General features: G+C 51.3%; 46 protein-coding genes (1 of these 46 running past the window's edge). 25 read left to right on the top strand and 21 right to left on the bottom strand.

What is annotated here, in order from left to right; genetic code table 11:
• Window positions 1-1,265: the 3' portion of a DUF3105 domain-containing protein gene (locus tag JOD20_RS18865; RefSeq protein WP_204756764.1), read on the top strand. Its footprint begins 508 nt before the window's first position; only the last 1,265 of its 1,773 coding nucleotides appear in the window; the start codon falls outside the window, past its left edge; the stop codon is at window positions 1,263-1,265.
• 22 nt (window positions 1,266-1,287) lie between these two features.
• Window positions 1,288-4,053 carry a valine--tRNA ligase gene (locus JOD20_RS18860; protein ID WP_204756763.1) on the top strand — a complete coding sequence of 922 codons (2,766 nt, stop codon included), beginning with the start codon at window positions 1,288-1,290 and terminating at the stop codon, window positions 4,051-4,053.
• Window positions 4,054-4,284: 231 nt separating this feature from the next.
• Here the strand turns inward: JOD20_RS18860 and add are convergent, their stop codons facing one another.
• A complete protein-coding gene (gene add / locus JOD20_RS18855) occupies window positions 4,285-5,325 on the bottom strand; it encodes an adenosine deaminase (protein WP_204756762.1) in 1,041 nt (346 codons plus the stop codon).
• Between the two features lie 11 nt (window positions 5,326-5,336).
• Entirely contained in the window at window positions 5,337-6,422 is a 1,086-nt protein-coding gene (gene prfA / locus JOD20_RS18850) for a peptide chain release factor 1 (RefSeq protein WP_382289435.1), read from the bottom strand.
• Window positions 6,423-7,051: 629 nt separating this feature from the next.
• On the opposite strand from prfA, the gene queA reads away from it, so the two are divergent.
• On the top strand, window positions 7,052-8,092 hold the full coding sequence (gene queA / locus JOD20_RS18845; RefSeq protein ID WP_204756760.1) for a tRNA preQ1(34) S-adenosylmethionine ribosyltransferase-isomerase QueA: 1,041 nt from the start codon (window positions 7,052-7,054) through the stop codon (window positions 8,090-8,092).
• A 70-nt stretch (window positions 8,093-8,162) separates the two neighbouring features.
• Here the strand turns inward: queA and JOD20_RS18840 are convergent, their stop codons facing one another.
• Together JOD20_RS18840 and JOD20_RS18835 are read right to left on the bottom strand one after the other, a co-directional pair.
• Complete coding sequence (locus JOD20_RS18840; RefSeq protein ID WP_204756759.1) at window positions 8,163-8,411, bottom strand: hypothetical protein; 249 nt, start codon at window positions 8,409-8,411, stop codon at window positions 8,163-8,165.
• A 28-nt stretch (window positions 8,412-8,439) separates the two neighbouring features.
• Window positions 8,440-9,423: a TolB family protein gene (locus tag JOD20_RS18835; RefSeq protein ID WP_204756758.1), complete on the bottom strand. Its 984-nt coding sequence runs from the start codon at window positions 9,421-9,423 to the stop codon at window positions 8,440-8,442.
• Window positions 9,424-9,468: 45 nt separating this feature from the next.
• Between JOD20_RS18835 and JOD20_RS18830 the strand changes: the two genes are divergently transcribed.
• On the top strand, window positions 9,469-9,825 hold the full coding sequence (locus JOD20_RS18830) for an OsmC family protein (RefSeq protein WP_204756757.1): 357 nt from the start codon (window positions 9,469-9,471) through the stop codon (window positions 9,823-9,825).
• 293 nt (window positions 9,826-10,118) lie between these two features.
• On the opposite strand, the gene JOD20_RS18825 is transcribed toward JOD20_RS18830, so the two are convergent.
• Window positions 10,119-10,853 (bottom strand): SIMPL domain-containing protein, encoded by a 735-nt coding sequence (locus JOD20_RS18825; protein ID WP_204756756.1) that lies wholly within the window; start codon window positions 10,851-10,853, stop codon window positions 10,119-10,121.
• Window positions 10,854-11,051: 198 nt separating this feature from the next.
• On the opposite strand from JOD20_RS18825, the gene ltaE reads away from it, so the two are divergent.
• The 3 genes from ltaE (at window position 11,052) to JOD20_RS18810 (ending at window position 14,302) form a co-directional block, all read left to right on the top strand.
• Window positions 11,052-12,086 (top strand): low-specificity L-threonine aldolase, encoded by a 1,035-nt coding sequence (ltaE, locus tag JOD20_RS18820; protein ID WP_204756755.1) that lies wholly within the window; start codon window positions 11,052-11,054, stop codon window positions 12,084-12,086.
• 88 nt (window positions 12,087-12,174) lie between these two features.
• On the top strand, window positions 12,175-13,254 hold the full coding sequence (locus JOD20_RS18815; RefSeq protein WP_204756754.1) for a M24 family metallopeptidase: 1,080 nt from the start codon (window positions 12,175-12,177) through the stop codon (window positions 13,252-13,254).
• 10 nt (window positions 13,255-13,264) lie between these two features.
• Window positions 13,265-14,302 carry a UDP-glucose--hexose-1-phosphate uridylyltransferase gene (locus tag JOD20_RS18810; RefSeq protein WP_204756753.1) on the top strand — a complete coding sequence of 346 codons (1,038 nt, stop codon included), beginning with the start codon at window positions 13,265-13,267 and terminating at the stop codon, window positions 14,300-14,302.
• Between the two features lie 55 nt (window positions 14,303-14,357).
• Here the strand turns inward: JOD20_RS18810 and JOD20_RS18805 are convergent, their stop codons facing one another.
• The 3 genes from JOD20_RS18805 to JOD20_RS18795 are packed head-to-tail and all read right to left on the bottom strand — an operon-like array spanning window position 14,358 to window position 18,171.
• Window positions 14,358-15,398 carry a Gfo/Idh/MocA family protein gene (locus JOD20_RS18805; protein ID WP_204756752.1) on the bottom strand — a complete coding sequence of 347 codons (1,041 nt, stop codon included), beginning with the start codon at window positions 15,396-15,398 and terminating at the stop codon, window positions 14,358-14,360.
• Between the two features lie 28 nt (window positions 15,399-15,426).
• Window positions 15,427-16,071: a DUF6483 family protein gene (locus tag JOD20_RS18800; protein WP_204756751.1), complete on the bottom strand. Its 645-nt coding sequence runs from the start codon at window positions 16,069-16,071 to the stop codon at window positions 15,427-15,429.
• Window positions 16,072-16,125: 54 nt separating this feature from the next.
• Window positions 16,126-18,171, bottom strand: a complete 2,046-nt coding sequence (locus JOD20_RS18795) for a thioredoxin domain-containing protein (protein ID WP_204756750.1) — start codon at window positions 18,169-18,171, stop codon at window positions 16,126-16,128.
• A gap of 361 nt (window positions 18,172-18,532) precedes the next feature.
• On the opposite strand from JOD20_RS18795, the gene JOD20_RS18790 reads away from it, so the two are divergent.
• Complete coding sequence (locus JOD20_RS18790) at window positions 18,533-19,294, top strand: hypothetical protein (protein WP_204756749.1); 762 nt, start codon at window positions 18,533-18,535, stop codon at window positions 19,292-19,294.
• On the opposite strand, the gene JOD20_RS18785 is transcribed toward JOD20_RS18790, so the two are convergent.
• The 8 genes from JOD20_RS18785 to hflX all read right to left on the bottom strand — a co-directional run bounded on the left by JOD20_RS18785 (window position 19,269) and on the right by hflX (window position 28,735).
• Window positions 19,269-20,096: an NAD(+)/NADH kinase gene (locus tag JOD20_RS18785; protein ID WP_204756748.1), complete on the bottom strand. Its 828-nt coding sequence runs from the start codon at window positions 20,094-20,096 to the stop codon at window positions 19,269-19,271. The two genes, JOD20_RS18790 and JOD20_RS18785, sit on opposite strands and share 26 nt — an antisense overlap.
• A 58-nt stretch (window positions 20,097-20,154) precedes the next feature.
• Entirely contained in the window at window positions 20,155-21,159 is a 1,005-nt protein-coding gene (locus tag JOD20_RS18780; RefSeq protein ID WP_204756747.1) for an alpha/beta fold hydrolase, read from the bottom strand.
• A gap of 138 nt (window positions 21,160-21,297) precedes the next feature.
• The gene (locus tag JOD20_RS18775; protein WP_204756746.1) at window positions 21,298-22,044 is read right to left on the bottom strand and encodes an ATP-grasp domain-containing protein; all 747 of its coding nucleotides are present in this window, start codon (window positions 22,042-22,044) and stop codon (window positions 21,298-21,300) included.
• A 66-nt stretch (window positions 22,045-22,110) separates the two neighbouring features.
• Entirely contained in the window at window positions 22,111-22,938 is an 828-nt protein-coding gene (locus JOD20_RS18770; RefSeq protein WP_204756745.1) for a tetratricopeptide repeat protein, read from the bottom strand.
• Between the two features lie 84 nt (window positions 22,939-23,022).
• Window positions 23,023-23,961, bottom strand: coding sequence for a CPBP family intramembrane glutamic endopeptidase (locus JOD20_RS18765; protein ID WP_204756744.1), 939 nt, complete (start codon window positions 23,959-23,961; stop codon window positions 23,023-23,025).
• The gene (locus tag JOD20_RS18760) at window positions 23,958-25,277 is read right to left on the bottom strand and encodes a MiaB/RimO family radical SAM methylthiotransferase (protein WP_204756743.1); all 1,320 of its coding nucleotides are present in this window, start codon (window positions 25,275-25,277) and stop codon (window positions 23,958-23,960) included. Before JOD20_RS18760 ends, JOD20_RS18765 begins: the two co-directional genes overlap by 4 nt.
• A 171-nt stretch (window positions 25,278-25,448) precedes the next feature.
• Complete coding sequence (locus tag JOD20_RS18755) at window positions 25,449-26,903, bottom strand: DUF4832 domain-containing protein (RefSeq protein ID WP_204756742.1); 1,455 nt, start codon at window positions 26,901-26,903, stop codon at window positions 25,449-25,451.
• 497 nt (window positions 26,904-27,400) lie between these two features.
• The gene (gene hflX / locus JOD20_RS18750; protein ID WP_204756741.1) at window positions 27,401-28,735 is read right to left on the bottom strand and encodes a GTPase HflX; all 1,335 of its coding nucleotides are present in this window, start codon (window positions 28,733-28,735) and stop codon (window positions 27,401-27,403) included.
• Window positions 28,736-28,959: 224 nt separating this feature from the next.
• On the opposite strand from hflX, the gene JOD20_RS18745 reads away from it, so the two are divergent.
• Window positions 28,960-31,035, top strand: coding sequence for a molybdopterin oxidoreductase family protein (locus JOD20_RS18745; protein WP_204756740.1), 2,076 nt, complete (start codon window positions 28,960-28,962; stop codon window positions 31,033-31,035).
• A 183-nt stretch (window positions 31,036-31,218) separates the two neighbouring features.
• On the opposite strand, the gene JOD20_RS18740 is transcribed toward JOD20_RS18745, so the two are convergent.
• Window positions 31,219-31,830 carry an RNA polymerase sigma factor gene (locus JOD20_RS18740; RefSeq protein WP_204756739.1) on the bottom strand — a complete coding sequence of 204 codons (612 nt, stop codon included), beginning with the start codon at window positions 31,828-31,830 and terminating at the stop codon, window positions 31,219-31,221.
• 103 nt (window positions 31,831-31,933) lie between these two features.
• On the opposite strand from JOD20_RS18740, the gene JOD20_RS18735 reads away from it, so the two are divergent.
• The 10 genes from JOD20_RS18735 (at window position 31,934) to JOD20_RS18690 (ending at window position 47,076) form a co-directional block, all read left to right on the top strand.
• Complete coding sequence (locus JOD20_RS18735; RefSeq protein ID WP_204756738.1) at window positions 31,934-35,089, top strand: BTAD domain-containing putative transcriptional regulator; 3,156 nt, start codon at window positions 31,934-31,936, stop codon at window positions 35,087-35,089.
• A gap of 13 nt (window positions 35,090-35,102) precedes the next feature.
• The gene (locus JOD20_RS18730; RefSeq protein WP_204756737.1) at window positions 35,103-35,696 is read left to right on the top strand and encodes a hypothetical protein; all 594 of its coding nucleotides are present in this window, start codon (window positions 35,103-35,105) and stop codon (window positions 35,694-35,696) included.
• Window position 35,697: 1 nt separating this feature from the next.
• A complete protein-coding gene (locus tag JOD20_RS18725; protein ID WP_204756736.1) occupies window positions 35,698-36,486 on the top strand; it encodes an SAM-dependent methyltransferase in 789 nt (262 codons plus the stop codon).
• Window positions 36,487-36,852: 366 nt separating this feature from the next.
• Window positions 36,853-38,412, top strand: a complete 1,560-nt coding sequence (malQ, locus tag JOD20_RS18720) for a 4-alpha-glucanotransferase (protein ID WP_204756735.1) — start codon at window positions 36,853-36,855, stop codon at window positions 38,410-38,412.
• Window positions 38,409-38,768 (top strand): hypothetical protein, encoded by a 360-nt coding sequence (locus JOD20_RS18715; RefSeq protein ID WP_204756734.1) that lies wholly within the window; start codon window positions 38,409-38,411, stop codon window positions 38,766-38,768. Before malQ ends, JOD20_RS18715 begins: the two co-directional genes overlap by 4 nt.
• 19 nt (window positions 38,769-38,787) lie before the next feature.
• Complete coding sequence (locus JOD20_RS18710; RefSeq protein WP_204756733.1) at window positions 38,788-39,738, top strand: NHL repeat-containing protein; 951 nt, start codon at window positions 38,788-38,790, stop codon at window positions 39,736-39,738.
• Complete coding sequence (locus JOD20_RS18705; RefSeq protein WP_204756732.1) at window positions 39,735-41,300, top strand: PP2C family protein-serine/threonine phosphatase; 1,566 nt, start codon at window positions 39,735-39,737, stop codon at window positions 41,298-41,300. Before JOD20_RS18710 ends, JOD20_RS18705 begins: the two co-directional genes overlap by 4 nt.
• A gap of 552 nt (window positions 41,301-41,852) precedes the next feature.
• Window positions 41,853-43,130, top strand: a complete 1,278-nt coding sequence (locus JOD20_RS18700) for an N-acetylmuramoyl-L-alanine amidase (RefSeq protein ID WP_204756731.1) — start codon at window positions 41,853-41,855, stop codon at window positions 43,128-43,130.
• 92 nt (window positions 43,131-43,222) lie between these two features.
• Window positions 43,223-45,124 carry a WD40 repeat domain-containing protein gene (locus JOD20_RS18695; protein WP_204756730.1) on the top strand — a complete coding sequence of 634 codons (1,902 nt, stop codon included), beginning with the start codon at window positions 43,223-43,225 and terminating at the stop codon, window positions 45,122-45,124.
• A 458-nt stretch (window positions 45,125-45,582) separates the two neighbouring features.
• Window positions 45,583-47,076, top strand: coding sequence for a carboxypeptidase M32 (locus JOD20_RS18690; RefSeq protein WP_204756729.1), 1,494 nt, complete (start codon window positions 45,583-45,585; stop codon window positions 47,074-47,076).
• A 355-nt stretch (window positions 47,077-47,431) separates the two neighbouring features.
• Here the strand turns inward: JOD20_RS18690 and JOD20_RS18685 are convergent, their stop codons facing one another.
• Both JOD20_RS18685 and JOD20_RS18680 read right to left on the bottom strand, forming a co-directional pair.
• Entirely contained in the window at window positions 47,432-48,721 is a 1,290-nt protein-coding gene (locus tag JOD20_RS18685; protein ID WP_204756728.1) for an NAD(P)/FAD-dependent oxidoreductase, read from the bottom strand.
• Window positions 48,718-49,800 carry a flippase-like domain-containing protein gene (locus JOD20_RS18680; protein WP_204756727.1) on the bottom strand — a complete coding sequence of 361 codons (1,083 nt, stop codon included), beginning with the start codon at window positions 49,798-49,800 and terminating at the stop codon, window positions 48,718-48,720. The genes JOD20_RS18685 and JOD20_RS18680 overlap by 4 nt, the downstream gene beginning before the upstream one ends.
• 406 nt (window positions 49,801-50,206) lie before the next feature.
• Between JOD20_RS18680 and JOD20_RS18675 the strand changes: the two genes are divergently transcribed.
• Window positions 50,207-50,362, top strand: a complete 156-nt coding sequence (locus tag JOD20_RS18675; RefSeq protein ID WP_164689389.1) for a hypothetical protein — start codon at window positions 50,207-50,209, stop codon at window positions 50,360-50,362.
• A 43-nt stretch (window positions 50,363-50,405) separates the two neighbouring features.
• Here JOD20_RS18675 and JOD20_RS18670 read toward each other — a convergent pair whose 3' ends face one another.
• Together JOD20_RS18670 and JOD20_RS18665 are read right to left on the bottom strand one after the other, a co-directional pair.
• Window positions 50,406-51,596: a hypothetical protein gene (locus tag JOD20_RS18670; RefSeq protein ID WP_204756726.1), complete on the bottom strand. Its 1,191-nt coding sequence runs from the start codon at window positions 51,594-51,596 to the stop codon at window positions 50,406-50,408.
• Window positions 51,580-52,566, bottom strand: coding sequence for a lysylphosphatidylglycerol synthase transmembrane domain-containing protein (locus JOD20_RS18665; protein ID WP_338034202.1), 987 nt, complete (start codon window positions 52,564-52,566; stop codon window positions 51,580-51,582). The genes JOD20_RS18670 and JOD20_RS18665 overlap by 17 nt, the downstream gene beginning before the upstream one ends.
• Window positions 52,567-52,746: 180 nt before the next feature.
• On the opposite strand from JOD20_RS18665, the gene JOD20_RS18660 reads away from it, so the two are divergent.
• The 5 genes from JOD20_RS18660 to JOD20_RS18640 all read left to right on the top strand — a co-directional run bounded on the left by JOD20_RS18660 (window position 52,747) and on the right by JOD20_RS18640 (window position 57,466).
• Complete coding sequence (locus JOD20_RS18660) at window positions 52,747-53,301, top strand: NAD(P)H-dependent oxidoreductase (RefSeq protein WP_204756725.1); 555 nt, start codon at window positions 52,747-52,749, stop codon at window positions 53,299-53,301.
• Window positions 53,302-53,311: 10 nt separating this feature from the next.
• A complete protein-coding gene (locus JOD20_RS18655) occupies window positions 53,312-54,304 on the top strand; it encodes a sulfonate ABC transporter substrate-binding protein (protein WP_204756724.1) in 993 nt (330 codons plus the stop codon).
• A gap of 103 nt (window positions 54,305-54,407) precedes the next feature.
• The gene (gene ssuD, locus JOD20_RS18650; protein ID WP_204756723.1) at window positions 54,408-55,553 is read left to right on the top strand and encodes an FMNH2-dependent alkanesulfonate monooxygenase; all 1,146 of its coding nucleotides are present in this window, start codon (window positions 54,408-54,410) and stop codon (window positions 55,551-55,553) included.
• A gap of 312 nt (window positions 55,554-55,865) precedes the next feature.
• On the top strand, window positions 55,866-56,684 hold the full coding sequence (locus JOD20_RS18645; protein ID WP_204756722.1) for an ABC transporter permease subunit: 819 nt from the start codon (window positions 55,866-55,868) through the stop codon (window positions 56,682-56,684).
• Window positions 56,685-56,707: 23 nt separating this feature from the next.
• Window positions 56,708-57,466: an ABC transporter ATP-binding protein gene (locus JOD20_RS18640; protein ID WP_239583945.1), complete on the top strand. Its 759-nt coding sequence runs from the start codon at window positions 56,708-56,710 to the stop codon at window positions 57,464-57,466.
• Window positions 57,467-57,671 lie beyond the last annotated feature (205 nt).

Below are 57,671 nucleotides of genomic sequence, written 5' to 3'. Positions count from 1 at the left end.
CGCCAACAACGGCCAAGCAGTCGCGTTCGTTGCCCAAAACGCTGATGCTGCTTGGGGCAAGTTTATGTGGCATTGGGCTGTTGATTTTGCTGGGCCTGCAACTTTGGCCTTTATTGCAGGCAAGCGACAAATCTGCTGCCAATGCAGAGCCGCAGCAAGTTGAAGTTGCGCTAAATATTGTGCGTTCAGGCGTTGGCCAAACGCCAATGACCGATCAGGCAATGGTCTATTTTGAAATTGAGAATCCCAGCGATCAAGCGTTATACAACGTTCCCTACACGATGACTTTAACCAGTCAATCAAATAAAGTGCTGAAAAATACCAATACGATTGAATTGTTGCTACCTAAGCAAAAAATCGTCGTGACCGATGGCGTATTTACCGGAATGAAATTTCGCGCCAAAAGCGTCGAAATTAGCCTAGGCAAGGGCTATCCAATCGAAATTACGCAACCAGCCCCACAAATTAAAGTCAAGCTATCAAATACGATTGATCTGATTCACTTTGGGCGCTTACAAGAAAGTTTTGGCAAAGAATATCAAGCCTATCCAGTTAATCCAATTGCAATCAATAGTGATGTAATTACTGCAACCAGTATTTCGCTGTTGATTTACGATGCTCAAGATACTGTTATTGGCGCTGGTTCAGGCTATATCGATCGCATTACAAATAACGCTAGTTTAAACATGAACCAGCGTGGCGAAACTATTATTTATCCAATTATTTGGGGCAAGACTGCAATCGATCGGGTAGAAGTTACACCAGCATTTAGCTTAGCAACCTTTAATCAAAAGCCACCAATCAAACCAAAAAAGGTGGAATTAGATCAAATGTGGCTTGGCGAATATATTCCAGCGGTTGATCCACCACAGCATATTTTTGGCACAACTGAATATCCATCATTGCCGCCAACTTCTGGCTATCATGCGCCAGCGCCAGCTCAATGGGGGCGTTACGATGATTTTGTGAGTGATGAGGCAATGGTGCATAACTTAGAACATGGCGCGGTGTTGATTTTTTATAATCCGCAATTAATTACACCAATGGAGCTTGCGCAATTAGAAGCGACTTTTGACAATCTTTATCGCCGCGATCATCATACAATTTTGCAAAAACGCTTTGATTTGGATGCTACGGTAGCAATGACCGCCTGGGAATATCGTTTGATGCTGCGCGATAATGCAAATCTCGATGCAGTTAATACATTTTTCAGCGAGCATATTGCTCGTGGCCCAGAATGCGTAAACTTACGCTGTCCTAATTAATTTCTAGTTTGAGGTTTGAACCATGACGTTAAATGAGCATTTAGAACGGGCTTTAGCTGGAGCCGATCTCGGCCAAGCCTACGAAGCCGCTAAGGTCGAGGAGCATCTGTACAAATGGTGGGAATCGGCGGGCTATTTCAAGCCAACCGAGGCCAATGGCAAAGATCCGTTTGTGATTGCGATTCCGCCGCCCAACGTGACTGGCGTGCTGCACACTGGCCACGGCTTGACCAACACCATCGAGGATATTTTGACCCGCTGGCATCGGATGCTCGGCCAACCAACTTTGTGGGTTCCTGGCACCGACCACGCTGGCATCGCCACCCAAAACGTGGTTGAAAAGCAACTGGCGAAGGTTGGCAAAACCCGTCACGACCTTGGTCGCGAGGATTTTCTCGATGCAGTCTGGGAATGGAAGGGTCGTTCGCACTCAACAATCACCAGCCAAATTCGCCGCCTTGGTTCGTCGGTCGATTGGCAGCGCGAACGCTTTACGCTCGATGAAGGCTTGTCGCAAGCAGTCGTCGTGGCCTTCAAGCGCTTGTACGACGATGGCTTGATCTATCGCGGCACGCGCTTGGTCAACTGGTGTCCGCGCTGTCTCTCGGCAATCTCCGATTTGGAAGTGGTCTATCGCGATGAGCAAGAGCAAGGCAATTTGTGGCATATTCGCTATAAAGTTGCCAGTGATCTGAACGATACCGAATGGCGCATCAGCGAAGGCGATCAATCGATTACGATTGCCACAACTCGCCCAGAAACCTTGCTCGCCGACGTGGCGGTAGCCGTGCATCCCGACGATGAGCGCTACGCCGATTTGGTGGGCAAATTTGTGGTGCTGCCAGCCTTGGGTCGCCAAATTCCCATTATCGCTGACACCTATGTTGAGCGCGAGTTTGGCACTGGGGCGCTCAAAATTACCCCAGGCCACGATCCAAATGACTATATCGTTGGCCAACGCCATAGCTTGCCAATTCTCAATATGCTGAATCTTGATGCAACGATCAATGCTGAAGGTGGCAGCTATGCAGGCCTCGACCGCTTTGAGGCGCGCAAGCGCTTGGTCGCCGATTTGACCGAAACTGGCAATTTGGTCGAAACCAAGCCCCACTTGATGAAGATTGGCCGCTGCGAGCGCTGCGATACGATTGTCGAGCCGTTGATCAGCACCCAATGGTTTGTTAAAACGCAACCCTTGGCCGAGCCTGCCATGGCTGCCGTGCGCGAAGGTCGCACCAAAATCGTGCCCGAACGCTTCAACAAAATCTATTTCCATTGGATGGAAAACATTCAGGATTGGTGTATTAGCCGCCAACTCTGGTGGGGCCATCGAATTCCGGTGTGGTACGGCCCCGATAACCAGATGTTTGTTGAGTTGAACGCTGCCGATGCCATGGCTGCCGCGACCGCACATTATGGTCAAGTTGTTGACCTGCGCCAAGACGAAGATGTGCTGGATACGTGGTTCTCATCGGGTTTGTGGCCATTCAGTATTTTGGGCTGGCCCGACGTTGAAAATCCCGATTTCAAGCAATTTTACCCAAACACGTTGCTCGAAACTGGCTACGATATTCTGTTTTTCTGGGTCGCGCGCATGATGATGTTGGGCCTGTATCTCACCGGCAAAGAGCCATTCGAATGGGTCTACTTGCACGGGTTGGTGCGCGATGAACATGGCCGCAAAATGTCGAAGTCGTTGGGCAATCAGGTCGATCCGCTTGATTTGATTGATCAATATGGCACCGATGCGTTGCGCTTTACCTTCGCCACCTCATCAACGCCAGGCCAAGATTTTGCCTTGCAACCAACTCGTTTGGATTCAGCGCGTTCGTTTGCTAACAAAATTTGGAATGCAACCCGCTTTGTGATTTCAAAATTAGGCGATTTGCCACGCACTGCCGAGAGCAAAATTAGCGCCGAGAGCTTGAATGCTGAAGCCTACACCGTGGCTGACCGCTGGATTCTCTCGCGGTTCAATCGCTTGGCGGGCGATGTTGAGCGATTGATGAATAGTTTCAATTTGGGCGAAGCTGGCCGCCAAATCCAAACCTTCTTCTGGGATGAATTTGCTGATTGGTACATTGAAACTGCCAAAATTCAAATTGATACTGGCGACGAGCAGCAGCAATTGCGCACCCGCCAAACGCTTTACACCCTTTTAGAAGGAACCTTGCGCTTGCTGCACCCATTTATGCCGTTTGTCAGCGAGGCTGCTTGGCAAAAACTGCATAACAGCGAGCAAACCACGCCAACTCCAGCCGCCTTGATTATCGCCGAGTATCCGTTGATCGATTCAGCAATGCTCAACGAGCAAGCAGAACGTGATTGGGAATTGGTTCAAAACATCATTCGTGGCGTGCGCAACGTGCGTACCGAAACCAGCGTGGAAGCAGTCAAATGGATCGAAGCCTTAATCGCTGGCGGCTCTGCAAGCGCCATGCTCAACGAACAAGCTGCGATCATCAGCCGTCTAGCGCGGATCGCTCCCGATAAATTAATCATCAGCGAAAGCTTGAGCGAGCGCCCAGAAAAAGCCACCAGTTTGGTTATTTCGCCAGCAGAAGTGGTCTTGCCTTTGGCGGGCATGGTCGATTTGGCCGCCGAACGCGAACGGCTCAACAAGGAGCTTGAACGGGTTGAGGCTGATGTCGAGCGCCGCCGCAGCAAGCTTTCTAACGAGAACTTCGTGGCCAAAGCTAAGCCCGAAGTTGTGCAAAAAGAGCGCGAAGCCTTGGCCGCCCAAGAGCTAGCCGCCACAACCTTGCGCGAACGTTTGGCGAGTTTCTAAACGAGGGGTCGGGGTTCAGGGGCTGGGGATCGGTTCGTCCGTCCCAGCCCCATTCATTTTGATCCACGAAGAGCACGAAGAGCACGAAGAATATAGAGCAGAGAACAGAGAGCGCATGAAGATTATTTTTCGCCACGAATTCCACGAATTGTTTTGATTATGTTTCTATAGCCAAAAGACATCAGCCTATAGCCTAATCCCTATGTTCTATGCTCTCTGTTCTATGTTCTGCTATAGCCCTAATTCGCGGCGCAAGGTTGCTTGCTGCTGCTCAAACTCAATCAGCAATTGTTGGCGCTGTTCGGCGGGCAAAAACGAGGCTTTGGCGCTTTGGAGCGCAACTTTGCAAATATCAGCAAGCGCAAAATCGAAGCGTTCGGCGGCTAGCAAATACTCGCCTGTCACACTGGTATTGAACAACACCGGATCATCGGAGTTGAGGGTGATTGGCAAACCAGCATCGAGCATCTGGCGCAGGGGGTGTTGCTCAAACGAGGCAACCACACCAGTGCGAATATTACTGGTCGGACAGACATCGAAGGTTATATCACCACGGCGGGCCAAAAATTCGGTCAATTCGCTATCTTCAAGCACCCGAAAGCCATGGCCAATCCGATCCACGCCGAGCATTTCAACCGCCCCGCGCACGCTATTGGCTCCGGCAACCTCGCCAGCGTGAGCCATCACATGTAGGCCCACCGCTTTGGCCAAGGCAAAAACTTCGACAAATGGCTCAGGTGGATAATTGGCCTCATCGCCGCCAATCGAAAAGGCCACCACGCCATACTTCATGCCAGCTTGGGCCAACTCGACCGCTCGCAACGCTTGATCAAGGCTAAACTGGCGGCCAAAATCGAAGGCAGGCCGACAAATAATGCCTGTCTCGCGCTCAGCACGGGCAAAACCAGCAGCAACACCACCAAGAATCTCATCGAAATCCATGTTGCGCTGCATGTGCTGAGCAGGCGAGAGCATGACTTCTGCATAACGTACCTGTTGCTGGGCCAAATCGATGGCCAACTCATAGGCAACCCGTTCAAAATCCTCGCCATGGATCAAACAACGGGCACAGGTGCGATAGACATCTAAAAAGCCCAAGAAATGTTCATATTGAAACATGCGCTCAACGCCCGCCAAATCGTTAGCAGGCAGGCTAATAGCATTTTTCGTCGCTAGCTCCAACAACGTTTTGGGGGTAATTGAGCCTTCGAGGTGAACGTGAAGCTCACATTTGGGCATGCGTCGAATAAATTCAGCAAGCGGCGAGTGCATGCAACAAACTCCTAGGCTCCCATACCCAATGCCTTAAGCCGTTCGGCGTTGTCGTAAGTAACCAGTGCGTCGATCAACCGATCTAGCGCGCCATCAAGCACAACAGGCAGGTTAGAGATGTTTTGGCCAATTCGATGATCGGTAATTCGGTCTTGTGGGTAGTTGTAGGTGCGCATTTTTTCGGCCCGTTCGCCGCTGCCAACTTGGGCCAAGCGTGATTCGCCAAGCTCTTTTTGGCGTTTTTCTTGTTCACGGGCATATAAGCGGGCGCGCAACACGTTCAAGGCACTTTCGCGATTCTTAATCTGCGAACGAGTATCTTGACAAACAACCACAATTTCATCTGGCGTGCCGGCTTTGTAGACGATCCGCACTGCCGAGTCGGTGGTGTTCACGCCTTGGCCGCCGTGACCGCCTGAGCGATACACGTCGATGCGATAATCTTCTTGCTTGATTTCAACCGCAGTTTCTTCAACCTCTGGCAAAACGGCCACGGTGATGGTGCTGGTGTGAATACGGCCCCGAGCTTCGGTTGCAGGCACGCGCTGAACGCGATGCACACCACCCTCGTATTTGAGGCGGCTCCACGCGCCTTGACCTTGTACTTCAAAAATAACTTCTTTGAAGCCGCCAATGCCGTTTTCACTCAACGACATAAGTTCGGTTTTCCAGCCCCGAGTTTCAGCGTAGCGTTGGTACATGCGGTACACATCGGCACTAAACAAGGCTGCTTCATCACCACCTTCGCCTTGGCGAATTTCGATGATCACGTTCTTTTCGTCGTTAGGGTCGCGAGGCAACAATAAAATGCGAACTTCGGCCCCGATTGCTTCCATGCGGGCTGATAGTTCTTCGATGTCCATTTGGGCCATTTCGCGCAACTCAGGATCGTTTTCCTCGCGCAGCATGGCTTTGGATTCTTCGAGCGCTTTTTCTGCCTGCAGAAACTCACGATAGCGGCCAACCAATTCGCCAAGTTCGGTTTGTTCGCGAGCCAAGGTGGTTAGGCGCACATGGTCGCTGAGCACATCTGGCTGCGTCATTTCATCATTGAGTTCGATATATCGCGCCTCGACACGAGCGAGACGAGCTAAAATTTCTGGTTCCATAGTTGTATGGATATTCCTTATCTTGGTGGTGTATCTGCGTCATTATAGCATACTGCTTTTAACAAAGAGCATAGAGCCTAGAGCATAGAACATAGGAGCGATTGATCCACGAAGAGCACAAAGAGCACGAAGAGAATGAGGTTATTGGCTTGTGGCTATTGGCTTTTAGCTTTTGGAACTAGGGTTATACCACTAAACGTTCCGATAGCCTATAGCCTATAGCCAAACATGCTCTGCGCCGCTACGTTAAACGATTGATCCACGAAGAGCACAAAGAACACGAAGAATATTTTTAGCCACAGATTCCACGAATTCCACGAATGATCATTGTTTGATGCAGATGTTGAGGATTAGCCTTCTGACTTCTGAACTTTGCTTTCATACTTCATCCCTCATCCTTCATCATTTCGTATGTTCTATGCTCTTTGCCCTCTGTTCTGACTTTTGACTTTTGCTTTTTGACTTTCCTTCATCCCTCATCCTTTCTTCTTATGTTCTATGTTCTTTGCTCTATGTTCTTAACTTCATCCTTCATCCTTATTTCTATGGTAAGCTATGGATTCTGAACGATAACCCTTTATCTATAGCCTATTGCCCATAGCCTATAGCCTACGATCATGCTACCAATTGCCAATTTTGATTATCATTTACCGCCAGAACGGATCGCCCAAACCCCGGTTGAGCCACGCGATCACTCGCGCTTGTTGGTGCTCGATCGCGCCACCGGCCAGCTTGAGCACCGCCATTTTTATGAGATTGGGCGCTATTTGCGACCTGGAGATCTGTTGGTTGCCAACGATAGCCGCGTCTTGCCAGCCCGTTTGTATGGCCAAAAAGCTAGCGGTGGCAAAACCGAGTTGCTGCTGCTCAAACAACGCGATCCTCAACGCTGGGAAGCGCTGATCAAAGGCAAAGTTGCAATTGGCACACGCTTGATCATGACTGGCCATAGCGGCGCACAGGCCGAAGCAGTGGTCGAAGCGTTGCTCGAAAGTGGCAGCCGGATTGTCTGCTTTGATCAGCCAATTAATCAGCGTTTGCCAGAACTTGGCTCAATGCCAACCCCGCCCTACATCACGGCCCCGCTGAGCGATCCAGAGCGTTATCAAACGGTGTATAGCGCTCAAGCAGGCTCGGCAGCAGCCCCAACCGCTGGCTTACACTGGACACCAGCGCTGATCGAGCAGGTTAAAGCCCAAGGCGTTGGTTGGGCGAGCGTTACGCTGCACGTTGGCTTAGATACGTTTCGGCCTGTGCAAACCGAAAATGCGCTCGATCATCAAATTCACAGCGAATGGTATGAGCTTTCGGCAGAAACCGCCCAAGCAATCAACGCAACTCGCGCCGCAGGCGGGCGAATTATCACGGTCGGCACAACCAGCACGCGGGTGGTCGAAACCGTAGCGCAAGCCCAAGGGATACATTTGGATGCTGGCGAAATTCAGCCAGCTTCGGGCTGGAGCAATATCTACATCTACCCGCCATATGAGTATCGGGTGGTGAATAGTTTAATTACCAATTTCCACCTGCCCAAATCAACCTTATTGCTCTTGGTAAGCGCCTTAGCCAGCCGCGAACAGATTATGCACGCCTATGCAGAGGCGGTTGAACGCGAATATCGCTTCTTCTCGTTTGGCGATGCCATGTTAATTCTCTAACCGTTGAGCCACGAAGGACACGAAGAGCACAAAGTAATTGTTTCTTCGTGTCCTTCGTGGATAAAATTAACTAACTATTTTTCTGTGCTTGATAGGCATCCCACAGTATTTGCGGATCTTCTGCATAGAGCATTAGATAGCCACAATTGCCACATACAGCGCATTTTGCCCATGTATCAACTGGTTTTTTCAGCAATAAGGCATCAGGTTTGCTGTAAACCGTCACCATCAGTTGCTTATAAGGGCTGTTCATCTCATGTAATCTTGCATTCGGAATAAGTTTGTCGGATTGACAGCTTGGACAATGAGTTAAGTGCATCTTCTACTCCCTTCGCCCAAAAGTAGGTTTAGCGATTGAAAACTGGCTGCATCAGATCAATTTCTGGCATTGTAATCGGCACGCTGACTTGTAGCGTATTCAAGTCTAGGATACGCAGCGCAGTATGAAAAGTTTGCTCATCGTAGGTCGTAAAGGCAATCCGCTGATCAAGCCACTGCGGATCGAAGGCATTGGCTTGGAGTAACTTGGCTTCACTGCCATCCCGCTTGATAGTATAAATTGTGTTGCCAGCAATATCGCCGCCCACAATCGCGCTCTCAAAAAACACATACACCAGTTGCTGGCTATCAGGCGACCAACTTGGATTTTGGGCGCGGCCCCGGGCTTTGGTCAATTGTTGCAAGGCTTGGCCATCAGGCTGAATCACATATAATTCGCGGCCTGATGATTCTTCATCGCTAAATCCACGTGATGAACTAAATGCAATCACGCTGCCATCAGGCGACCAACTTGGCATGCCATCGTGGGCTGGATCGTTGGTGAGTTGCAACAAATTACTGCCATCGCGATTGACGCGATAAATCTCATCGTTGCCCGAACGATTGGATTGAAAGACCAACTGCTGGCCGTCAGGCGACCAACTTGGGCTTTGATCGTCGCCCGCTTCGCTGGTGACTTGCACTAAATTGCTGCCATCAACGGAACTAATATAAATGTTGAACCCATCGCTATCTTGCACTGCAAACGCCAATTCGTTGCCAGCAGGCGAGAACGCGGGGTCCATTGCCCGTGGAAAATCAGGATTGAGTGGTTTCGCTTCGCTCCCATCAAGCGCTGCCAACATAATGGTCATTTGGTTCGGCTGATTGGTCACAAATACCAAACGTGGCCCAACCTCACCGATTGTCGGTGTCGCGACGGCAGCAAGGGTGGCGGTCGGCTGGCTGGTTGGTTGATTGGTTGGAGCGGTGGTTGGCTCGGTGGTCGTGTTCGCACAACCAGCCAAGCTAGCAATTAACCCAAATAATGCTAAGCTACGAATACGTGACATACATCCCTCATACACATCTGAATCCATTTTGATCAAAGGTACAATATGCGCATTTTTGTTACACAACCCAATCAACTTGATTTAATCTTCGATGGTCAGGCGTTTGGCTATCCCGCCGATTTGAATCCGGTGCAATTGCAGGCTGCGGCGTTGGTTGGCTGCACTGCCGCCGTGATGGAGCGCTACGCAGAAACCGCCGAGCTTGATTTGACTGGCACGAGCTTGATTATTCGTTGGAGTTTTGGCAGCGAGCCACGCCGGATCGATCGCTATGCAATTGAGGTCAGTTTGCCAGCAGCATTAACCGAAGTACGCCAGGCAGCGGTGTTGCGAGCGGCCCAGCATTGCACAGTCCACGCCACGTTGGAGCATCCGCCACTCATCGAGATTCGCCAAGTTTAATCCACAAAGGATGTAACCGCGAAGATCGCGAAGTTAGATTTTTTAGCCAAAGATTGGCACAGATTGATCAGATTGATTTCTCGCCAGCTAATAGCCCAAAGCCAAGAGCCTCATCCTTCATCCTTCATCCTTCGGTCGCTCTGCGCCTCTGGGTTAAACATGTGATCCTCGAAGCGCACGAAGGACAGAACCGATCCCCAGCCCCTGACACCCGACACCTCAGACAACAAAAAGGGCTTCCTCAAGCATAATCCTTGAGCAAGCCCAGCCTTCAAACTAGCATTGAAACTACGTTATTTGAGTTCGAAGATAACCTGAACTTCGATAACTTGGCTTTGTTGGCCAGCTTGGATTGGCGCGCCACTGCCAGCGGCCATATCGCGTGATTGCTCAAAGGCAACAGGATAGGTTACTGGGGTAACGGTTTCGCTAATGACCAACACTTCGCCAACTTGGGCGTTGCTCACAGCAGCGTATTGTTCGGCGCGCAATTGAGCATCTTTGATTGCTGCTTGGCGAGCTGCTTCCAATGATTTAGCTGGGTCAGCAACATCGAAGCTCAAGCCTGAGATATTGTTTGCACCAACTTCCACTACTTTATCCAACAAGCCGCCAGCATCGCTAACCGAAACTTTGACCCGCACACTGTTGATCACATCGTAGCCCTTCAACACCGGCGTGTTGCCTGAGTAATCGTAGCTTGGTGAGATGTTCAAGTTGGTGGTTTGAATATCGGCTTCGGCAATGCCTGCGGCCTTCAATTGTTCGAGCAAGGCATTCATTTTGGCGTTGTTATCGCTCAAAGCACTTTTGGCATCTGCTGCGGTGGTGTTCACACCAATCGTCACATAGGCAATGTCGGGAGTAACTTTAACTTCGCCGCGCCCAGTAACCGAAATCCGTTTGCGGCTCTCGGTATCGGTTTGAGCAGCACTGCCACGGGGCAAAATCACCAATGAGGCAATTCCAAACCCAACAATCAACAACAGTGCCAATGACCAACCAATGATTGAATTTCGCGTGTTCATTATCCATTCCTCATAGTAGCAAGTGAATTAAGTAAACGCTCTAAGCAGGGTTCAGCACCATTCCGGATTGGGCTAAGCATTGCTTATTTGGTTTCTGTATACTCAACGCCAGCGGCGTGCAATTTGTTCCCGCAAGCTTTTGATATAATTATTTGGTGATTTTGCCGCAACCCGCGTGAGCATTCTAAGGAGTTGACGATGATCGATTTGCGCAGCGATACCGTAACCAAGCCCAGTTTGGCCATGCGTGAGGCCATGCATCATGCCGAAGTTGGCGACGATGTGTTTGGCGATGATCCAACGGTCAATCAATTGCAGCGCTATGCCGCCGAGGTGGTGGGCAAAGAGGCGGCGATCTTTGTGCCAAGCGGCACGATGGGCAATTTGGCGGCGCTTTTGGCCCATGCCGGGCGCGGGCAAGAACTGTTGCTTGGCGACGAATCGCATATTTATCATTATGAGGCGGGCGGCGCTTCGGCCTTGGGTGGCTTGGTGTTTCATCCCATTCCAACCAACGCCCAAGGGGAGCTAGATTTGGCGGCGCTGAATCTGGCAGTGCGACCTGCCTACGATGCCCATGCAGCCCAAGCAGGCGTGGTGTGTTTGGAAAATAGCCACAATCGCTGTGGTGGCACGGTGCTTTCACTAGAGTATTTGGCCAACGTGTGCCAATGGGCCAGCAGCCAAGGCTTGCCAGTGCATATGGATGGTGCACGGGTGTTCAATGCGGCGGTAGCGCTGGGCGTGCCAGCAAGCGCCATTACCCAGCACGTCGATAGCGTGCAATTCTGCTTATCCAAGGGCTTGGGTGCGCCAATTGGCTCGCTGGTGGCTGGCTCAGCGGAGTTTATCAAAAAGGTACATCGCTGGCGAAAAATGCTGGGCGGCGGAATGCGCCAAGTTGGCGTGGTTGCCGCAGCAGGTTTGATTGCGCTCAACGAGGGCCGCGAACGCTTGATTGATGACCATGTGAATGCCAAAATGTTGGCCGAAGCGCTAAGCCAATTGCCCCAAATCGAGCTAGATTTGGCTTCGGTGCAAACCAACATTATTGTGTTTGGCTTACGCGATAGCAGCTTTACACCTGAACAATTGACCGAACGCTTACGTCAAGCTGGGGTGTTGATCGTGCCATTCAAAGGCCGTTTGCGCGCCGTGACCCACGTTGATGTTAATCGCGACCAATGTGCCGAAGCGGCCAGCATTATTGCCGACGTGTTGCAAAACGCATAATCCCGTTACAAATTTTGCACATGCGCGCCCTGTGCCTCGTGTATCCTATACGGTATCAATAATCGCAACTAGACAAGGATATTGGGCGATGAGCGAAATAGCAAATAAACTGGCACATGTCCGGGCAGCAATTGCCCGCTATAAATATGGCGCTGTGCGTTTGCGTGGCGTAGATTGGTTTGCTTGGGCCACTGCTGGCCTCGATAACGTAGTTATTTTGACCGCTGAAACGGGAATTGCCGAGGTCGTGATTACCGCCGATCAGGCATTTATCGTCACCGATTCAGTTGAAGTTGATCGCTTGCGCGACCAAGGCATCCCGCCTGAATATCAACTTTGGGCCAGTAACTGGGCCACGCCAGAGCAGCGCAACCAAGCAGTGCGCGAATGGAGCAACGCAACTTTGGTGGCCTCAGATCGTCCGGCTCAAGGCGAGGTTGCGCTACCGCCCGCGTTAATCGCCGCCAAATTGCGCTTAGTGCCCGAGGAAATCGCGCGCTATCAGGCGCTTGGCCGCACCACTGCCCAAATTATGACCAAGGTGCTCAGCGCCGCCAAGCCCGATTGGACTGAATTTCAATTGGCGGGAGCCGCCGCTGCTGAGCTTTGGAGCCATGGCATTCATCCAGCCTTGACCTTGGTTGGCGGCGAACGGCGCTTGCCCTTGTATGGTCACTTGCCTGCAACTCACGAGCCACTCGGCCAACGTGCAATGCTGGTAGTTTGTGCTCGCCAAGCTGGTTTGTATGCCAATGTCAGCCGCTATGTGCATTTTCGGCCCGAAACCGCCGCCGAGCGCGCAAACTACGAACAGGTAATTGCCATCGAAGCAGAAATCATCGCGGCGGCCCAAATTGGCAGCACGGTTGGCTCGGTTTACGAAGCAGCAGTTGCAGCCTATAGCCAACGTGGCGTGGTTGAACAAATGCAGCGTTTGCACCAAGGCGGCACAACTGGCTATCAATCACGCGAAGTTGTAGCCCGCCCAGGTGAGCCAACAATTATCGAAGCTAACACCGCTATGGCATGGAACCCCAGTTTGGCTGGGGTAAAAATCGAAGATACCATTCTGCGAACAGCCACTGGGGTCGAAGTACTCTCGGTTGATCCTGCTTGGCCAAGTGTGGAATATGCAGGGCTACGCCGAGCATTACCCTTAGTCATTTAGGAGCAACCCAATGAATCTCAGTGATACACCACATCGTCGTTACAACCCACTTACTGATGAATGGGTCTTAGTTTCGCCACATCGCACCGCCCGCCCATGGCAGGGTCAAGTCGAAAAAGTCATTCCTGATCAGCGCCCAGCTTTTGATCCGGCATGTTATTTGTGCCCTGGCGTAACCCGAGCCAATGGCGAGATCAATCCTACCTATGCCAATACCTTCGTTTTTCCCAACGATTTTGCGGCCTTGCTGCCTGATAGTCCCAGCGCAACGCTTGATGATGGCCTGTTTCAAGCCCACAGCGAGCGTGGCATCTGTCGGGTGATCTGCTTCTCGCCACGCCACGATCTCACCTTGGCCGAAATGGAGATTCCCGATATTCGTTTGGTCGTCGATTTATGGGCTAGCCAATTTAGCGAACTAGCAGCCATCGATTGGATCAAGCATGTCGAGATTTTCGAAAATCGTGGCGCAGCGATGGGCGCGAGCAATCCGCACCCGCACGGCCAAATTTGGGCCAACGAAAGTATTCCAACAATTGTAGCCAGCGAGCAGCGCAGCCAAAAAGCCTATTTTGCCCAACATCAACGACCACTCCTTCTTGATTATGTCGAGCAGGAATTAGAGCGGAATGAACGGGTGGTGTATGCCAACGAGCATTGGGCAGCAGTTGTGCCATTTTGGGCAGTTTGGCCCTATGAAACCATGCTCTTGCCACGCCGCGTGGTCAGCACCTTGGCCGAATTAAGCGATGCTGAACGCGATAGCCTCGCCGATTTGCTCAGCCATACATTAATTCGCTACGATAATCTCTTTCAGACCTCGTTTCCCTATACCTTTGGCTGGCACAATGCACCTTGCGATGGCGAGGATTATGCCCATCACGTGGTCCATGCGCATATCTATCCGCCATTATTGCGCTCGGCCACGGTGCGCAAATTTATGGTTGGCTACGAGATGTTGGCCCAAGCCCAGCGCGATTTGACTGCTGAAACCGCCGCCCAACGCTTACGCGATTTGCCCAGCCTGCATTGGGCTAAGGTCGATTAAGCGATTAACTAAAAAAGCCGCGCTCTTGTGCAGAGCGCGGCTTTTTCTTTAATTGCTAAATCGAAATCCAGCCGCCATCGTTTTCGTCGGAGCGATGGGCTGCATCGAGCAAGGTTTGGGTCAGTAAGCCATCAGCAAACGTTGCTGCTTGGGCCAAGGCATCGTGCTGGCCACGGCTGTAGGCCTTCAAGGCATGGCCAAGATAGACCGTTCCCACCGGAAAGTTACCGCTGATCTCGCTGGGAATTGCCACGGTGTGGGCGGGCGTGCGCTCCTGCCATTCGCCATCGCGCTCGGCGTGCCACAAGCGTGCACCTTCAATTTTGATTGCCCCATGTTCGCCGTGAATAATCATGCGATCGTTTTCATTCAGCGCTGCCACGCCGCTAATCATCACTGAAGCAAAGCCGCCGTTGACCAAGCGCACTTGGGCGGTTGCAAAATCATCGCTGGTAACTGGCAAGAGCTGATCATCAAGCGGACGTTCGCCAACAAAGGTGTGCAAGCTTGCCCGAATCGAGCTAAAATCGCCACACAGCCAGCGCAGCATATCAATTTGATGTGAGCCAATTGCGCCCCACGCGCCACCAGCTTGCTCTTTATCGCTCCACCAATTCCAAGGTCGTTGTGGGTCGGCGCGCGATGAGAAGATCACGCTGCTATTGACATGGCGAATCTGACCAATCGCATTATCGTTAATCAAAGCCCGCGCCATTTGAAAAATTGGCAAAAAACGCAATTCATGATCGATCAAACTCAATTGCTCAGGATGAGCTTGGGCCGCTTCGAGCATAGTTTGCGCTTCAAGTTGGTTGAGCGCGGTTGGTTTTTCGCACAACACATGCTTGCCAGCCTGCAAGGCGGCCACGCTCATTTCGCAGTGGGTACCAGGCGGAGTCACAATCGAAATCAAATCGGCATCGCTGCTCAGCAGATCGCGCCAGTTTTCAACAGCTTCAACCTCTAAATTGGCAGCTTCGCGCTGAGTTTTTTCATAATTCTGGGCGGCGATACCCACGATTTTCAGCCCAGCCGAACGAAAGGCTGGCACCTGAACACGAGCACCCCAACCGGTGCCAATAATTGCAATCTTCATTAAACCTCCCTTGGAGCGCAATGCAAGGCTAGCGTGCGTCGAGTTGCGCAAGGCTTTGCTCGATTTCCTGACGCGGCAAGCCCAATTGCTCAAGGCTTGCATCATTGTTAGTGAGCAATTGATGATACCACGCCTGAGCATCGCTACATGCGGCTTCGGCAAATTCGGTGGCCTCAAGCCACTGCCAGAGATGATCATCGGCGTTGGGATAATCACCAACTGCTGCATAGACGCGCCAAGCATCATCAAGAGTTGCAGGCTCTAGCTCGTAATTGCTCAATTCGGCAAGCCCAGCGCTGGCTGCTTCGCGCACTTCGGGCGGAATCTTCTGGCCCGAACGCACCAAGGCTCCATAGAGCAGCAAGGCCCGATCAAAACGCCGATAGGCTTCATCGATCATACCTTGTTCTTGGAAGCATTGGCCTTCGGCAACATGCAAGGCAGCCAGCACCGCACAACGATCAATATCGATCGTATCTTCATATTGAATGAGCTTGAGCAAATCTTCATCGGGTAGCAAATCGATGAAATGGCTATTGGTATCGAATAAATCGCGATAGGCGGTATTAATGGTTGCTTGGGCTTCTTCGACCGAGCCAGCCTCGCGCAAACGCACAATCTTGCGCCAAATCAGGCCAAATTGTTCGATCAGCCGAAAAATATAGTCTCGCATACATCCTCAAAAAACAGCGCAGTTCGAGGTTTTAGCCCAAACTGCGCTCACGATTTAGCCTAATTGCTTGATTAACTCATTCGGATCGTTGGTTGGCAATTTACAAGCCCGCCGCACACAAACATAGGCCGTGGCCTGTTGGTTGAGCAAGGGTCGCTCGGCCAACAGCGGAATCAGGCTTTGGGCCGCTTGATCATCAGGCTTGCAGGCCGCCACAACTTTGTTGGGCTGGTAGTTGCGGTAGGTTGCTTGCAACAAAGCCTTGAATTGAGGATCAGATGGATCGCCAATTAATGCAACTTCGCGTGGCTCGGCCAAAGCAAAATCGGCGGCAGCCAGCAAGCGCCCAAATGCACCAGGTAACTGAATCAACGCGCCGCTCAAATTGGACAACACAGTTCCAGCGTATTGGCGATATTCATAGCGATCAAGCAGGGTTGCCAACCGCAGCAACACATCGACAGCCACCGAATTACCGGCTGGCGTGGCGTTGTCGTAGAGGTCGCGAGGCCGCGTGATCAATTGTTCGTGATCGCTGGCTGTGTCGAAGAAACTGCGTTGCTCTTCATCCCAGAAGCGCTCGGTCATGCTTTCGGCCAATTCAATCGCCACCTGCAACCAGCGCAAATCAAACGTTGCCTCATACAAGGCAATCATGCCATCGGCGACACACGCATAATCTTCGAGGTAGCCTTTGAATTTAGCTTGACCATCTTTGTAGGAGCGATACAACTGGCCGTTTTGATAGAGCTTGCTGGTGATAAATTCTGCATTGCGAATTGCTGCCGCGCGATATTCCTCGTTGTCGAGCACATTGGCGGCGAAGGCCAAACTGCGCAACATCATGCCATTCCACGAAGCCAACATTTTCTCATCGCGGCCTGGGCGAATACGGGTATTGCGCTGGGCCAAGAGCGTGGCGCGAATCGCAGCGATGCGCTGGGCCAAATCTTCCTCGCTAATGCTCAGCTCTTTGGCAACCACGCTTGGCTCTTGCGGCACATACAAAATCGCGTGGCCTTCGAAATTGCCTTCTGGCTGAATATTCCAATACAATTGGGCTAGCGCTGCATCTTCAGGGCTAAGCAATTGCTGAATCTCGGCCAAGCTCCAAACGTAGAACTTGCCTTCTTCGCCTTCGCTATCAGCATCTTCTGCTGCGTAAAAACCACCATCGGGGCTGGTCATGTCGCGCAAAATATAGCCAATGTTTTCCTCAGCAATGCGGCGATAAAACGGCTCGTGGGTGGCTTGATAGGTTTCGAGATACAGCTGAGTGAGCAACGCATTGTCGTAGAGCATCTTCTCGAAGTGCGGTACCAACCACTGGGCATCGACCGAATAGCGGGCAAAACCGCCGCCAAGTTGATCGTACATGCCGCCATTGGCCATTGCTTGCAAGGTTTGGGTCACTTGATTAAGTGCATCTTCATCCTCGCTGCGCAGCCAAGTGCGCAAGACCATGCCAAAAATCAAGGCTTGGGGAAATTTGGGCGCGCCGCCATAGCCACCAAAACGACTATCGAATTGGCTCATTTGGCGTTGAGCAGCAACATTCAACTGGCTTTTGCTGAGCTTAACTTTTTCGAGATCAAAGCTCAAAATATCTTGCAAATGCTCGCGCATCTGTTCGGCACTATGAAACACCTCTTCGCGGCGGTCGCGATAGGCTTCGGCCACGCTATGCAAGACTTGTTGAAACGATGGCATATTGTGACGCGGCTCTGGCGGGAAGTAGGTTCCGCCATAAAACGGTGCGCCATCGGGCGTTAAAAAGACCGTCATCGGCCAGCCGCCGTGGCGGGTCATGGCTTGCACAGCGGCCATATATAACGAATCAATATCAGGCCGCTCCTCGCGATCAACCTTGATATTGACAAACAATTCATTCATCACCGCGGCGGTCGCTGGGTCTTCAAACGATTCATGGGCCATCACATGGCACCAATGGCAGGCACTATAACCCACGCTTAATAAAATTGGCTTATCATCTTGTTTGGCGCGTTGCAAGGCTTCTTCGCCCCACGCATACCAATCGACGGGGTTTTCGGCGTGTTGCAACAAGTAGGGGCTAGTTTCATGAATTAAACGATTTGCCATAACGGCTCCTTAACTAAGCTATGAGTAGTATATAGCAGGTCTAGCGCCGAGGAGATTAATGGAACGCTAACTTTCGCTGCTGATTGGAACAAGCCCAATGCTTGCATTCAGCCCAACATAGAGTGTTCGCTCACTCCAACTCCCGTCCAACGGTCGGTTTCCGTCGCATACCACCAATCCGCAGGTTCATCAACGAATGTGGTTCGGTCGCGGATTGTCCTTGAGGGGGTGCAGGGGGATTAAAGCCCCCTGCGTTTCCCGCTGGCGGGACGGAAGGGTGGAACATCCTATGAAAAAAGCCAACCCTTGCGAGAGGCTAAGGGAATCAGCATAACTAAATGCCAATTAATGGAGAATTTGAATGGACGAACATGCCTTGCCTGATCCAATGTTGCTCACCTGGATGGGCAGTTATACCCACGCCGATTTGGAGCATGTGACCCGTGCGACCCAGCTTTTACACCATTTAGCGCCATTTCGCAGCCTAAGCGAGGCCGCAGTAATTGGGCGTTGGTTCACATGGCTTTTGATGATTGAACATCACACATTAACCTACCTTGATTTGAATATTGAGCAAGCGCAGCGCTATTGGCGGGGATTACGGGCAGTAGCCGAAAACCGTTCGGCAGGCACATCGGTGCTTGGCCAAGCCTTAGGCGATTTCGTGGGCAATTTGCCGCGCTTACCAGCCTTCAGCAGCGGCGATTTGATGTTGGTGAGTGTGGCGATTGGGCATACGCTCGATGGTTTGGCCTGGCGCTACACTTGGCAAAGCCAACACAGCGAGCCAGCAGCTAGCTCGTTGCTGGATGCAATGGGGCGTTCGAGTGGCATCTATACAGCCTTGACCTTGTTGAGTGCCTTGCGTGGTTGGCGCTTATCCGAGGTGTTGATGCAGCATCCTGCGCGGCGCTGCATGAAAGTGGTCGAGGCGGTTGCAGGCAGTTTGCGCCTCCAACCAACCTCGGCATTGCCAGATAATTTATGGCAAGCGCTGGAGCAAGCCTTTGCGCCGCTCGATAAACAATGGGCTGATTATCGGCAGACTAGCGGCTTGCTCTTGCAGCGCTATCAAACATGGCTCGCCAGCGAACAGGCTACTGCCGACGCAAGCGTTGAGTAAGTGTCTGATAAAAATGGGCTTGCGGATAAACATGGGCAAAGCGACAAATTTCTTCTGCCCGCGTCACCTCAATCTGATCATCAGGCTCGATCGGAAACGACCACTGGCCATCAAGGCTAATAATCGTCGGATGATGACGGGCCAACGTCCAAGTAATTTTGGTTGCTGGCGGCAGCACCAGCGCTGGCAAGCTGGTTAAGTGGCCAGCCACTGTCACCAACAACAACGCATCGGAGCGCGGGTCGAGCACCGGCCCGCCTGCGGCTAAGGCATAGGCAGTCGAACCAGTTGCGGTTGAAACCAAGACTCCATCAGCACGATAGCTGGTCAGCGGCATGTCGTCGATCGCAACTGAAACATGGACGACGCGCGCTACATCACGCCGCGAAAGCAACACCTCGTTCAAGGCCAAATCGTTGTAGATTTCTTGGCCTTGGCGCAACACCCGCGCCCGCACCAAGGTACGATGATCGTACCAACCGCCGCCGTTGAGCAGCACCTCAAGCCCTTCAAAAACCGATTCTTCGGTTACTTCGGCCATAAAGCTCAGGTGGCCCATCGCCACGCCCAAAATTGGCATATTGTGGGTGATACCAACCCGTGCAGCGCGCAGCACCGTGCCATCGCCGCCAAGCGCCAACAACAATTCGCAGGGTGCGACCAACTCTGGCTCATCGCGGGCACTTTGCGATGTGCCTAGCCACACACTTACCCCCCGTTCGCCTAACCAAGCCGCGATTCGTTCCCCTGCTTGGGCTGTTGCAGGCACAAGGGGATTGTATAAAACGCCAATCGTTTGCATAGCGCCTCCTGTGGTGGCCATTCTGCGCTGCATCATAACACACTCACTAGGCCGCTCGCTATTTGGCTTGTTGGCTCACCACCCATTTCACCGCATCAATCACAAGCTCTGGCTGATCAAGATGAATATAATGGCCACTGTGTTCAGCAATCTGCTGCTGGCTATTGCTCGAAAGCTGGGTCAATTCGTGTTGCAATTCATCCCAAACTTGTTCAAATTCCTCAGTCATTGCTGGCTCGGCCATACCACGGGTGAGCACAACCAATGGCAGGTCGTTGAGCGATTGCGGCGCTTGGGCCTGATTTAGATCTTGCTGCACTGCTTGCAACGCTGCGGCAAGCGATTCACAGGTGGCATTTTGATAGGAACTGGCGCTAATCGAAGCTTGATTTGCTGCTGGCAGCTTGGCATAGGTCGCTTGCGATTGGTCAAATAGCCCAATGCCGCGAATAATTCCAAAAGGAGCAACCGCATCACAGACCAGCATCGACTGACGCATTAATTCAAAGGGATCATTGGCAAGCTTGGGCTGGCGTTGTTGCTGTTGTTCGTGCGATGAATCGACCAGCACCAAACCAACCACATCGGCAGGGTAGCGTTGGGCATAGTCGCGGATATACAAACCGCCAGCGGAATGACCAACCAACACATACGGCCCTGAAATTTTGGCTTGATTGAGCAGTTCGTGCAAAGTTTGGGCAATCGAGCCACTATCGGCCTTGCCTGCGACAGCCTCGCTCCAACCCATGCCAACCCGATCGTAGGCACAAACCCGATAGCTTTCGGCCAATGCAGGTTGAACCAAGCCCCAAACATCGGCGTTATCACCTAAACCTGCTTCGAGCACGATGGTTGGGCTGCCACTCCCCACACAAACGAGGCGCATCGCATGGCCATTGACCATAATTTGCTGCTCGGCAGGCAAAAAGCGTTGGCGATCACGCTGGCTGGCCCAGCGTTGAAAAAACCAGCCCCCAATCAGCAACCCAACAAGCAAGAGGCCAATCCAGCGCATCCAGCGCCCAATCCGCCGTAACAGCGAACGTTTTGGTTGTGTATTCATCGGCTATTCCTTAAATCAAAAGATATAGCCTAACTATAGCCAAGCCAGCGCCAAACCATAGGTTAATCAGGGTGAACGGCCCTCGTCAATTCGGGCGATGGCAGCATCGATCTTGCGGACGCACAACATCAACGCTGTTCACAAGCGTTCAGTTGCATAGCGCACAACTTCAAGCACCTGCGCAGGATCGCAGCCATAGATGCCCGCCCCCCAAGCTGCGTTAAGTTCAACCACTGCCCAGCCGCGTCCTGCAATTACGCCAACGTCGATGACCACAGCACGCGGAAGTTCAACCTGCGGATCATCCAAGAGGTGCTGCAAAAATTGCTCAAGCTCAGCATGTTCCTCGGCAGTGCTCGCAAAATCAGCTTCATCTTGGGGCGCAGCATAGCGAGCATAGAGCGAAGCAGTACGTAATTGACGATCAAGCACAAAGCAGCGAAATTCCTTCTCCCAAACCACGACTTCCGCCACCAACACTGGGAGATCAGCTGCTTCAGCTGGCAGTTCGGCGGGCGACGAATAAACTTTTGCAGGAAAGCGTTTATCATTTGGCGGTTTTACAAAGGCTGGCAGCAGAGCCTGAGCAGCTTCCATGGTCGTTAATTGAATCTGGCGCTGGCGATATTCGATTGGCAACTGCGGCAGCCAGTTATCTGGCGGTTCTGGGAGCTTCAGACCCAACGCTTCAGCAATCGAGTGGGCCAATCCACCCTCTAGGTAGAGCACAACGGGAGCATTAATCGGCACTGGTGGCGGCGCTGTCCAATGAGTAAGCCGCTGAACATGCCAGCCACGTTGAATTGCCGCTCGCCACAAGGCCTGTGAATCTGGCGTATAGCGGGGCGAAAGCACAAGGGTTGGAAGCGGGTGAACCTCGTCCATCGTTGCAACCTCGGTTAATCAAAAAGCCCCTCATCAATTGCAGATGAGGGGCGGGAGTGAGCCGAACTAGCTGCCTAATTCGTCGTCGTCGTCGCCGTCGTCGTTATCAACGTCATCGAGGCTCATTTCGTCGAGATCTTCTTCTTCTTCCTCGCCCATTTCATCAACTTCATCGTCGTCATCGCCATCAAAATCGTAGCGCAACGAGTAATCGCGAACATATGGCCGGAACGAACCCATATCGCCACTAAGCTTGCCAGGGAACGAGATTTTGGTGCGTTGCGAAGGGTGTTGGAAGGTTTCGCGAATCACAATCCGCACTTGGCCATTTTCGATGTGGGCAATTGCTGCGGCGTATTTATTGCCACCATCGATCAACTCGGCCAAGCGTTGGGCCAGTTTTGGCTCGATCCGCCCAATTAAAATGCCATCGCTGGTATACACATTCAGCAAGCGGCCTTCGTGGCGCAACTCGACGCTTTCGCCGCTACCCAATTGGCTCACCAAACCAGGGTTGGCAAGATTGGTCAGGGTTGTAATCCCAGTTTTGCCTGTTTCGCTCACAAACAAGCGCAAATCGACCAACTCGCGGCTGCGTTGGTTGGTTTTGCCTTCGCTGCTCAACAATGGCGTTAGCTTATCGATGTTGCGGCGCGCAATGATATTGCTAGGAGCCAGCTTCAGAGTTTTTTGATAGGTTTCGAGTGCTTCGCTATACCGATTGACTTCTTGCAAGGCTTTGCCTAAACGATTATAGGTTTCTGGATCTTCGGCCAGTTCGATTGCTTTGCGATTGAGTTCAATTGCCGCTTCCCACTGATTATTAGCAGCTTCAGTAATGGCCTGATCAATTAAACGATTGCGAATACGCATCTTATCATCTTGCTTGGACACTGGTTTCCTCCAGATTTTAATCACACAGAACGGATGCAGCTCGCGCCGCATCCGCTTTAAACTAATCCGAAAACAGCTATTTGCTTAAATATCGAGTTTCAAGGCCGCAAGCAGGCCAAGAAAGCCAACAAAGTTATTCATCGAGTGGGCTAAAACAGCACTCCACAAGTTATTGGTGTAGTGGTAGACAATGGCTAAGATGACCCCGCCCAAGAAAATTGGAATCAACAAGGCAATATAGCCGGTCGTCACGCCAAAAACGTGCGGCAGGGCAAACATCACTGCGCTCAACACCACGCCCCAGGTTACACCAAGCTTTTGGCGCAAGGCCCGAAACGCGTAGCCACGAAAAAAGACTTCCTCTAAAAATGGCCCGATAATCACCACAAACAGGCCAAAGAGGCCAATTTGCAAGTTGCTTGCATCGCGAAATGGGCCAATCAATTGATCTTGCTGATCAGGATTGCTGCCCAAAGCCGTGCCAATCAAGCCAGAGATAAAGTTGGTCACGAGAAAGCTGATCCCAGCCACAAACCCAAGCCCCAAGGCAAGGCCTAGTTTTTGGCTGTTTAGCCCAAACCATGCCAAGGGCAATTTGCGCAGCAGCTTGACCCGCAAGATGCTTGCCATGGTAAAGCCTAAGCCCAAAGTGGGTGCGTTCAGCAACATAAAGGTTGGGTCGGTCAGCAAGCCTTGAATTTCGTCAATGCTGCTCAAGCCCTTGGCCAGCATATAGCCAACCATAATTACCACTTGCAAAATAACCGCAATCAAAAAGCCAATAATCAAATCGGGCAGTACCCAATAGGCCATTGGCGTGCTGCTTTGGCCTTCTTCGGTTACGAGCACCTGCGGCACTTGATAGGCCTGATCGGCTGGATTGGCAGGATACCACCCAGCTTGCTGCATGGGCTGTTGCTGCAAGGTTTGCGGTGGGGCAATTGGTGGTTGCGCTACGCCGCCCAAGGCTTTTAATACTGCGTCGTTGCGTTCGCGCTGTTGGTCGTCGTTGCCGTAGCTCATACTGCACCCACTGCCAGCGCTTCGCCAACCAGATCGCCGCCCAACCACCATGGTCGGGTTTCAGTTACATGAATGTTGACAACTTTGCCATACCAATTGCCTTCGGCCTCGAAAAAGATCAATTTGTTGTTGCGATCGCGACCGCGCCATTTGCCTTTGGTAAATTCTTCGACCAACACTTCAACATCATGGCCCAAAAGCTCTTCGTTGCGCTCGGTAATAATCCGTTCTTGCAAACGCTCAAGCGCAATCCGCCGATATTGCTTTTCGCCATGTTCGACTGCCAAGGTTGGGTCAAGCTCCATCTCGCCAGCTTTGGTGCCAGGCCGCGAGGAATAGGCCGCAATATGCACTTTATCAAAGCGCAAATTTTCGACCATTTCCAGCGTGCGCTCGAACATCTCACGCGTTTCGCCAGGATGGCCAACAATAATATCGGTGCTCAACGAGACATTCGGGATAATCTCGCGAATCCGTTCGATCAATTTGGTATATTTGGCCACGGTATAGCCGCGCTTCATCACCTTGAGCAATTGATCATCGCCGGCTTGAATTGGCAAGTTGATGTCGGGCATCACTTTGGGCAAGCGGGCAATTGCGTGTAATAATTTTTCGCTCATAAAGGCTGGGTGCGAGGTCAAAAAGCGCAAGCGTACCAAACCCGGGGTATCGTGAATATATTCGAGCAAATCGGCAAGGTCGGGCCGCCCGGGCAAATCGTGGCCATATGAATCGACAATTTGGCCCAGCAAGGTAATTTCCTTGGCTCCACGAGCACAAATTCGGCGCACTTCATCGGCAATTTCGGCCATTGGGCGCGAGCGCTCTTTGCCACGGCGCAACGGAATCACACAATAGGCACACGACATATTGCAGCCATAATTGATTGGCACATGCACATTAACTGGCGGCACTTCCCAATCGGCTACGGGCAAGGCAGGCTCGTCAAGCTGGTAGATTGGGTTTGGCGCTAAGGCCAACACTTCGTCAACCGCCGATGGCGAGACAAAGTGATCAACCATTGGTAATTTTTTCTTGAAGATCGATTGATTATTTGGGCCGACCATACAGCCCCACAGCACAATTTTGGTATCAGGCCGCTCGCGCTTGATGCGTTGAATATCGGTAATTTTGCCGATAATCTTTTCTTCAGCATTGGCACGCACTGAGCACGAATTTAATACAATAAAATCGGCATCTTCGGCTTGCTCAGCAGGAGTATAGCCTACCCCTTGCAGCGCCGATTCGAGACGCTCTGAATCAGAGACGTTCATTTGACAGCCAACTGTCCATACAAAATAGCGATTTCGTTCCATAACCCTATAGCCTTTACGTCGTTAATAGCAAAAGTCGCAGCATTATAGCCTAGGAATCAGGCCATCGCAACCGTCGCAAGCGAGAGTTTAAGCCAATTAAGCCACGTTTGTCGCCAAAAAAGCCTTGCTTGTATTGTGCCACGTTTTTCTGATTCGGCCCAAAATGAGATATTAACGAATGCTCAGAATTCCAAGCCGATAGCGGCCATCATCCTGCTTGCCGTCGATCGCCAACTGGAGTGGGTGCACGTAACGATTGATTGCAGGCGCAACGATGCTCACTTCGTATTCGCCTGCTGGCAACGAAAATTGGGCAAATTGCTGGCTATGCACAAAGGCTTGATTCGGCAGCACCTGCCGCAAATCAAGGCTCGCTTCTGCTTGCCACACCAGCGTCTGAGCCTGATCGCGCACTTGCCATACCAACGGCCAGTGCTCGTAGATTGGAGCAACGCCAGCGTTTTGCCATGTGCTTTCGATGTGCAGTTGCTGATCATTAACGGCGAGTTTGATGCTGCTTGGCGCATAGCGATAGCCAGCTAATGTGCCAGCCAGCCCAAAATTGTGAATATCAGCCTGCGTCCAATTGCTTGCTTGTTCAGGGCAATTAACTGGATCACGCCAAAAATCCCACGGGCCTTCACGATAGGGCTGGGCAAAATTGCCATTGCTCACATACGAAATGTGATAGGAAATGACCTGAGTTTGGGCCGCCGCAAACTGGCCGCTATAATCGTGCTCACCATATTCGCCAATCATCTCGCTAAAAATCGGCGCTACTTTCCAGCGCTCAGCTACCAACGGGCCAATTGCCATGCCATCAACGGTGATGTCACTTTGAATTAATTGATCGATATTTTGCATTTGCTCAGGCATGCCCAAGGCATCGCGGGTGATGCTCCAATAGGGCTGTTTGGTCATCGCATAGTAAAAAACTGGATTATTGCTGAGCGGAATCGAAATAAGAAAATGCTGGCTGAGCCGCGTGTGCCAAGCATCAACCAACCAACGGGCCGTACTGTCACTGGCCCACATTCCATGGCTTTTATCAGCATTCCACGGCAAATAGCCCTCGCCATAACGGCCATAACTGCGCATCTGCACGCCCAAAATCCGCTGATCGCCAGCAAATTCGGCCACAAATCCATCGAGCAAGGCTTCGAGCCGCGCTTGCACATAGTGATGATTATAATTTGGATACCAATCGCCCTCAAAACTTGCGCCAAATTCAGCCTGTTGCAAATATTCGGGCATAAACGGGCCGCTGCTGTTGGGGCCAGCACTTGCGCCCAAACCAAGCCAAACCCGCTGGCCTTGCGCTTCAGCGTTATCCAACAATTGGTGGATCGGCTGCCAATTGTATTGATTTTCGTTTGGCTCAAGCGCCGCCCATGTCCAGCGATCGTAGCGCTCGCGATTGGAAATCAATGCTGCTGGGCAGATCATGGTTTGGCCACGCCATTGATACAGCCCGCGCCCAGGATTGGCTAGCTCTGCCTGCTCAATTGAAATAATCGTTGGCGTGAATGTTTGCCAAATCGGGCTAGGTTGAGGCCGCAGCACATACCAAACCACGCCCAACCCAGCCATAACCAATAACCCAACGAGCACTTTAACTGTTCGCATTGCCCAATCCTCGCTAGCGATTACACAAAGGCTATGAGCTATAGGCTAGCGAGGATTAGGTAGGATGTCAAAAAACTAGCGCTGAGCAATGAGGGCTTTGGGCTAGTTGTAATGGTTCATGAGGTTGGCAACCATGGTTCATTCCCTCACCCCCAGCCCCTCTCCCACTGAACGCGGGCGAGGGGAGTATCGGTTTTTACCGACGAATTGCATAAGAACCACAGCAGTAAAGCCCCTCGCCCGTCGGACGGGAGAGGGGTGAGGGGATCAGGCGGTGGTTAACTTGATGTACCATTACAGCTATTGGCTATCGGAGATTTCTTGCAATGACAACAATTGTTCCGATAGCCAATAGTCTAGAGCCATTAGCCACATCTACTTCGCGTTCTTCGTGGCCTTCGCGGTTACAGCCCTTCGTGCCCTTCGTGTTCCTTCGTGGATCAAAAAAGCTGCGTTCGATCGACCAGCAATCAAACGCAGCTCTGGGCAAAATCAAGTTATTTCAGGCGATATTGCTCGTAGCGATGAGCAAATTGGCGTGGCACAGCGCCCTTAAGCGTCGTGCCTTCCTCGCCAAATTCTTCACTTTCGATCATGCCGCGCTCGTGCCAAAGCGCCACAAGCTCGTTGGCTTTGTAGGGAATCATGACCTCGAATTTGACCATGCGCTCCATCAACATTTGCTCAATTGCCGCTTGCAAGCGATCAATTCCGATGTTTTGTTGCGCCGAAATTGCCACCCAGCGGTCGATTGGCAAGCCCAACTCGGTGATCATGCGCACAATTTCGGTGTCGCTCGGTACATCGATCTTATCGATTTTGTTGAACACCGTCAGAATCGGCTTGTCTTGGACTTTTAGCTCGCTGAGCGTATCCATGACGGTTTTGAATTGTTCTTCGACATTCGCATGGGTCAGATCCAAAACATGCAGCAATACATCGGCTTCGGCAATTTCTTCCAAGGTGGCGCGAAACGCCGCGACCAAGGCGGTTGGCAAGCGTTGAATAAAACCGACGGTATCGGTCATCAACACTGCGCGGCCACCGGGCAAGGCAACCTTGCGCGTAGTTGGGTCGAGCGTGGCAAACAACATATCGGCGGCCAGCACATCTGCTTGGGCCAAGCGATTGAGCAAGGTCGATTTGCCAGCGTTGGTATAGCCAACGACTGAAATAATCGGCAAGCCCGATTCTTGGCGATTTTGGCGATAGAGCTCGCGGTGGCGATGGACATCGGCCAATTGCTCTTTTAACAGCGCAATTCGTTTGCCGATAATCCGTTGGTCGCTTTCGAGCTGAGTTTCACCAGGCCCGCGCAAACCAACCCCCACCCCCGAACCGCCACCACCACCGCCAGATTGGCGCTCAAGGTGAGTCCAAGCGCGGCGCAAACGGGGCAGCAAATAATCGTATTGAGCAAGCTCAACCTGCAAACTGCCTTCGCGAGTGCGCGCATGTTGAGCAAAAATATCCAAAATCAACGTTGTGCGATCGATGACCTTCACCTTGATTGCTTCTTCGAGGTTACGGGCTTGCGAAGGCGAAAGCTCCTCGTCGAAAATCACCACATCATAGGGCGTTTCCGAACGCAAATCAGCAACTTCGCGCACTTTGCCTGGCCCGATATAGGTTTTGGGATTGGGATGATCAAGCTTTTGCGAAACCGTGCCAACCACTTCAAGGCCAGCAGTATCGGCCAACAACGCCAATTCATCGAGTGAATCGTCGATGTGCCAAGCTTCGCGGTTATTATAAACATCGCCCCCGACTAACAGGGCGCGTTCCTTGGGTTTGGCGGTAACATGCATTTTTTCCCGAACGGTATTACTCATACAACTCCTTAAAATTTTCCTGCCCACAGCGTAATTAACTGCAAAAACGATAACGTTGTTCTTTTACCATAACTTGATCATTTGGGTTCCGCCTTTCACCAAGGATTCGCTGTGGTTGCTCTTTGCTGATACTGTAGCATAAGTTTGGCCATGGCTCATCCCTCGCACGACTGATTTTGCTATGCGATAATGGGATTAATTGTGTGACGCAAGGAGGCGTAGCGATGACTGAACAGATCCATTATCGAACCTGCCCACTCTGCGAGGCGATGTGTGGCTTGGCGATTACGGTGGCCGATGGCGCAGTTAAGCAGATTCGCGGCGATCAGGCTGATCTGCTCAGTCGCGGTCATATCTGCCCCAAAGGCAGCGCACTAGGCGATATTCACCACGACCCTGATCGGTTGCGTCAGCCGTTGCAACGCCGCGCCGATGGCTGGCATGCAATTGGGTGGGACGAAGCGTTTGACTATGCTGCTAGCCAATTAAAGCAGCTTCAGGAACGCTATGGCCCCGATAGCATCGCGATTTATCAAGGCAATCCTTCGGTGCACAATCTTGGCACTGCCTTGGGTGCTGGGGCCTTTGTGCGCAGCCTACGCACCAAAAATCGCTTCTCGGCCAGCTCAGTCGATCAATTGCCTCATCAATTGGTGGTTTATCACATGTATGGTCATCAACTGATGCTACCAATTCCCGATCTTGATCGAACTCAGTTTTTGCTCATGTTTGGGGCGAATCCGGCGGTTTCGAATGGTAGCATTATGAGCGCTCCCGACATCAAACGCCGTTTGAAGGCTATTCAGCAGCGCGGCGGCCAAATTGTGGTTTTCGACCCGCGCCAAACTGAAACTGCGCAACTGGCCGATCAACATTATTTTATTCAGCCAGGCAGCGATGGCTTAGTGTTGGCGGCGCTGATTCACACGATTCTCAAAGAAGGTTGGGCTAATCCTGCGCGCTTAGCTGGTTTTACCCATGGCCTTGACGAACTGGAAAGCTTGTTCGAGCGCTTTAGCCCGGATGCGGTGGCTGCGATTTCAGGAGTCGCCGCCAGCACCATTCTGCAACTAGCCCATGATTTTGCGCACGCCAGCAGCGCTGTCTGTTATGGCCGGATTGGAGTTTCGATCCAGCAGTTTGGCACCCTGAGCCAATGGCTGATTCAACTGCTCAACATCATCACTGGTAATCTGGATCGTGAGGGCGGCTCGATGTTTACCACGCCTGCCTTCGATACCTTGCCGCTTGGCAGCAAAGGCAATGTTGGCCGCTGGCATACTCGCGTGCGCAACTTGCCAGAATTTGCTGGCGAATTGCCTTCAGCAGCAATGGCCGAAGAAATTTTGACCCCAGGCGAAGGCCAAATTCGCGGCTTAATCACCTCGGCGGGCAATCCGGTGCTTTCGACTCCCAATGGTCAACAGCTTGATCGAGCCTTGGCTGGGCTCGAATTTATGCTCTCGATAGATTTTTATTTGAACGAAACGACGCGTCATGCACATTTGATTTTGCCGCCCAGCTCGCCCTTGGAGCACGATCATTATGATGTGCTGTTTCATAATTTGGCGATTCGCAACACCGCCAAATATAGCCCTGCGTTGTTTGAGATCGACCAGAATGCTCGCCACGATTGGCAAATTTTTGGCGAATTAACCCAACGCATGAGCGAAAAAGAGGGGCGCATTTTCCCACCAAAAGCGATGCTTGAGCGTGGATTGCGCTCAGGGCCATATGCGATTCAGCTTAGCGAGTTGGCCCAGCACCCGCATGGCATCGATCTTGGGCCATTGCAACCACGGCTTCCAGAGCGCTTATTTACCGACGATAAACAAATTCAACTGATTCCGCCAGTGCTTGCCAATGATTTGGAACGGCTGGCTGAGTTGTTGCAGCAAGCGCCAAGCAAGCAACTGCGTTTGATCAGTCGGCGGCAACTGCGCAGCAACAATTCATGGATGCACAATAGCCAACGCTTGGTCAAGGGCGATGATCGTTGTACCTTGCAAATGCACCCAGACGATGCAGAACAACGCCATTTGCAGCATGGCCAAAGCGTTAAAATCAGCTCGCGCGTTGGCAGCATCGAAGCAGGCTTAGAAATTAATCAAGCCATGATGCCTGGCGTGGTCAGCTTGCCGCATGGTTGGGGCCATTGCTACCCCGATACGAAGTTGCAGATCGCTCAAGCCCACCCTGGCAGCAGCATCAACGACTTAACCGATGACCAAGCGATCGATCCTATCAGTGGCAACGCTGCATTAAACGGCATTGTTGTCGAGGTTGAGGCCAGCGAGTAAGGCTAACGAAACCACGAAGAGCACGAAGAACGAAACCACGAAGAGCACGAAGCTTGATCCCAACAAACCTTCGCGTTCTTCGTGGTTAAATTTCATCCCTCATAATTCATCCTTCATCCCTCATCCCTCATCCTTCTGATTTCTGCCTTTTGATTTGGCATTTCATCCTTCATCCCTCATCCTTCATCCTTCGACCGTGGTTGGGCGTAATTGAGGTTGAAGCATATCGCGGGCTTGTTGCAAACGTTTATACACATTGGCCAGCGAAATTCCTTGGTGCTGGGCAATCGCATCGCACGACATATCGTTGTAGAACCACAAGGAAAAAGTGCTGTTGAGGCGCGGCGACAATGCTTGCAAAGCTTGATTAATCGTTTCGTAGACTTCGCGCTTGAGCAAGGCAGTTTCTGGCGAGGGCGTGGCACTTTGCGGCATATTTTCATCATTGGCCAGCAGGCTATCGAGCGGTTGCAAGCGCTTGAGTTCGCGTTGCTGCTGGCGATGCAGATCAATACACAAGTTGTAGGCCATACGCATCAACCAAGCCTTGGCATTGGTAATTTTATGCGCATGGCGTGGCAACGATTCCCAAGCTTTGAGCACCAAACGGCTCAAGGCTTCATCTGCATCGTGAGCATTGCCATGCATCCAAACTAAGCATTGATGCGAAAGTTCAGCTTGATACAAACTATACAACTCCCAAATTGCAGCCTGTTCGCCGCGACAAATTTGTTCGACGAGTTGTATGGCCACTGCTTCGCTGGGTTGATTTTGATTGCGAACTTCGCTGTTCATAGCGCATCCTTCACTAGCTATTGAATATCCGTTAGCAGGTCTGCTACAATTCAAAGCATAGCAGCGCAGCGTTTCAAAATCGTTTTATGGGAGATGTAGCTCCGTGAATGTCACGCCTCAGCCTGATGATTCGGCTCAATCGGTGCCAAGTTTACGGATTCACGTTTTTGGTGGTTTGCGGATTTTTATCGATAATCAACGGATTAGCGATCTACCAACCCGCAAAGTCGAAGCCCTCCTAACTTACCTTGTGGTCAATCCCTATCCCCACGAACGCGAGGTGTTGGCCCAATTGTTGTGGGATGATTTATCGGCGGAGCGCACGGCGGGCAACCTGCGCCTAACGCTCAATCAATTACGCAAAGCGCTTAATCCATTTATTGAGGTCACGCGGCATACAATTAGCTTGCAGCCGCAAGCAAACTATTGGCTTGACCTGCACTATTGCGCCAAGATTTATGCAAATCCAGCTAGCTCAACCGAAGACTTGGCCAGCGCAATTGAGCACTATCAGGGCGATTTCTTAAACGGTTTTTATTTGCGCGATGCAGAAGGCTTTGGCACATGGCAGCTTCAACAGGCCGAATATTGGCGACAACAAACATTCGGCGCGCTACGCCGCCTGATCGAACGCTATAGCCTGGTCAGCAACTACAATGAGGCGATTCGTTGGCTCCAACGCTTGGTCACGCTCGATGCGTGCGATGAGGTTGCGCAACGTCAGTTGATGGTGTTGTTGATGCGCACTGGCCAGCGCCACACGGCCTTGCGCCAATATCGCTTGCTCGAACAAGTGCTCGAGCGTGAATATGGATTACAACCCGAACCAGCCAGCGCAGCCTTGCAACGCCAAATTTTGGCCACACCTGCCCAACGCCCACAACGCCTGATTCGGGCAACTCCGCTGTTGTATGGTCGCCAAAGCGAGTTAGAACGCCTAACCTATTGGCTTGCCGCCGAACAACATCAACTCCTGACGATTATGGGCGCTGGTGGCAGTGGCAAAACTCAGCTAGCCCTGACCTTTGGCTGGAAGGTGGTCAATGATTATCTTGGGGCAGCCAGCAATGGCGTTTTTTATTGTTCGTTGTTTAGCCCCGACCAACAGCCCCAGCTTTTAGAGGCCGAGCCAGTCCTCTTGACGTTAATCCAAACGCTCAGCCTCGCGCCGCCCCGCAATAGCGATTTTGTCGAGCATATCATTCGCCAAATTCAAACCCAAGAGTTATTGATCATCATCGATAATGGCGAATTGCTGGCCACCAGTGCACGCCTAGCCTTGAGCAGCCTGCTTCAGCAAATTCCCCAATTGCGCTTAATCATCGGTTCGCGCGAACGCATGCGGCTGCAAAACGAATATGTGTTGGAAGTAGCAGGTTTGGCTTATCCCGAAATCGAGCTTGATGCAGAATATTCGCCCTTGCTCGCTGAACAATTCCAGCATTTTGCAGCGCTTGATCTATTTATGAATTGCTTGCAACGTCAAGGCAAATCGGCAAATTTAGCTGATTATGCGCCCGCCGAGCGCCAAGCAATTGGCCAAATTTGCCAAATGGTTCATGGCTTGCCGCTGGCAATCGAATTAATCGCCCCGTGGATGACGATTCGCAGCGGCGACGAAATTGTGCAGGCACTACGCCAAGATATGCAGTTATTTCACAGCGATGTAGTAGATATTCCAACCCGCCACCGCAGCATTCAAGCAGCCTTCGATTATTCGTGGCAATTGCTTGATCAGCATGAACAGGCTTGTTTAGCGAGCTTGGCGGTGTTTCCCAGCAGCTTCGATGCCCAAGCAGCAGCAGCGATTGCCGCAGTCGATCTGCCAGTTTTGGCAAATTTACACGCCAAATCGCTGTTAATGCTTGAAGTGCAGCAACAGCAAACCCGCTATGCCTTGCACCCGTTACTCCATCAATTTGCCCAATCCAAGCTCCAACAAACTACGCCCGACCAACACAGCCTCTATCAGCATCACGCCAGCTATTTTGGCCAATTGAGCCAGCAACAAGAGCCGTTGATTCATGGAACTGCCAGCCAACAAGCCTTGTTTGTGTTGGAGCAAGAGTTGGATAATCTGCGCGCTGGCTGGCTGTGGGCAGTTCAAACCCAGCAAATTCAAATTCTTGGCGCGTATTGTATTGCGTTGCATGATTTTTTTGCGATTCGCAACCGCGAAATTGAAGGCAAACAGCTTTTCGAGCCAGCTGCTGCATTAATAGAAAATATGCTTGATCAAACAATACATAACCAAGCAAGCGGATTAATTATTGTGCGAATTGTGGCGTGCTATGCTGAATTTCAATATATTTTGGGCGAATTAACTCATGCAGAGCAATTATTACAACAATGTATCGAACTACTTGAACGAATGCAGCTACATAATGCTAACGAATTATTATTTATTTACAAGCAACTTGGGGTAATTACCCAGCGGCGCGGCGAATATACCCGCGCCTTGGATTTATTGCAGCGCTGTTTAGCGCAGGCAGAAGCAATCAACGACCAGATTAAAATGAGCGATACTTGGTTGTCGATTGGTGCTGTGCGTTTGGCCCAAGGCAATTGGCGCGCTGCCGAAGATGCCTTTTTGACCTGTAGTACGCAGTATCAAGCCCAAAAACATGGCTGGGGTTTATGTCATAGCCAGCGCTTTTTAGGGGTTGTGGCATTGGCTCAAGCCAAGTATGATCAGGCTGAACACTATTTTGAAGCCAGCCTCGATTTGGCCTATCAGCTCAAAACCCCGCTTGGAGAGGCATTAATTCGCGATCAAATGGGCATGTTGGCGCTGCGCCGCGAGCAATATCAACAAAGTGCTGGCTATTTGCACAAAGCCTTTGCCATCTTCCAAGAGTTGGGCGTAGAGGCGATGATTGGACGGGCGGCCTTGCATATCGCCCAACTAGAATTGGCTCAACGCCAGTTTCAGCATGTGCAACCATGGTTGGCCCGCGCCATTGCAATCGCCCAGCAACGTCAAGAGATTCCGTTGTTACTAGAATGCTATGCGACCGTGCTTCAGCTTTGGCAGGAGGTTTGCACCGGCCAGCCAAGCCATTGGCTCGAACTTTGGCAGCGCGTATTGCAGCATCCAGCCTGTAGCGCCGAAACCAAAAACTTGCTTAATCGTTTACACGTGCAAGGCCAGCTTGTCAGCAATAATAACTATGGCACAGCCGAACTGGCAGGAATTGAAGCCTACGTTGCGCTTTGTTTAAGCCAAATTGAGCAAAGCCAAAAACTTGCGGTTTATTAGGAGGAACAGATTCATGGATATGGTCGATTTCGTCCAAACCCTCGTCGATGATCCCAGCCGCCTTGCCTCATTCAAGCACGATCCTCAAGCATTTTTACAGCAAGCAGGCCTTGGCCCAAGCTTACCCAAACAAGATCCGGTGCAAGAAATTACGACCGTGATGACTTTGCGCAGTCTTGGCCAATTCGCACCAGAAACCCAAACCTATACCAATATCGATGTTACTGTTTCATCGTATATGAATGTCTTTATCGAAGCGCTCGATAAATCCAAAGATTATACGGTTACGTGCTGGCTGCTCAATCATAGTTATATGATCGAAGATTCTAGCGGAAATCCCTATTTTGATTTACATGTGTGTTATGTCGACCCAAATGATTCCGCTGACATGCCGCAAGTTTTCTATATTCGCAGCAAAGAGCAAATCGAAAATCCAAGCTACAATTGCTCCAATATTCCAATTCAATTAACAATTCCGGCCAATAATTATATTTTGGTTGGTCGAACACGACCAGTGCATACCCAATTAACCAATTTTGTCTATCATCGCCAAAAAGACGATCAGCCACCATTATTTGAAATTGGCTTTGACGAGCAGCCACAATAAGATGCCAAACCAACGTAAACAAGGCTCGTTGACACTGGTCGGCACTGGCATCACGATGATTGCGCATCTAACCAATGAAGCTCACGCCTGGATTAGCAAAGCCGATCAGACTTTTTATTTGGTCATGCACCCGCTGGCCGATGAATGGATTCACAAGTTGAATCCGCATGCTGAATCGTTGGCCCATTTTTACCAAGCAGATTTGCCACGCGAACAGGTGTATCACGCCATGGTTGCGCATATTTGGGCAGCGGTCGAGCAAGGCAAGCGGGTGTGTGTTGCGTTTTATGGCCATCCAAGCGTGTTTGTAACTCCAACCAGCGATTTAGTGCAGCGCGGCCAGCGTGAAAGAGTGCAGGTTAATCTGCTACCTGGCATTTCTGCCGAGGCCTGTCTATTTGCCGATTTGGCGCTCGATCCTGGCTTGCATGGCTATCAAAGCTACGAGGCCAGCGATTTTTTGCTGCGGCCACGGCGTTTTGATCCAACAACACCGTTGGTTTTATGGCAAATTGGGGTGATTGGCTACTTCAAGGTTGTGCATGCTGGGCTTGATCCACGCGCTGGGTTAGCTCGCTTGGTGGCTCATTTACAAAACTTCTATCCTGAACAGCACCAAGTAACAATCTACCAAGCAGCAATTTTGCCAATCGAAGAGCCAACAATTCGCCATGTGCAGCTTAACGATTTAGCAGAGCAACAGGTTTCGGCCTATGCAACCTTGTATGTGCCAGCCTTTGGCGAGGCCCAATTCGACCAAGAGTTGGCCCGCGAGTTCGGTTTGTTGTAGAGTTGGGGCGTTGAGTTATTGGCTATAGGCTTTGGGCTATGGGCTTTGGGCTATGAGGAGCATGCCCTCACCCCCAGCCCCGCTCCCACGCAGCGGGCGAGGGGAGCACCGGTCTGGTGGTTCCCCCTCGCCCGCTGCGTGGGAGCGGGGTTGGGGTGAGGGGATCAGGCCATGGTTAACGCGAGGAAAGATGTTCCGCTCGCCTATAGCCCATAGCCTTTTTGCCTTTTGCCTTCTGACTTCTGCCTTTTTTATGGTCTTCTTCATAATTCATAATTCATCCTTCCCTAATCCTGCTCTATGCTATCATACCAAGGACATACTTTAGAACTTGCTTGATACTCACTGATAGTTGGAGGTAGTTCGATGACATTCGAACGAGCTGCGGGGATTCTTCTGCACCCCACGTCGTTGCATGGTCGCTATGGAATTGGCGACCTTGGCAGCGAAGCCTATCAATTTGTTGATTGGCTGCAAGCCGCTGGCGCACGGCTCTGGCAAATTTTGCCGCTTGGCCCAACTGGCTATGGCGATTCGCCGTATCAATGTTTTTCGGCCTTTGCTGGCAACCATATGTTGATTAGCCCCGATTATTTGGCCCGCATCAATTTGCTGGCTGAATGGGATTTGGCGCAATTAACTCATTTGCCCAGCGAAAGCGTCGATTTTGGCGCGGTGATTCCGGCCAAATTGCAGCTATTGCGCACGGCTTTTGAAAATTTCAAGGCCCAAGCCGACGATCGCGGATTCAATGATTTTTGTGCTGCTGAACAAGCGTGGCTCGACGATTATGCCTTATTCATGGCCTGTAAAGCCGCTCACGATGGCGCTTCGTGGACAACCTGGGAAAGCGCAATTGCCTTGCATGAGCCTGAGGCTGTGGCCGAATGGAGCCAAAAACTCGCCGACGATGTGCAGTTTCATAAGTTTTTGCAATGGGCCTTTTTCAACCAATGGGATGATCTGAAACGCTATGCCAACGAACGCGAGATCAAGATTGTTGGCGATATTCCAATTTTTGTGGCCCACGATAGCGCCGATGTTTGGGGCAATCGCAGCCTGTTCTTGTTGCACCCCGATGGCAATCCGGTTGATATTGCTGGCGTTCCACCAGATTATTTCTCGGCCACTGGCCAACGCTGGGGCAACCCGCTCTATCGTTGGGATGTGATGGCCCAAGATGGTTATCAATGGTGGCAACAACGGATTAGCGCTAGCTTGCGCACTGTCGATATTGTGCGCATCGATCACTTCCGTGGCTTTGCAGGCTATTGGGCCGTGCCAGGCACTGAAGAAACGGCGGTCAATGGCGAATGGCGACGTGGCCCAGGCGCTGATTTCTTCCAAGCAATTGCCCAAGCATTTGGCAGCTTGCCGTTAATTGCCGAAGATTTGGGCATGATCACGCCTGATGTCTATCAATTACGCGACCAATTTGCCTTGCCTGGCATGCGGATTTTACAATTTGCCTTCACCTCAGGCGCGTTCCAATCAAACTTCTTGCCGCATACCTACGTGCAAAATACGGTTGCCTACACTGGCTCGCACGATAACGACACCTCGCGTGGCTGGTACAATAGTGCAGGCCCAGAAGAACAGCATCGCGCCCGCACCTATTTGCATTGTGGCGAAGAAGCCCTTGTTTGGACGATGATTCGTACCCTGTATGCTTCAGTTGCTGACACGGTAATTATTCCGATGCAAGATGCGCTTGATCTTGGCACCGAAGCGCGCATGAATCGGCCAGGCTTAACTGGCGGCAATTGGGCATGGCGGATCAAGCCCGACCAATTATCCTACGATTTAGCCCATTCGCTGTATGGATTAGCTGAAGTTTATGGGCGCTTGGCACAACCTGCGCTCAGCAAAGAGCTTGATCCCAACGCTCCACCCTACTTTGACTTACAAGAAACCAGCGAACTATGAGATTTGATCGTTCTTGGATTCCGGCAATCTTGGCAGTTGTGGGCCTGTTTGTGATTCGCAATCAGGTTTGGACGATGCCCAATCTGGCACGCGTGGGCTTGGTTTTTGTGGGCTGTGGCTTTTTGCTCTGGGTTGCTTGGCAAATCTGGCAGAATCGCCAAGGCTCAACGCGCTTTAGCAATAGCTCACAGGTTCAATACTGGCGTGGTCAGCGGATTGAGATCAAGCCAACCCAAAGCCGCAGCAGTAGCTTGCGCCTTGAGCCACAAACAATTGCCATTATTGCCCTCTATGGCCTAACTGGATTAACCGGCATTCTCGGCGCGTTACTCAAACTAGGCCGTTTTGGGCTATAAAACCCTTGCTGGAGCACGCATGCGCCGTTGTCTTTCATTCTTGCTTGTGGGGTTGTTGGCTGGCTGTAGTCAGCAACCCCAACACTTGCTGCGACCAAATGGGGTTGCGGTTGTCGACGATCAACAATTATATGTGACTGATCGTGGCAATTATCGCATTGCCCAGCTTGAATCCAATGGCCAAATCGCGGCCAGTATTGGGGTTTTTGGGGTTGGCCCAAGCAACATTCACTCCGGCTGGGATCTTGGGCGCGACAGCCAGGGCACGCTCTATATTGGCAATTTTATCTATAATGATGAAGCAACACTAGTGCACGACGGCGTGCGCAGTTTCGAGCCTGATGGCAGCTTTGGCCGCGAGTTTGGCGGCAACGATTATGATCCGGCGCTGGATGAGCCAACCAACGAGCCATATGGCGTGACGGTTGATAGCGCCGACCGAATTTGGGTCGCCAACTACAAGGCGAATCGCGTCGTGGTCTATCAGCGTGATGGCCGCCAACTGGCCGAGTTTTTTGGCGAGTTTGGCAATGGCAACGAAGAATTTAGCGGCCTCAGCGATTTAGTTGTTGATCGCGAACGCAAACACGTGTATGTGGTCGATTCATTCAATGGCCGAATTCAAGAATTCTCGCTGCACGAAGCTGGCGATACAATCTCGTTGCAATTTTTGCGGGTGATTGGGCGCTATGGCAGCAACCTTGGCGAGTTTGCCTACCCGCTAAATATTGCGCTTGATCAAGCAACTGGCGATATTTATGTTGGCGATATGGGCAACCAACGCATCCAACGTTTGACCCACGATGGCCAGCCAATCGCTGCCTTTGCCCCCGCAATTGAGCGTTGGCAAGTTTTTGGCTTGGCGTTTCACAACAATCACGTCTATGCCGCCGATGCCTATAACAACACAATTTGGCGCTTCAACGCCGATGGCAGCAATCCACAACGCCTATTGGAGAGCGAGCAATGAAATTGCGTATTCCGCTGATTATCAAGGTTTTATTGCCGCTCCAATTAATTATTATTGCGACGTTGGTCTTTGCTGGGCTGAGCTTTTACCGCGAAACCAACCAGCGTTGGCAGCGCGAAATGGATACGCGTTTGGCACGAGTTGTTGAATTAATTGCCCGCGAACTTGATCCGGCGTTGTTGAACCAAATTAATACGCCAGCCGATTTATACACCGAAGAATATACAACCCTGCAAAAGCAATTGGCCCAAGCCCAAACGGCGGCCAATGTGGGCTTTATTGGCATTTTGCGCCGCGATATTAAACAACATCGCTTGTACTATTGGGTTGATGTTGATAATACTGGGATCAATTATCCCTTCTTTTACGATACGCCTGAGCATTGGGCAGCTTTTGAAGATGGCCAACGCCACGCCGTGCGCTACGCCGATGAATTTGGCTCGTACTATGGCTTGGTTGCGCCGATTGTCGTCAACGATGCCCAAGGCCAGCCCTATGTGATTGCAATTGTCGAGGCTTCGCTTTCGGTCGAGGCGCGTGATCTAACTCAGCAATCGTTGATCAACCAATTGTTGCCATTGATTATTGGCGGCAGCGTGGTGGCGATTGCCTGTGCTTGGCTGGCAACGGTCGTCGTGGTTAATCGGCCCCTTCAACGCCTCAAACAAGGCGCGTTGCAACTTGCCGATGGGCATCTTGGCCATACCTTGCCCAACGAGCAGCGGGTTGCCGATGAATTAACCGATCTGACCCACACCTTTAACGTGATGTCGCAACGAATTGCCGAACTTTATACCGAGCAAAGTGAACACGAACGCTTGCAGCGTGAGTTAGAAATTGCCCGCAACGTGCAACAAGCCTTATTGCCCAAGCGCTTGCCAAGCGTCGCAGGCCTCGAAGTTGCCGCAATTTGTCTGCCGCAACGCGAAACCTCCGGCGATTTCTATGGGGTTATCGCCCAAGGCAATAGCACGCTCGATTTGATGATTGGCGATGTTTCGGGCAAGAGTGTGCCTGCCGCGTTGGTGATGGTGGCGACCTACAGCACCCTGCGCGCCTTAGCTGGAACCCAAGCCACTCCAGCAACCATTCTTGATCAAACCAACACCAGTTTGGTGCAAAATATTCCGCGTAGTATGTTTGCAGCGGTCAGCTATGCCCGCATCGATGCGCTTGATCGCACGTTGGTTTGGGCCAATGCAGGCCAAGTGTATCCATTTTTGATTCATAGCCAGCGCAACCAGCCAGAATTTCCCGAATATTTGACTGGGCGAGGCCAATCGCTGCCGTTGGGCATTACACCACTCATTCAATACGAAGATAGCCCAATTCAGTGCCACCAAGGCGATATGCTGTTGTTCTTCACCGATGGGATTGTCGAGGCCATGAACGGCGAGGCTGAAATGTATGGCTTTGAGCGCTTGGAAGATTTGGTGCGTTCGTTGCCAGCAGATATTCATGCCCAAGCCTTGCTTGATGCGGTGCTCAACGATGTGCAACGCTTTGCCGACCACACCGAGCAACACGATGATATTACGATGTTGGCCTTAAAATTTGTGTAATATTTTAACCACGAAGAGCACGAAGGGGAATAGGGCGATAGGCTATTGGCGTTTGGCTAGCGGAACATGTGTTGGAAATTTCAATCAATGTTCCGCTAACCACGACCCTATAGCCCAATCTTTTCATGCCTCATCCTTCATACTTCATACTTTCTCCTCTCTGCGCCTCTGCGTTAAGAATGCGATCGACGAAGCGCACGAAGGACACGAAGCACAATTTTTTTCGCCACAGATTGGCACAGATTAGATTGATATGATTATTGTTCTGCTAGCCCATAGCCCATAGCCTCGTTATCTGCGCCTCTGCGTTAATTTTTCCGCCACGAATTGATCGAAAGATCATAGCCAAAAGCCTATCGCCTATAGCCTAATCCTCTATGTTCTTTGCTCTATGCTCTATGTTCTTAACCTCATCCTTTCGTGCTCTGCGCCTCTGCGTTAAATCTGGCCCCTGATCCCTCGCCCCTGACCCCTTTTATGTAGTACATTAACAACGAGACTATTAGAGGCGGTAGTAATGATGCCATGTTTAGCATCATGCAAGGAGCTTGTATGCAATTTGATACCTCGTATCTCAACAAAACCCCCAACAAAACCGCGCGCAACACCACGAGTTTCAAGCCCGAATTTGTCGTTTTGCACGAAACTGCTGGCTATGGCTCGCTGGAATGGAATTTGCGCCCAGAAGTTCGCTCAAGTTATAACTATTTGATTGCCCGCGATGGCAAAACCTATCATTATGTCAACGAAAAGGCTTATATTGCTTGGCATGCGGGCGTGCGCAGTTGGGCACGCGGCTATAGCGGCGGCGAACTCAACGTGCATGCAATTGGGGTCGAAGTCGAGGGGCCAAACGATGGCACGCCAATCACCACGGCTCAAACCAAATCCTTAGTTGAGTTAATTCGCTATTTTCGTGATACCTATGCGATTCCGATTAGCCGTGATTATTTTTTCGCCCATAGCACGGTTGCACCTGGCTACAAAGACGATCCACGCGGGTATAGCGTTGAATATACCTTGAAATTATTGGATGAAAGTAGCCCAAGCACTGGCCCACGGCCCAACACCCTCGCCGCGCAATTGCGCAACGAAGTGTATACCTTGGCCAAGGGCGAATATCGCCCAGATTGGGTCTTTCACCAATATGCCGTCAAACATAAGCTTGGCTCGCCAATTCGAGTTGGCATGGATTTTAGCGTCAAAGGCATTCGCTATACAGGCGAGGTTTATGGCCGCGACGTGATTATCAGCCCTTACAATCAATGGGATATTGTGCTCCGCGCCAACGAACTAACCGATCAAGATGTTTACAATGCGTTGATGCAATATACCTATGGCGCGTTGGGCGTAGATTATCGGCCTGATCAAGCCTTTTATCAATTTATTAGCCAGATTCCGCGCAAAGCGGTTGGCGTGCCTTTGAGCAATAGCAATCGCTTGCAAGCCAGCGATGGAGCGGCCTACGCTGCCCAAATTTTCTCGCTCGACACGCTGTATACGCCAATTGCAACCAGCGGCGCAACCAATTGGTCGGTGGTAAAGCAACTCAGTGCAATCGTGGCGGCCCAAAATGCTTCGGCAGCAGATACTGCACTGCGCGAAATTATTAGCCGTGCAATGTACACCCGCATCAATAGCGCCTTCGATGCCAAATTGCCCTTTATCAAAAAAGCCATCGAAGCCAAATTGGGCGCGCCATTGTCGAGCCAACGCCGTTGGAGCTATCGCAATAACGAGTATGTGTATGTGGTGTATGCTGGCGATACGCTGTTTGCGCTGGCCAACAAGCCAGATGAAGTTCGGCTCTTAAGCGAACAAGCCGATTAGTTTCAGCCAACTATAAGCCAACTATCAGCACCGTATGATGTATCCTAATAGCTCCTTCTTAGATGATAGACCTATCTATCTAAGGAGGAGTTATGTTGAAGCATCCAGTCCAGCGGCTCGGATTCGGTCTTTTAATGATCGTGTTTAGTGCTTGCCAAAGTGCGCCTGCAAGCCAACCAAGCCCTAGCCTACCGCCAGTTGCTACCAGCACCAGCGAAACCAGCAGCAGCGTGCAAAACTTACTACCGCAAGCCTCGGCCACCCTTGCCGAAGTTGCTAGCCCAACGCTTGCGCCAACCAAACAAGCTACGCCTGAGCCAACTCAAGCCAGCGTTGCAACCGCCACCAGCGCGCCAACCCAACCAAGCGAGCCAGATCTGGCTCACGTTCAAACCAATCATCAATTGCCCGCCTTGCTCCAAGCGCCTACTGAATCACTGCAACAGATTAATCCCAATAGCCATGGCTTATTGGCGGTTCCAGCCAGCTTGCCAGCCCGCAGCAGCCAATTAATTAACGAAAGCTCATTGAGCCAAGTTGAGCTATTGCAAACCATCGGTTTGGGGCGGCTGCACAATGGCGATTTTGCGCCAAACAATCAATTTATGGCGGTGGTAACCTCACAAGGCTTTGGGGTATACGAATTGCCAAGTTTACAACAACGCTATTTTGTAGGTACTGCAACCAATATTAGCGCAGTTCGGTTCACTGCCGACAATGCCACAATTGAAGCATTAATTGAAATCAGCAGCGATCCAGCTCTAGCTGGCTCGTGGTCAATCGAGCGCTACAACGCCACAACTGGCGCGTTTATCGATCGGCAGCCAACCAGCGATACCATTCATACTTGGAACACCCAACCAACCAATTACGATCAGCCCAATCCACGGATTATCAGCCCCGATGGCCTGCTTGAGGCACGCTTTGCAATTGCCGAAGGCGTGCCAAGCGATAGCGATGTAACGTTGATTCGGCTCGCCGACCAACAGCCGATTTATAGTGGCAAAAGCAGCTATAACCTGCGTTTTAGCACCGATAGTAGCCAAGCCTTGCTGTTCGATGCTCAAGCATTAACCCTGGTCAACCTGAGCGATGGTCAAAGCCAAACCCTTAGTTTCCCAATCTATACGTTCCCGATATTTAGCCCCAATAGCCAGCTTTTGGCAGTTGCACAGGGTTTACGAATACTCAACCTTGAGCAAACCAGTATCGCCTACGAAATCCCCCAACCAGTATCGTATCGAACCCAAACCCAGCCTACTTTCAGCAGCGATAGTAGCCAGATTAACCTTGGCATCAGCCAATGGAATTTAAGCGATCTGAGCCAACGCTGGCAGCAACAATTACATGGCATCGATGATGTTGGCTACACCCTGATGGCTACCGATGCAGATCAGCAGCTTGTGGTTGAAGCAGTCAGCATTAGTGGCCTTGAATTGCACGTTTCGCAGGCTGGCCAACCGCTCTATAGCCGCCCGCTTGATTCTGGCTATTTGGTCGATCTGGCACTTGTGCCTAATCAAAATCGCTTGCTGCTCTTAACCGACCAAGGCCAACTGAGTGTGCTGGAACTCACAACGGGCACGACGTTGCACAGCCTCAATCTCAATCAACCAGCCTTGGGCTTAGCAATTAGCCCTGATGGTCAGTCACTGGCGGTTGCCATGAGTGCCCAAACGCCCGCAGAGCATTGCATTCTGCTGGTGAATCTTGCTGATGTTCAAGTGAGCCAAAGCATCCAATGCCATAGCAGTAGCCAAGCGCTTAATTATGCCCAACTCGATCCAGCGATTCAATTTAGCCCCGACGGCCAATTATTGCTCGTCCAATCCAGCTTAACGAATGATCTGCACATTGAGCCGAGCATTATCATCTATCGGGTTGCTGATGGTCAAGCGTTGTTCAGCTCAGAGAATGCCCTAATCGCGCCCGACCAACGCCTGATCGTCAGCATCGATCGCGGGCAGTTGCAATTGTGGGGCATTCGCGAGTAGCAGAACAGAGAGCATAGAACATAGAACATAGAATATAGGGGTCAGGGACTGGAGGTTAGGGGTCGGGATTTAACGCAGCTGCGCAGAGAAAATAGATGGCTATTGGCTATGGGCTTTTGGCTATAGAACCCAAGATTGTGGCCATGCTCACCAATATTCCGCTAGCCTCATGCCGATAGCCTATCGCCAATTTCCGCATAGATGGCTATGGGCTTTTGGCTATAGAACCCAAGATTGTGGCCATGCTCACCAATATTCCGCTAGCCTCATGCCGATAGCCTATCGCCAATTTCCGCTTCGTGGTTCCGATCCTTCGTACTCTTCAATTGTCTATTGATCATGCAATTCTTAAAAATAACCCTGTATGATCATATCAACATATGCTAAAATAGAGCAGGAATGACGAGCAGCCCGATCACACGTGATTATGCTGCTCCAAGTAGAAGGATTATCGATTCATGAGTCAAGCTCTTGAGCAACTACGCGAACATTTGGCAACCATTCGCGATCTCAACCACGCCGCAGGATTGCTATCGTGGGATCAACGCACCCAAATGCCGCGCGGCGGTGCCAGCACTCGCGCCGAACAATTGGCAACGATCAGCCGAGTTTCGCATGAGCTGTTTACCAGCGAAAAAACGCTTAAATTGCTCGATGCGATTAATGTCGCCGATTTGCCACCAGATTCTGATGAAGCTCGTTTGATCAGCCATACGCGCTACAACTACGAGCGGTCAACTAAATTGCCTGCCAAATTTATCGCCAAACAATCACGGGTGCGGGCCTTGGCTGGCAATGTCTGGGAAGATGCACGCGCCAAATCAGATTTTGCCATGTTTCAACCCCATCTCGAAACAATTGTCGATATGGTGCGCGAACAAGCTGATTTGCTGGGCTACGACGAACATCCCTACGATGCTTTGCTCAATAGCTACGAACGTGGTTTGACCACCAACCAAGCAATTGCGCTCTTCGATGAATTGAAAGCTGGAACTGTGCCCTTGGCCCTCAAGATTGCCGCAATGGGCGATGATGGCCGCGATGCGCCGTTGCATGGCAACTATCCCGAAGCCTTGCAAGAGGAATTTGGCAAAAAAGTTACCGTGCGCTATGGCTACGATTGGAATCGGGGCCGCCAAGATCGCAGCACTCACCCGTTCTGCACCAACTTTGGCCGCAATGACGTGCGGATTACCACCCGCTTTAATCCCAATTGGATCTCACCAGCGCTATTTGGCACGCTCCACGAGACTGGCCACGCATTGTACGAGCAAAATATCAAACCCGAATTGAATCGCACGCCACTAGGCCGTGGCACATCGTTGGGCGTGCACGAATCGCAATCGCGCATGTGGGAAAACATTGTTGGCCGTTCGCGACCATTCTGGGAATTTTTCTATGGCGATTTGCAAGCCACCTTCCCTGAGCCATTGGCCAATGTTGATCTGGAAAAATTCTATCGCGCAGTCAATACCGTCAAGCCATCGTTAATTCGGGTCGAAGCTGATGAATTGACATACAACTTACACATTTTGTTGCGCATGGAATTGGAAATAGCGCTGCTCGAAGGCAAACTCCAGGTCGCCGATTTGCCTGAAGCCTGGAACGCCAAAATGCAAACCTACCTTGGCATTACCCCAGCCAACGATGCAGAAGGCGTATTGCAAGATATTCACTGGTCGGGCATGATGTTTGGCTACTTCCCAACCTATACCATCGGCAATGTGCTTTCGGTGCAATTGTTCGATACGGCGGTTGCCAAGCATCCGGAAATTTGGGATGAAATGCGCCGTGGCGAATTTGGCACCTTGCTTGGCTGGATGCGTGAAAACATCCTGCAACATGGCAGCAAATTCTTGCCCAACGAGCTGATCAAGCGGGCAACTGGCCGCCCGATGGATGCAGCACCGTACGTCAAGTATTTGCAAACCAAGTTCGGCGAGTTGTATTAAATAGCACGCCCGCGCTGCGTTACCGTTTTTGGCGACGCGGCGCAGGCTTTTTTGATCCACGAAGCGCACGAAGGGCACAAAGGGAAATTGGCTATGGGCTAGAGGCTTTAGGCTGGATGATCATGCCAATACCAACTAATTCCCGATAGCCCATAGCCTAGAGCCTCTAGCCATGTATTCTCTGCGCCTCTGCGTTAAAATCTTTATCCACGAAGCGCACGAAGGGAAATTGGCTATGGGCTAGAGGCTTTAGGCTGGATGATCATGCCAATACCAACTAATTCCCGATAGCCCATAGCCTAGAGCCTCTAGCCCCTGATCCCTGACCCCTACTCTATGTTCTATGCTCTATGCTCTACTTCGCCAACATCTCTTTGGCGGCGCGGCGGCCAATTTCGACCGCGAAGTTTGTGCCGCGATCCCATGGATAGACTTGGCTCATGCTCGCCCACCACAAATCTTCCAGCGGCGTTTTCAGGGCTGGAATCGATTGGCTATGGTTAACGGGCACAATTGGCTGGGCATAGGCTTCGCGATGTAGCCACACGCCCTCAATCCAATCGGGCTTGAACTGTGGATTAACTTTGCTCAACGATGGCATAAAGCGTTCTAACAGTTCTTCTTTGCTCAATTGAAAATATTCGTGTGAAGGCTCAAGGTAATCGCCAAGATAAACCAAGTGTTGGCCGCCATAATGGCGACGATCAATCATTTGAGTATGCTCGACCAAGGCTAAAAAGGGAAAATGCTTTTTGTCCATGTTCATCCAATACATGCCGTTGGTAAGCGATTGCTTGAGCGCCACCGTCAACACGACCGCGCCAATCGACTTCAGTTGATCAAGTTTGGCGGTGTAAGTGGCTGGCAAATCTGGGGTCATGCGTTTGAGCAAACTTGGCGAAGTTGTTGAGAGCACTTGATCGTAGCTCGCTTGATCATTGCTCACTATCAGCCAGCCTTGTTCGATTTTGCGCAGCTCTTTGACTGGGCTATTCAAGCGAATCGTGCCGCCTTTTTGACGCACAGCCTCGGCCATGCGTTCGCCCAAGGCTTGAAAGCCGCCGCGAAAATAGCCAAGTTTGAAGGTTCGCGAGGCGATGCGTGCCCAGAACCAAGCTGCATTCACTTCTGGCGTATATGGGCCAAATTTGCCTTCGAGCACTGGCTTCCACATCGCTTCGTAGGCTGGCTTGCCCATCAGCTTTTGAATATAGCGCTCGGCGGTGGTTTGTTCGAGGTGTTGCCAACGATTGATAACCGCCAAGAACTTGAGCCAAGCGCCGCCAGCGGCGTTGCGCAAGCGATTAAAAACCGAAAGATGTGGATAGGTGAGCAATGGCACTACGCCACCAATCTCAATCGAGCCACGCTGAGCATCCCATTGGCCAGAAACCGGGCTATTGAAAAAGAGCAAATCATCGGCGCGAATTTCTTTAATAAAATCAAGCAGCGCCTTATCCGAGCCAAAAATATGATGATAGAACTTTTCCAGCGACCAATCCCAGCCTTCAGCCTGAAAGCCTGCTGCCAAGCCACCAACTTGGGGCGCAGCTTCATACACGGTTACCTTGTGGCCAGCAGCGGCCAAATCATAGGCAGCGCTTAATCCAGCGAAGCCCGCCCCAATTACTGCAATGGTTTTCAAAGTCGTACCTCAACTTCAGCGTGCGGCGCGTTCGCCGACTCGCCTAATTCTTCTCGTAAGGCTGCCTCGCGTTGTTGAATGCGATTTTCGGCAGATTGGCTTTCGTTCACCGCTTGATCAAACTCATTCCAAGCAACCCGCTCGCGCCACATATACCAAAAACCGAGCACGGTAATTGGCACCCACAGCGCCAAGTGCAGCACCAACGTATAGCCGGTAGCAATACTTTCGGCCACATTGAACGACTTCAAGACGCTAATCCCAGCGGCATCGAAGGTGCCAGCGCCACCAGGCGCAGCCGGAATAATCAGTGCCAAGTTGGCAACGGCAGTCATCAACATCAACACATCAAACGAGACATGGAAATCGAAGGCCTGCATCACAAACCAATACTTGGTCGTTTCGGTCAGCCAAATCGCGGTAGAAGTGACGAAAATCATCAGCATCTCGCGGGGCGAACGTAACGAATGCAAGCCAAGCATAATTTTATCAAACAGACCATGGGCTTTGCTATGGAAGCGTTGCGGCACAATGCTGCGCAATGCCCACGTATACAACTGCTCGGTGCGGCGTTGGTTGGTAGCGATCATCAAAAAGATAACCAAGGCAACGCCAAATAAGATCGATGAAATAATTACTAAATTATTCCATAACGGCGGCAATTCAATAAATGGCAAGGTGACGAATACAAATAAGAGCATCACCAAACCATCAAACAAGCGTTCGAGAATCACGGTGGTGAGCGATGCGCCCATGCCGATGCCTTCTTTGCGCTTGAGCACATACGAACGAATCACTTCTCCAGCACGGGCGGGGTAGACATTGTTGCCCATGTAGCCAATTACGACGACAGGGAACAAGCGGCGAATTGAAACCGCTTTGATGTGGCGTAGCATATAGTGCCAGCGCCAGGTTCTGGCCCAAACAGCGCCAAAATAGACCAGAACGCCTGGGATAATCCACCAATAATTGGCGGTGCTCAGCGCATCCCAAAAGCCAGCCCAATCGAGGCCATTAAATGACCACCACAAAAAGAATACACTAATCGCGATTCCAAACCATAATTTTGGTCGTCGCACAGCGTCCTCCACCATGCCAGTAGCCAACGCTACTAGCTGTACTTCAATGTCAATAGTACGATGTGTGCCGCGCTGTGTGAACAAAAATCACACCACACACCCAACTTAAGATCATAGCCGATCGGCGACAAGACTGCAAATAGCCCGATGGGTTGAGTTTTGCGCTATTTCAGCCCCAATTTGGCTAGCCGTGGCTAGTTCTATTTGTCAATAGATTAATCGCTTATTTTTAGCACGTGGATTAATCAAGTGACACTGGTTGTCACAAGCAAAGCGTATACTCAGGCCAGCAAACGCATTAAAAGCCTATTTCGTTAACAAATAGGCCTTGATTATTACGAACGTTTGTGCTAAAATATTCGTTACTGGGTTATCGACAACGTACCTAAAGAAAGCGAGTACATCCATGTATCGCAAAATGATTGTATATGATCGAAAAACTGGCGATTTTGCTATGTATCTTGATGGCGAACTAGTTGGCTATGCGCCAACTTACCTCGAAGCCGAAACCCGCCTCAACCAATTAGTCTATCAACTGCTCACCAAAACTGGTGCTGCCTAAAATAAATCAACCCACGGATTTCCCGTGGGTTGTTGGTTTAAGCTTAGAAAGAAACTAAAATTAGGGTTGGTTTCAGGCGGTTGGTCGGGTAATCGACCCCTTCATGGGCCACGCCAGCATAAAAGGTCATGCGATCTTCACGCTGTTTAATTTGCACGCGCCCAACAATCGTCGCTTCTTCGCCTGGGTAGAGGTAATCAAATTTATTGGGGTCGGCCCATTGGTCAGGGCTGCGCGGCGAAATTGCCCAGCGGAATGGATAGCGAAAACCAGAGCCACCATTGCCATCCCAATCGATCGCCACCCGCCACAAGCCGCCACCAAGGTTGGCATATTGCTCGTTTTCAATCGACGAATAGCTTTGGTTGGTGCTATAGGTGTAGCCCGAAGCCGGGCCAAAGGTGCGCAACGCCACTTCACTGTTATTTTTAACCTTGAAGGTCACAGTAATAGTATCGTTTAATAAGATTTGCTCAGGGCCAATTTCAACGCTCAGCACATCAAGCGCCCCAATCCCAGCGCTGCTGAGGGTCACATCGCCGCGCTTCGTCACGCGATTGCCAAGCCCATCATCGGCGCGCAATTCATATTGATACTGGCCTGCGGCCAAAATTCCGCCAACCACTGGCCGCCCCGACCAAGCTTCGCTATGCTCGCCAAGCCCTTGCAGCTCGCGGTTGACAATTGGATAGCGCGTCTGGTTGGTTGGATCGATCACATCGAGCGAAACGGTGGCGGTAATTGGCAAGCGATACGAGAAGGTTGTGAAATCTTCAACTGCATCATCATCGGGCGAAAATGGGTTGGGCGTGACCCGCAGATCATACACATCAAAGCTAGCGCTTGGTGCTTGATCAATTTGCAGATTAAGCCGTTGGGCCGCAGCGTTTTCGGCCTCCACCACCAGCGTGTAGTTGCCATTCGGCAGCAAGCGATTGGTATCGGCATCAACTGGCACGCTGCCATCGAACACCACTTGATAGGCATCCTTTGATGGCTCACGCTTGACCGTATCACGCAGGGCGTAACGCTCGCCAGCAGCGGTTTCGAGCCAAATCGAAACATTGGTTGGCTGGCCAATTAAATAGCTAATCGTGGTGGTACGCGGGCCGCTATTCAAGTTGATAATTGGCTCGCTGAGCGTTACTTCACTCAGCGCCGCAGCCGAGCCACAGCCAATTAATAAAGCCAGACCCAAACCTAGCCCCAAAATATACTTAAGCTTCTTTCGCAAGATTATTTGCCTCCGACTCGATCAGTCCATAACGATGGGCGAAAATGCTCATTGCCACCATGCCAATCAACACGCCAAACCACAAGGTGCAAAAGCGAATCACAATCGTGGCGGCGGTCGCAGCGCCTTCGCCTAATTTTACCAAGGTAGTAATTAACAAGGTGCTCGAAACTTCCGAAGCGCCCAAGCCACCTGGTAAGAATGATACCAGACCAAACAACGTCGAGGCGGCAAAAATAAAGGTCGATTGTAACAAAAGTGATCCAGATGCTTCAGCGCCAAAGCCCCGCAGCACATAATACATGGCCACACATTCGCCAGCCCACGAAACAATCGAAATAATCGTTGAGACCACCAACAAGCGTCCGCTCAACAACTCAGCGCTGCTTTCGTAAAAGCTGTGTAAGGGCTTGGCAAAACGGCCAAAACGCCCGCGTTCAAGCCAGCCAATAAAGCCCAAGGCAATCCGGCGATTTTGGAACAAGGCCAAACCAAGCACGCTCAAAATAACCAAGGCCACAAAGGCTGGGCGGGCTGGTGGATAGAGCGCCAAACCAGTGCCCATCAGGAGCAACATTGCCAAACCATCGGTCAAGCGTTCGGCCAACACAATCGGCGCTGAGCGGCTGATCGGCGTGCCATTCAAGCGTTTGAGCAAGCCCGATTTGAGCACCTCGCCAACTTTACCAGGCGTTACCGCCATCACCATGCCAGCGCAAAAGAGCAACGCGCTTTGGCCATAACTCACATTGGTGCCTTGGCCCAGCTTGCGCAGATAGTAATCCCATTTGAGCCAACGCAACACATAATTGAAGATTGTAAAGCCGAGCACTGCTGGCAACATCAGCCAATTGAAGGTGCTGAGGCTATCGCCAACCTTGCCAATATCGCTAAATAGTGCCAAGCCAAGCATAACAATTACGCCAAGCACCACCGAGATTACAACTTTTGAGCGTAATGATTTATCCACACAAGCTCCTTCAGCCAGGTATTGTTTAAGTTCGGTCACAAAGTCTGATTATACTCCATCCCACATGCGCTTAATTTGGAACCAGTTTGTTACCGCCATGGAACCTACTTTGGAACCATAGCTGCCTATACTAGCAATTGTTAAGTATCTTTATCAAGAAAGTCATCTAAGGAGTGTGTGGTGGTTGATGTCGTCACTTTAGCGGGTAGTCCAGCGCCCCGCTCAACAACAGCAGTGCTTTTGGAGCATTCCAAGGCTATGTTAGAACGCCACGCACTGGTCGTTAAATCGATGAGTGTGCGGGATATTCCCCCAGAGGAATTGATTGGCCAAGCCCAATTCAGCCCAGCAGTGCGTCATTATACCCAACTTATTCGCCAAGCGGGCGCATTAATTGTGGCAACGCCTATTTATAAGGATACCTATGCTGAATTATTACGTGCGTGGCTTAATTTACTTCCAGCAGGAGTTTTACGGAATACGCTGGTATTGCCAATAATTACTGGCTCATCGGCGCGTACCGAAGGCCAAATTTATGCAGATTTGGCTTCCCGCTTTCGCCAACTTGGAGCCAAGCATATTATTCCAAGCCTGTTTGCCGCCGAGCAGCAAATTCAATTAACTGCAAGCAAATCGCAGCCGCGGATTCATCGCCATTTAGAAGAGCGTTTGGGGCTGGCGCTTGATGAGATTGCCCAGCAATTAGGAGTTTTGCCATTGGCAGCAGTGGCCTAAGGAGCAGATGATGGCACGCCGTTTTTCAATTGGTTGGCAACGCTTAGCCTTGGCTTTGATCGTCGGGCTTTTGGCAAGCTGTGGTTCCACCAGCAATGATGCTGCTTCGAATGGACAAACGAGCACCCGCAGCCTGCGGATTGGCTATCAAAAGGGTGGCTCGTTGCCGATTCTCAAGGGCAACGGCGCGCTTGAGAATCGGCTCAAGGATGTGAAGGTTGAATGGATTGAGTTTGCCGCTGGGCCGCCATTGTTGGAAGCGCTGAATGCTGGCAGCATTGACATTGGCTCAACTGGCCAAACGCCGCCAATTTTTGCCCAAGCCGCTGGCACGCCGCTGGTGTATATCGCTTCGGTCGCAGCTTCGCCAACTGGCCAAGCCTTGCTCGTACCGAAAGACTCGCCAATTCAAAGCGTCAGCGAGCTAAAAGGCAAAAAAGTTGCCTTTGCCAAAGGCTCAAGCGCCCATTATTTTGCGATTGATGTTTTGCGTGAAGCAGGCTTGCAGTATAGCGAGATTGAGCCAGCTTTTCTGACTCCGCCCGATGCTCGCCCAGCCTTCGAGGGTGGCAGCGTCGATGCCTGGATTATTTGGGAACCCTATTTGACGATTGCGCTCAAGGCCACCGATGCCCGTGTGTTGCACGATGGATCTAGCCTTGCGCCCAGCCATAGCTATTATTTGGCATCTAAAACCTTTGCCGAGCAACATCCCGATCTAGTTAGCGCAACCTTAGAAGAAATTCAAAAAGTTGAGCTTTGGTCGCAACAAGAACCACAAGCGGTTGCCAAAATTTTGGCTCCAGTGATTGGCGTGGATGCGGCAATCTTAGAAGAAGTGGCCAAGAAACAGGCCTTTGGGCTAAGCCCGCTCGACGATACGCTGGTGAATGAGCAACAACAAATTGCCGATACTTTCTTTGAATTAGGCTTAATTCCAAAGCAAGTCAACATTCGCGATGCAATCTGGACGTGGCAACCAGCCCAAACCAGCGCGCAATAGCGCCGATCTGTATAATCATCAGTGATGATTTCCTGCTGTCGTTGGTGTTCGCTGGGGTGGTGTGACCCAACGACAGCGCTCATTGATAAAGGAGCTTGGCTCGATGGAAATCTTATGGTTTATTCCAACTCACGGCGATGGGCGTTACCTCGCCTCGACCGTGGCTAGCCGCTCGACGACGTTTCCTTATTTGCGCCAAATTGCCCAAGCAGTCGATGAATTGGGCTTTACCGGCGCATTGCTGCCAACTGGCCATTACTGCGAGGATGCTTGGGTTTTGGCCTCGGCACTGGCAGCGGTTACCCGCCAGATGAAATTTCTGGTGGCTATTCGCCCGGGCCTGATGTTGCCTGGCCCAGCCGTCCGCATGGCTTCAACCTTCGACCGCATTTCCAATGGCCGCTTGTTGATCAACGTGGTTGCTGGTGGCGATAGCGCCGAAGTTGCCAGCGATGGCTTACAGCTCAACCATGATCAGCGCTACGAATTGACCGACGAATTTTTGGAAGTTTGGCGGCGGGTCTTGGCTGGCGAACATGTGACCCTCGAAGGCCAACATATTCATGTCACCGATGGCAAATTGCTATTACCACCAGTTCAACAACCGCATCCACCGCTCTATTTTGGTGGTTCATCGCCAGCAGCACTCGAAGTTGCCGCCAAACATGTTGATGTTTATCTGACGTGGGGCGAGCCACCAGCCCAAGTTGCCGAGAAAATCGCCCAAGTGCGGGCTTTGGCTGCCAAGCATGGGCGCACGCTGCGTTTTGGCATGCGCATGCATGTGATCGTGCGCGAAACCAACCAAGCAGCGTGGGATGCAGCCAACGATTTGATTCGCTATGTTGACGATGCGGCGATTGCTGCCGCTCAAGCTGCCTTCGCCAAGATGGATTCGGTTGGTCAAAAGCGCATGCAAGCCTTGCACAATGGCAATCGCAACCAGCTTGAAGTTAGCCCGAATTTGTGGGCTGGGGTTGGCTTAGTGCGTGGTGGCGCTGGCACGGCCTTAGTTGGCGATGCAGATACGGTGGCTGAACGCATGCTGGAATATAGCGAATTGGGCATCGATACCTTTGTGCTCTCGGGCTATCCGCACTTGGAAGAAGCCTATCGCGTGGCTGAATTGTTGTTTCCACGCTTGCCGTTGGGCAACAAACTAACGCCTCCAGCCAATCAACCTGGGATCTTCGGCGAACTATTGCAGTTGCACGAGTTTTCGCGCCGCGAAGGACAAGCAAGAACATAGAACATAGAGCATAGAGCATAAAGGCTATAGGCTTCAGGCTATGGGCTATCGGGAATAGGTTGGAATTGGCATGATCATCCATCCGAAAGCCAATAGCCTAGAGCCTCCAGTCCTAAGCTTCATGAATGAATATTTTAACGCAGAGGCGCAGAGCAATAAAGGGGGTCAGGATTCAGGGTCTAGGCTATGAGCGATTGATCCACGAAGGACACGAAGAGCACGAAATGGGCTTTTGGCTCTTGGCTTTTTCCTTCATCCCTCATCCTTCATCCTTCATCCTTACCCCTCGCCCCTACGAAAGGAGCCTTAGCAATGGCATTGGCGATTGAACAACCGACAACCGCGCCGCGCTCAGCCAAAAAACGGCTGCAACTGCGCCAATTGGCTCAACGCTGGCTGCCATGGCTGATTCCAATTGTGCTGATTGGCGTGTGGCAACTTAGTGCAAGCCTCGGCTGGCTCAGCGCACGGGTTTTGCCAGCGCCCAGCACAATTCTGCAAACAAGCTGGGATTTGCTGCTACACCACAATTTGCTTGGCGATATTGCCATCAGCACCCGTCGCGCCTTGGTTGGCTTGGCAATCGGCGGCAGCCTTGGGTTTATTTTTGGGCTGCTGAATGGCACATTTCCACTCAGCGAACGGCTGTTTGATAGCAGTTTCCAAATGATTCGCAATATTCCCCATTTGGCGTTGCTGCCATTGGTGATTTTATGGTTTGGCATTGGCGAAACAGCACGCCTCTTTTTGGTAGCCTTTGGCGTATTCTTCCCGCTCTATTTGAATACCTATCACGGTGTCCGCAGCATTGATCCGAAGCTGCGCGAGATGGGCATCGTCTATGGGCTATCGAAATGGGGCTTGTTTCGCCATATTATCTTTCCCGGGGCCTTGCCCTCAATTTTGGTTGGCTTGCGCTATGCCTTGGGGGTGATGTGGCTCACCTTGATCGTGGCTGAAAGCTTGGCATCTAACGCGGGCATTGGCCACTTGACTATGAATGCCCGTGAATTTATGCAAACCGACGTGTTGGTCATGGGCATTGTGATCTATGCCCTGCTTGGCAAGTTGGCCGATACAATTGCTCGTTTGATCGAACGGCGCAGCCTTCGTTGGCAAGTTGGCGCATAACCAATAATCTCGTAGGAGTGTGTATGATGAGTATTCGTGGCGTTGAATTGGGGCTGCGTGGTTTGGGCAAGGCAATTGCCAACCGCACAATTTTGCACGACATCAATCTTGAAATTAAGCCAGGCGAGTTTATCGCCGTCATCGGCAAAAGCGGCTGTGGCAAAACCACGCTCCTACGCTTGATTGCTGGCCTCACTGAGCCAACAATTGGCCAAGTTGCGCTTGATGATAGCCCGCTCGACGGCTTGAATCCTGCGGCGCGGGTGATGTTTCAAGATGCCCGCTTGCTGCCGTGGAAACGGGTTTGGGAGAATGTTGCGCTCGGTTTGCTTGGCCTCAATCCAGATCAAGCCCTGCAAGCCTTGCACCAAGTTGGCCTCGCTGATCGCGCCTACGACTGGCCCTTAGGCTTATCTGGCGGCGAACGCCAACGCTTGGCCCTCGCCCGCGCCATCGCCAACACGCCAAGTTTGTTGCTGCTCGATGAGCCATTTGGCGCGCTCGATGCGCTCACTCGGATCGAAATGCAGCAATTGGTCGAGCAATTGTGGCGGGCCCAGGGCTTCACCGCCATTCTCGTCACCCACGATGTTGAAGAAGCCATTGCCTTAGCCGACCGCGTGCTGCTGATTCAAAACCAACATATTGCGCTCAATTTACCAATTCACCTGCCACGCAGCCGCCAACGGGGCAGCGCCGAATTCGCCGCCATCAAAGATCAACTGCTGGGGGCAATTTTCGGCGCTGGCTATCCACTGGCAACGCGGGTGGTTGGGGCGTAAAAGAACATAGAACAAAGAACATAGAACATAATTGAGGGGTCAGGGGCTAGTTGTCAGGGGTCGGTCTATGGATAAGCCCTAACTACTGGCCCCTAACCCCTCTCCCGTGCGCGGGTTTAAGGGCGGACAGGTTGGGAAATGGGTATTAATGGATGTTAGGGCATGGCCGTCCCGAGCCGGCCACCCCGCGTCACGGTCGTTGCCC

The sequence above is a fragment of the Herpetosiphon giganteus genome (assembly GCF_016907925.1).
Lineage (GTDB): Bacteria > Chloroflexota > Chloroflexia > Chloroflexales > Herpetosiphonaceae > Herpetosiphon > Herpetosiphon giganteus.
Note: the sequence above shows the minus strand (reverse complement) of the source record. Positions and strands in the feature narration are given on the sequence as shown.

Bases quoted from the DNA above. Each gene is read 5' to 3' on its own strand.
- JOD20_RS18860 (WP_204756763.1), top strand. From the start codon at position 1,288: ATGACGTTAAATGAGCATTTAGAACGGGCTTTAGCTGGAGCCGATCTC.
- add (WP_204756762.1), bottom strand. From the start codon at position 5,325: ATGCACTCGCCGCTTGCTGAATTTATTCGACGCATGCCCAAATGTGAG.
- queA (WP_204756760.1), top strand. From the start codon at position 7,052: ATGCTACCAATTGCCAATTTTGATTATCATTTACCGCCAGAACGGATC.
- JOD20_RS18840 (WP_204756759.1), bottom strand. From the start codon at position 8,411: ATGCACTTAACTCATTGTCCAAGCTGTCAATCCGACAAACTTATTCCG.
- JOD20_RS18835 (WP_204756758.1), bottom strand. From the start codon at position 9,423: ATGTCACGTATTCGTAGCTTAGCATTATTTGGGTTAATTGCTAGCTTG.
- JOD20_RS18830 (WP_204756757.1), top strand. From the start codon at position 9,469: ATGCGCATTTTTGTTACACAACCCAATCAACTTGATTTAATCTTCGAT.
- JOD20_RS18825 (WP_204756756.1), bottom strand. From the start codon at position 10,853: ATGAACACGCGAAATTCAATCATTGGTTGGTCATTGGCACTGTTGTTG.
- ltaE (WP_204756755.1), top strand. From the start codon at position 11,052: ATGATCGATTTGCGCAGCGATACCGTAACCAAGCCCAGTTTGGCCATG.
- JOD20_RS18815 (WP_204756754.1), top strand. From the start codon at position 12,175: ATGAGCGAAATAGCAAATAAACTGGCACATGTCCGGGCAGCAATTGCC.
- JOD20_RS18810 (WP_204756753.1), top strand. From the start codon at position 13,265: ATGAATCTCAGTGATACACCACATCGTCGTTACAACCCACTTACTGAT.
- JOD20_RS18805 (WP_204756752.1), bottom strand. From the start codon at position 15,398: ATGAAGATTGCAATTATTGGCACCGGTTGGGGTGCTCGTGTTCAGGTG.
- JOD20_RS18800 (WP_204756751.1), bottom strand. From the start codon at position 16,071: ATGCGAGACTATATTTTTCGGCTGATCGAACAATTTGGCCTGATTTGG.
- JOD20_RS18795 (WP_204756750.1), bottom strand. From the start codon at position 18,171: ATGGCAAATCGTTTAATTCATGAAACTAGCCCCTACTTGTTGCAACAC.
- JOD20_RS18790 (WP_204756749.1), top strand. From the start codon at position 18,533: ATGGACGAACATGCCTTGCCTGATCCAATGTTGCTCACCTGGATGGGC.
- JOD20_RS18785 (WP_204756748.1), bottom strand. From the start codon at position 20,096: ATGCAAACGATTGGCGTTTTATACAATCCCCTTGTGCCTGCAACAGCC.
- JOD20_RS18780 (WP_204756747.1), bottom strand. From the start codon at position 21,159: ATGAATACACAACCAAAACGTTCGCTGTTACGGCGGATTGGGCGCTGG.
- JOD20_RS18775 (WP_204756746.1), bottom strand. From the start codon at position 22,044: ATGGACGAGGTTCACCCGCTTCCAACCCTTGTGCTTTCGCCCCGCTAT.
- JOD20_RS18765 (WP_204756744.1), bottom strand. From the start codon at position 23,961: ATGAGCTACGGCAACGACGACCAACAGCGCGAACGCAACGACGCAGTA.
- JOD20_RS18760 (WP_204756743.1), bottom strand. From the start codon at position 25,277: ATGGAACGAAATCGCTATTTTGTATGGACAGTTGGCTGTCAAATGAAC.
- JOD20_RS18755 (WP_204756742.1), bottom strand. From the start codon at position 26,903: ATGCGAACAGTTAAAGTGCTCGTTGGGTTATTGGTTATGGCTGGGTTG.
- hflX (WP_204756741.1), bottom strand. From the start codon at position 28,735: ATGAGTAATACCGTTCGGGAAAAAATGCATGTTACCGCCAAACCCAAG.
- JOD20_RS18745 (WP_204756740.1), top strand. From the start codon at position 28,960: ATGACTGAACAGATCCATTATCGAACCTGCCCACTCTGCGAGGCGATG.
- JOD20_RS18740 (WP_204756739.1), bottom strand. From the start codon at position 31,830: ATGAACAGCGAAGTTCGCAATCAAAATCAACCCAGCGAAGCAGTGGCC.
- JOD20_RS18730 (WP_204756737.1), top strand. From the start codon at position 35,103: ATGGATATGGTCGATTTCGTCCAAACCCTCGTCGATGATCCCAGCCGC.
- JOD20_RS18725 (WP_204756736.1), top strand. From the start codon at position 35,698: ATGCCAAACCAACGTAAACAAGGCTCGTTGACACTGGTCGGCACTGGC.
- malQ (WP_204756735.1), top strand. From the start codon at position 36,853: ATGACATTCGAACGAGCTGCGGGGATTCTTCTGCACCCCACGTCGTTG.
- JOD20_RS18715 (WP_204756734.1), top strand. From the start codon at position 38,409: ATGAGATTTGATCGTTCTTGGATTCCGGCAATCTTGGCAGTTGTGGGC.
- JOD20_RS18710 (WP_204756733.1), top strand. From the start codon at position 38,788: ATGCGCCGTTGTCTTTCATTCTTGCTTGTGGGGTTGTTGGCTGGCTGT.
- JOD20_RS18705 (WP_204756732.1), top strand. From the start codon at position 39,735: ATGAAATTGCGTATTCCGCTGATTATCAAGGTTTTATTGCCGCTCCAA.
- JOD20_RS18700 (WP_204756731.1), top strand. From the start codon at position 41,853: ATGCAATTTGATACCTCGTATCTCAACAAAACCCCCAACAAAACCGCG.
- JOD20_RS18695 (WP_204756730.1), top strand. From the start codon at position 43,223: ATGTTGAAGCATCCAGTCCAGCGGCTCGGATTCGGTCTTTTAATGATC.
- JOD20_RS18690 (WP_204756729.1), top strand. From the start codon at position 45,583: ATGAGTCAAGCTCTTGAGCAACTACGCGAACATTTGGCAACCATTCGC.
- JOD20_RS18675 (WP_164689389.1), top strand. From the start codon at position 50,207: ATGTATCGCAAAATGATTGTATATGATCGAAAAACTGGCGATTTTGCT.
- JOD20_RS18655 (WP_204756724.1), top strand. From the start codon at position 53,312: ATGGCACGCCGTTTTTCAATTGGTTGGCAACGCTTAGCCTTGGCTTTG.
- ssuD (WP_204756723.1), top strand. From the start codon at position 54,408: ATGGAAATCTTATGGTTTATTCCAACTCACGGCGATGGGCGTTACCTC.
- JOD20_RS18645 (WP_204756722.1), top strand. From the start codon at position 55,866: ATGGCATTGGCGATTGAACAACCGACAACCGCGCCGCGCTCAGCCAAA.
- JOD20_RS18640 (WP_239583945.1), top strand. From the start codon at position 56,708: ATGATGAGTATTCGTGGCGTTGAATTGGGGCTGCGTGGTTTGGGCAAG.